The sequence below is a fragment of the Geobacillus sp. DSP4a genome (assembly GCF_013096875.1).
GTDB classification, from domain to species: Bacteria; Bacillota; Bacilli; order Bacillales; family Anoxybacillaceae; genus Geobacillus; species Geobacillus thermophilus.
In genome coordinates, this window is sequence record NZ_SDLD01000028.1 from 1 (window position 1) to 49,459 (window position 49,459).

The following is a 49,459-nucleotide window of genomic DNA, read 5'->3' on the forward strand; positions in this document are numbered from 1 at the left end:
TCAATACAAACCGAATCGGGAAATCTTTCATCATATCACCTACTTGATGAAGAATCGTCAACGTCGTTTTCCCTTATCGTATCAACGGTTTGCGACCATTGTAAAGATGTTTTGTCACGGATTCAGGGATTCATAAAAAAGCTGCCCCGTTTTTTTCAGGGCAGCTTTTTTATGGGCGCAGGCCGGCACGAGTCAGTCGAACAGGCGATAGACGCCGATCACTTTGCCGAGAATCGTGCAGTCGCGGACGATGATCGGCTCAAGATGGGCGTTTTCCGGCTGCAGGCGGATGTGGTCTTTTTCCTTGAAAAACCGCTTCACCGTCGCCTCGTTGTCTTCCGTCATGGCGACGACGATGTCGCCGTTGTTGGCCGATGACTGCTGGCGGACGATGACGTAGTCGCCGTCGAGAATGCCGGCTTCGATCATGCTGTCGCCCATCACTTCAAGCATAAACAGCTGCTCCTCGCCAGCGGCGAGCCGCTTCGGCAGCGGAAAGTAGCCTTCGATGTTTTCCACCGCTGTAATCGGTTGACCGGCCGTCACCTTGCCGATGATCGGCACCGAGATGATCTCCTCTTTTTCTCTCTCCTTGGCCATATCGTTGTCCAAAATTTCAATGGCGCGCGGCTTTGTCGGGTCGCGGCGGATGTACCCTTTGCTTTCTAGGCGCGCGAGATGCCCGTGGACCGTCGAACTTGACGCCAGTCCAACCGCTTCCCCAATTTCCCGCACCGACGGAGGATAGCCTTTTGTTTTTACTTCCTGTTTAATAAACTCTAAAATTTGCTGTTGTCGTTTTGACAGTTTCGTCATTGTTTCACACCTCTCGCCACATCATTTGCCTTCATTATACCATGCGGAAGACGAAAAAACAAACATAAGTTCGAGTTTTTTATTGACACAAACAAATGTTCTTGACTATAATGAAGGAAAGCGAACAAACATTCTAGAAAGGGTGGGGAGAATGGGGAAAACGTTGCTGCACTATGTTTTGTTTTCATTTTTGTTTGCGCTCGTGTTGGCAGGGTTCGTTTACGCCAGCAGCCCGGTCGATAAAAAAGAATACGTGACGATCACGGTCGCTCCCGGCGATACGCTTTGGGGGCTGGCAAAACAGTACGAACAGGAACACCATATGCCGCCTGATGAGTTCATCCGCTGGGTCGTCGATGTCAACCATTTGCCGAGCCCGCGTCTTGCCGCCGGTGAACAAATTGTCATTCCTGTGTTAAAATCAAAGCAGGGCGGCTCGGTGGCCGTCAATCAGTGATGGAAAGAAGGGATTGGCCATGAGGGCGGTCATTTACTGCCGAGTCAGCACGGACAAAGCGGAACAGGAAACGTCACTCGCGAGGCAACGAGATGAGCTCGAGCAGCTGGCGGCCGAGTGTGGATTTGAAGTCGTGAAAGTGATCGCCGAGCAGGCGAGCGGTTATGAAGCCGACCGCGACGGCGTGTTGGAGCTGCTTTCGCTTTGCGAGGAAGGCGAGGTCGATGTGCTGCTCATTCAAGATGAAACGCGGCTTGGGCGCGGCCATGCGCGCATGGCGGTGCTGCATTGCTTGAAAAAGCAAGGGGTGAAAATATACAGCGCCAGCCACCGCGGGGAGATGCCGCTGTCGGAGGCCGATGAGATGGTGTTATCCATCATCGCGATTGTCGAGGAGTACCAAAGAAAAATACATAACGCCAAAATTAAGCGTGGCATGCAGCGAGCCATCGCCAGCGGCTACCGACCGGAGCGGAACCTAAGGCGCCGGGGCGAAAACGCCGGGCGCGATCGAATCGATCTGCCGGTTGAGGAGATCGTCCGCTTGCGCGAGCGCGGACTGACGTTTGCCGATATCGCCGCGACGATGCGAAGCTTCGGCTACGAGGCGTCCAAGGCGACCGTCCATCGGCGTTACCAGGAATATATGGACGAGCAACAAAGGCGGCGTTGATCGTGTACTGCGCCTGGCCCTAAAGCGGCGAGCGGGCAAAGGAAACCAAGATGCCATCGTTGCCATCTTCCCGGTTGATCAGATAAGATAAAACAGAGTGAGAATATGGCAGATAGGAGAAGATGATCAATGCTTGCCAAACATAAATTAGCCCGCATCAATGAACTGGCGAAAAAAGCGAAAACGGCCGGCTTGTCGGCCGAGGAGACGCTGGAACAGGCGAAGCTGCGCCGGGAATACATTCAAGCGTTCCGCAAGGCGATGACCGATATGCTTCATACGGTGACGGTCATCGACCCAAACGGCCACGACGTGACGCCGCAAAAATTGAAGGAAAGTCAGCGGCGGCGCCTCCATTAAACGGTCGGAAGAGGGGCCCGGAAAATAACGTTGTACAAGCCGTTCGATTTTCTATATGATAGTAGATGACACCATGTTGATGAAAGGGAGGAAAACAATGGCGCATTCGATCGAAGAATTAGCGATTACCACCATTCGAACGCTGTCGATTGACGCGATCGAAAAAGCGAAATCCGGGCACCCGGGCATGCCGATGGGCGCGGCGCCGATGGCGTACACGCTTTGGACGAAATTTATGAATCATAACCCGGCGAATCCAAACTGGTTCAACCGCGACCGGTTTGTCTTGTCAGCCGGGCACGGGTCGATGTTATTGTACAGCTTGCTTCATTTAAGCGGCTACGACGTATCGATGGATGATTTGAAACAATTCCGTCAATGGGGAAGCAAAACGCCGGGCCATCCGGAATACGGCCATACGCCAGGGGTGGAGGCAACGACCGGCCCGCTCGGCCAAGGGATTGCGATGGCGGTCGGCATGGCCATGGCGGAACGGCATTTGGCTGCTACATACAACCGCGACGGGTTTGAGATTATCAATCATTATACGTACGCCATTTGCGGCGATGGCGATTTGATGGAAGGAGTGGCGAGCGAAGCGGCGTCACTCGCCGGCCACTTGAAGCTCGGCCGTCTGATCGTCCTGTATGACTCGAACGACATTTCGCTGGACGGGGAGCTCAACCTGTCGTTCTCGGAAAACGTCGCCCAACGTTTCCAAGCGTACGGCTGGCAATATTTGCGCGTTGAGGACGGCAACAATATTGAAGAAATCGCCAAAGCGCTCGAGGAGGCGCGGGCGGACCTCAGCCGGCCGACGCTCATTGAAGTAAAAACGACGATTGGCTACGGCGCGCCAAATAAAGCGGGCACGTCCGGCGTCCACGGCGCTCCGCTCGGCGCCCAAGAGGCGAAGCTGACGAAGGAAGCGTACCGCTGGACGTTTGCTGAGGATTTTTATGTACCGGAAGAAGTATATGCCCATTTCCGAGAAACGGTGCAAGAGGCCGGTGCGAAAAAAGAAGCGGAATGGAACGAACAGTTCGCCGCGTACGAACGGGCGCATCCGGAGCTGGCCGCCGAGCTGAAGCGGGCGATTGAAGGGAAGCTTCCGGATGGCTGGGAGGCGGCGCTGCCGGTGTATGAAGCGGGCAAAAGCCTGGCGACCCGCTCATCGTCCGGGGAAGTGATCAACGCCATTGCCAAAGCGGTGCCGCAGCTGTTCGGCGGTTCGGCTGACCTAGCAAGCTCGAACAAAACGCTCATCAAAGGCGGCGGCAACTTCTTGCCGGACAGCTACGAAGGGCGCAACATTTGGTTTGGCGTGCGCGAGTTTGCCATGGGGGCGGCGCTGAACGGCATGGCGCTTCACGGCGGGTTGAAAGTGTTCGGAGGCACGTTCTTCGTGTTCTCTGACTATTTGCGTCCGGCGATCCGCTTGGCGGCGCTGATGGGCTTGCCGGTCATCTACGTCTTGACGCACGACAGCATCGCCGTCGGCGAAGACGGGCCGACGCACGAGCCGATCGAACATCTCGCTTCGCTTCGGGCGATGCCGAACTTGTCGGTCATCCGTCCGGCTGACGCAAACGAAACGGCGGCAGCATGGCGGCTGGCGCTCGAATCGACGGACAAGCCGACTGCGCTCGTCTTGACGCGTCAAGATGTGCCGACGTTGGCGGCAACAGCTGAGTTGGCGTATGAAGGCGTGAAAAAAGGTGCGTACGTCGTTTCACCGGCGAAAAACGGCGCTCCGGAGGCGCTGTTGTTGGCGACTGGCTCGGAAGTCGGTCTGGCCGTCAAAGCGCAAGAAGCGCTCGCCGCTGAGGGCATCCATGTCTCCGTCATCAGCATGCCATCGTGGGACCGCTTCGAAGCGCAGCCAAAATCGTACCGCGATGAAGTGCTTCCGCCGGCCGTGACGAAGCGGCTCGCCATTGAAATGGGCGCGTCGCTCGGTTGGGAGCGCTACGTCGGCGCCGAGGGCGACATTTTGGCCATCGACCGATTCGGTGCTTCCGCTCCGGGAGAGAAAATCATGGCCGAGTATGGCTTTACGGTTGACAACGTCGTCCGCCGCACAAAAGCGCTGCTCGGCAAGTAACCGGGAAAGCTGCCCTTGCGTTGTTGCAGGGGCAGCTTGTTTTTGTGAAAGATGGCTGCGCCTTGGTCAAGTATTTTCGGGGTTGAATCGAGGGCAAAGGCTTGTTCATGACGTGTTGGCCTGTTTGCGGCCGCATGGCCACCGCAAACAAAAATCGACAATGTTAGTGAAAAAACTTGCCGTTAATAGACATATTTTTCCCCTTTCCTTTTCTATAATAGAAAATAGATGAACAGAAATGGGGGATGGGGCATGGTCCGCTATTGGATTTATTTGTTGAATGACGATGTGGCGTCGCATTACCGCCATCGGGCAGAAAAAATTGTCGAACTGCTTCGTGAGCATCAATACGCGAAAGCGCCGCTGAAGGCGATTTGCCGCAAGCAAGTCGAATTTATCACCGAACGGCTGTCATTTTCGCGCCTGGAACTTGGCTTAAAGCAATATTTTGCCGGCCGCGTCGGCAAAAATTTGGAGCGCAATATGTTTGTTTTGCAAAACGACGCCGGCGAGGAAGCGTTGCTTGTCGTGCAAAAGCGCCGCTTGCTTCTTGTCGCTGACAGCGCGCCGCTTGCCGCGGACATCGGGCGGGCGCTCGCTCGGCTTTCGCCGACGTTTTTGGCGGTCGACGCCGATTTTGTCGATTACTACTGGCTGTCTGCGCCTCGGCAAGGAAGAAAATTTGCGTAATGAAAAGATTTTTGTCGCGAAATATTGTCTAATGACGCATCGTTTAGTACACTGTTAGGGAGACAACAAGAAGGAGGAAAATCGCTGTTATGTGGGGTACGATTCTCGTTGGCGTGCTGGCGCTCATCGCCGGGGTGGCGATCGGATTTTTCGTCGCCCGCAAAACGATGATCAATTATTTGAAGAAAAACCCGCCGATCAATGAACAAATGATTCGCATGATGATGATGCAAATGGGCATGACTCCGTCGCAGAAGAAAATCAATCAGATGATGAAAATGATGAACAATCAACTGAAATAAGCGAAACGGACACTCGATCGAGAGTGTCTTTTTATTTTGCCAAAATGTTCTTTCAAAATTTTTTTAGTTTTGTTATAATAATATGGCGATTGTTCGTCAGCCAAATGAAAGGAGGGCGGGCCTTATGCGCGTGTTTCGCGATTTGTTTTGGTTTTTCCGTCAAGAAAAGAAGGCGTATATCACCGGCATTTTCGTGCTTGTCATCGTGGCGTTTTTGGAGACAGTCCCGCCGAAAGTGATCGGCTTGTTGGTCGATCATGTGAAAAACGGCACGATGACAAAAGAAGTGCTCATCCGCTGGATCGCCGTCCTCGCCGCCGTTGCGGCGGCGCTTTACGGGCTCCGCTACGCTTGGCGCATTTTCATTTTCGGTTCGGCGGTCAAGCTTGCCCGCCAGCTGCGCAACGAGCTGTATCAGCATTTTACGAACATGTCGCCGTCGTTTTACCAGCGGAAGCGGATCGGCGATTTAATGGCCCATGCGACCAATGATTTGCAGGCGATTCAACAAACGGCGGGAAGCGGCATCTTAACGCTCGTCGACTCGGTGACGCTCGGCGGGTTTGTCCTGGCGACGATGGCGATATCGATCAGCTGGAAGCTGACGTTGATCAGCCTGCTGCCGCTGCCGGTGATGGCATGGGCGACAAGCCGGTATGGGGCGATGCTGCATCGTCGGTTTTTAACGGCGCAAGCGGCGTTTTCGTCGCTGAACGACAAGGTGCAGGAAAGCGTCAACGGCATCCGCGTCATCAAGGCGTTCGGCTATGAGGAACACGATGTCGAGGCGTTTCGCCGTCAATCGGAAGACGTCGTGGCGAAAAACGTTGCCGTCGCCAAAATTGACGCCTTGTTTGATCCGACGATCGGGCTGCTTGTTGGGCTGTCATTTTTTCTCGCTGTGGCGTTTGGCAGTCAAATGGTTTTGGCGGGCGAATTGACGATCGGCGAGCTTGTGTCGTTTACGACCTACCTTGGCCTGCTCATTTGGCCGATGCTGGCGTTCGGCTGGCTGTTCAACATCGTGGAGCGAGGGCGCGCTTCGTACGACCGGGTGCGGGCGCTGTTGGCTGAACAAGATGAAATCAACGAACGCCCGGATGCCCTTCACATCGCTCCGCAAGGCGACATTGAGTATGATGTTCGTCAATTTGCCTATCCGGGGGAGGCGAAGCCGGCGCTTCGGGGCATTCGTTTTCAGCTCAAGCGTGGGGCGACGCTTGGCGTCGTCGGCAAAACGGGGGCGGGAAAAACGACGTTGCTTCGCCTGCTGCTGCGCGAGTTTGACGGCTATGACGGCGAGATTCGCTTCGGCGGCCGCGACATCCGCGATTATACGCTTTTCGCGCTCCGTTCGGCGATCGGCTACGTGCCGCAAGACCATTTCTTGTTTTCTGCCTCCATCCGCGACAACATCGCCTTTGCCAAGCCGGAAGCCGGAGAGGACGAGGTCGTACGGGCGGCGCGGCTGGCCGACATTCATGATGACATTTTGCAGTTTCCCGACGGGTATGAGACGGTCATCGGAGAGCGCGGCGTTTCCCTATCCGGTGGGCAAAAACAGCGGCTGTCAATCGCCCGGGCGCTTCTCATTGACCCGGAAGTGCTCATTTTTGATGACGCGTTGTCGGCCGTGGATGCGAAGACCGAGGCGCGGATTTTAGCGGCGCTCAAACAGGAGCGGCGCGGAAAAACGACGATCATCGCCGCTCACCGTTTAAGCGCGGTTGAGCATGCCGATTGGATTCTCGTCCTTGACGGGGGGCGAATTGTGCAGGCCGGAACGCACGAGCAGCTGATGGCAGAAGGCGGCTGGTATCGTGACATGCACCGACGCCAGCAGCTTGAGGCGCTTGCGGAGTAACAACAGGTCTGAACGTTCGAGCTCTCGCCAAAAACGAGCGGAGCGAAAAACCTGAAAATACAAGTTGTTTGTAAGATAGGGGGAAGTGGATGAACGACCGATGGTTGACAACAAAAGAGCAGCGGCGCGTCTTATGGCGGCTGCTCGCTTATATGGGAAGATACAAAAAAGAAACTGCGCTTGCGTTTGCGCTTCTTCTGTTGGCAACGGCCGGGGAGCTTTCCGGCCCGTATTTGGTGAAAGTGTTCATTGATGACTATTTGGTGCCGGGCCGCCTCGCTTTTGGACCGGTGGCGGCGCTGGCCGCCGCCTATCTCGGCGTGCTCGTCTTGAAAACGATCATTTCCTACTTCCAGCTTGTCGAGTTTCAGCGGCTCGCTTTGTACGTCATTCAAGCGCTGCGGATGGATGTGTTTGCGAAAGTGCACCGGCTCGGGATGAGCTATTTTGACCGGACGCCGGGCGGAAGCATCGTTTCGCGGGTGACGAACGATACAGAAGCGATCAAGGACATGTTCATCAGCGTCCTAGCGGCCTTTGTGCAAAACGGCTTGTTTGTCATCGGCGTGTTTGTCGCCATGTTTTCGCTTGATGCTAAGCTTGCGTTGTTTTGCCTGTTCATCCTCCCGGCGATCGCGTTCATCATGCACACATACCGCCGCTACAGCTCAGTGTTTTATCAAGAGATGCGCGAACGGCTGAGCGAACTGAACGCCAAATTGAACGAATCGCTGCAAGGAATGGCCGTCATTCAAGCGTTCCGCCAGCAGCGCCGTTTATATCAAGAGTTTGCCGCCGTCAATGAAGCGCATTACAAGGCGGGGATGAAAAACATCCACCTTGATGGACTGCTGCTTCGACCGGCGATCGATGTGGTGTATATGTTGTCGATCATGGTCGTGCTCAGCTTTTTTGGCATCACGGCGCTTGATGGCCCAGTTGAGATCGGCGTGCTGTATGCGTTTGTCAACTATTTGGAGCGCTTTTTCGAACCGGTGACGCAAATGATGATGCGCCTGTCTCTTTACCAGCAGGCGATCGTTTCCGCCTCTCGCGTGTTTGCCCTTCTTGATCATCAAGAAGAGGCGCCGGCCAATCCAAATCGGTCGCCGTATGCGATCGAGCGCGGGGAAATCGAATTTCGGAATGTCAGCTTTTCCTACGACGGGAAGCGCGATGTGCTGAAACAGCTGTCGTTTGTGATCCGGCCGGGGCAGACCGTGGCCTTTGTCGGCCATACCGGCAGCGGCAAGAGCTCGATCATCAATTTGCTCATGCGGTTTTATGAATTTGACCGCGGCGACATTTTGCTTGACGGCCGGTCGATCCGCGATTATTCGCGCACCGAACTGCGCCGCCGCCTCGGCCTTGTCTTGCAAGATCCGTTTTTGTTTTACGGCACGGTGAAAGAAAACATCCGCATGTACAATGACAGACTGAGCGATGAAGAAATCAAAACAGCCGCCCGCCTCGTGCAGGCCGATGCATTTATTGAACAATTGCCAGGCGGGTACGATCATGTGCTTGCTGAGCGGGGGGCGACGTTATCAAGCGGACAGCGCCAACTTCTTTCATTCGCCCGCACGATCGCGGCCGATCCGAAAATATTGCTGCTTGATGAAGCGACCGCCCATATTGATACGGAAACGGAAGAAGCGATTCAAGAAGCATTGGCGCAAATGCGGAAAGGGCGGACGACGATTGCCATCGCCCACCGGTTGTCAACGATTCAAGACGCCGACCAAATTTTTGTCCTCCACTGCGGCGAAATCATCGAACGCGGCACGCACCAACAGTTGCTCGCGCAAAAAGGGCTTTACTATCAAATGTATTTGCTGCAAAACGGCCTCGCCGATGTCCAAGCGCAACATCCAAAGAACGGACTGTTCGCCCGCCATGAGATGAGATGACCGCTTGCGCAGGCGGCGGGGGCGTGCCGGAAAGAAAAAGCGCCGTTTCCCGTTTAGCGGGAGGCGCTTTGTTTTCGTTGTCGTACTTGTTCGCGCTGATAGGCGTTGAGCAGCGTGTCGAGTTCTTTGCTTACTTTCATTGCGGCTTCAGAGTTTAAACCCGTTTTGGCTACGGTGTCGACAAGTTCCATCCGCTTTTGTTCGATTAAGGTCAACAGATTGCATTTTGGCACGAATCGACCGTCCTTTGCTTGAAGTATTGTGTATGGTGCTTTATACTATTTTATCAGTGAACGCAAAAATGGAAAATAGAAAAATTGACCAGGAACAATGAGAAACGTGTTACGGGAAGAAGGAATTCTGCTAAAATAAAAAGTAAAAAAGCAGGGGCTGGTTCACCAATGAATGATCTCAATCTATTTTTAGCGTTCGGCGCCGGGTTTTTGTCGTTTATTTCCCCGTGCTGCTTGCCGCTTTATCCGGCGTTTTTATCGTATATCACCGGCGTGTCGGTCAGCGAGTTGAAAGAGGAAAACGCGATGCTGAACCGCCGCAGCTTATGGCATACGCTTTGCTTTTTGCTCGGCTTCTCGCTCATTTTTATCTCGCTTGGCTTTGGCACCTCGCTGCTTGGAAGGCTGTTTGTTGATTATCAAGATGCGATCCGGCAAATCGGCGCGGTCGTGATCGTCGCTCTTGGCCTCGTCGTCGCCGGGCTGTGGAAGCCGGCGTTTTTGCTGAAAGATCGGCGCATTTCGTTTCGTGAACGGCCATCGGGATATGTCGGCTCCGTGCTGATCGGCATGGCGTTTGCCGCCGGTTGGACGCCGTGCATGGGGCCGATTTTGGTGGCGGTTGTCGCTCTAGCCGCCACCAACCCGGGCTCAGGAATGATGTATATGCTTGCTTATACGCTTGGATTTGCCGTTCCGTTTTTCATGTTGTCGTTTTTTATCGGCAAGCTGCAATGGATCCGCCGCCATAGCGCATCCATCATGAAGGCGGGCGGCTATGTCATGGTGGCGATGGGCGTCGTTTTGTACTTTGACTGGATGACAAAGCTGATTGCTTATACGACAAGCTTGTTTGGCGGATTTACTGGTTTTTAGCGGCGATGGAGCCGCCCTTTGTGCGGCTGTTGTTGGAGGAATATCGTTGAGGAGAGGGCGATGGAAAGATGGCTGCCATTTTAATTGCTGACGATGCGAAGTTTATGCGGGTAACGCTGGCGCGCATACTGGAAAAAACGGATCACACCGTAGCCGGTGAGGCGGAAAACGGCAAAGAGGCGGTCGAGCTGTATCGCCGGCTGCGCCCCGATCTTGTCATCATGGACATTACGATGCCGGTCATGAATGGGATTGAAGCGGTGCGGGCGATTAAGGAGATCGATCCCGGGGCGAAAATCATCATCTGCTCGGCGCTCGGGCAGCAGCGTATGGTCGTTGAGGCCATTGAAGCCGGAGCGGCCGACTTCATCGTCAAGCCGTTTGAAGAAACCCGCGTGCTCGAGGCGATTGCCCGTCTTTTGTAAGCGGGCTTCGGCTCCGTACGGCATAGGAAGGCGCCGGCTTATGACCGCTGGAAGACAGCTGGCTGCGTTCCTCTTGGCAAGCGAGAGGGATGAAGCGAGCGCGATGTTTGGCGAAGGCGGGGGCGGCTGGAGAGGACGGTAGGCAAGCGGAGCGGTTTTTGCTATAATAGCGTTGTCCGTGAATTTTGTCGGAAGAAGGTGATGGCTTTGGCGTTCATTACATCGCTCATCGCCGTTGTGATGGCGTTTTTCATCTTTTTTGTGCGCATGAAGGCGTCGGAAAAGCCGACGAATGCCAAAAAAATTATTTTGCCGCCGCTGTTTATGAGCACCGGGGCGCTGATGTTCATCGATCCGGTCTTTCGCGTTACGCGCGGGGAGCTCATCGAAGCGGTCATTCTCGGCCTGTTTTTCTCGCTGTTTCTCATTAAAACGTCAAAATTTGAAATCCGCGGCAGCGATATTTATTTGAAACGCTCAAAATCCTTTATTTGGATTTTGCTCGGGTTGATTGTCATTCGTCTTGGCTTGAAAACGTATTTAGGACGAACGATCGACTACCGCCAGTTAAGCGGCATGTTTTATTTGCTCGCGTTTTCAATGATCGTCCCATGGCGGATTGCGATGTATGTTTCGTATAGAAAGCTGGCGGCGCGGCTGAAACCGCCAGTGCTGACATAAAGAGCTGTCCCGCTGATGGACAGCTCCCTTTTTTGTTGCGCCAAGCCGCTTCACTTCGCTTCCCTGGAATTGTCCCGCAGACGGAGCTGAAGTCGTCGGTCCCGGCCTAAAAAGCTGCTTGTTTGGGCCGCTTTTTCCATGCTGAAACAGACGAAAGCCGCCGGTCAGCCTTAGACGAAAGGCGGAACGTCAGCGGCTTTCCAATAAATGTTTATAAGGGGCGAGATCGATGTTCTTCGCCTGCAACGTCCGGATCAAAAATTTATGATCGCGCTTGGGGGTTGCGATGATGTAGCCGCGAATGAGCAAATCGCGTGTGATGCGCGGCGCCTGCTCCTTCAAGGCAAGCTCGCCGATTTTGCCGGCGATTTTTTGCCGGGCCACGTCGCGAAACAGTTCGGGCACAGGGCGGACAAGCTCCTCAAGCAGCGCCTTTTCTTCATCCCCCCATAAATGGCGCGTCTGCTCAATATAATACTCCTGCCAGTCGAGTTCCGATTTTCCATCTTCTTTCGGCAGTCGTTTCAAAAATTTGCGGAACATAAAAAAGCCGCCGATCGACATCATGACAAGCAAAAAGACAACCCAAACCAAAATAAACCAAAGAAACCATCCGGTCAGCACGATGACCACCCCAACATGATGATCAACTGTTTTTGCCATAGGCAAGATTCGTCTACTATTATGTCGAAAAGCTTGCTGTTTGGCAAGTTTCAAACAGCGGCTTGTTACGAAGCGTAACGCAACTGTAATGCAACTGTAAAAAAGCTTGTCCCACCTTACAGCGCCAATGGATTGAAAGCCGCCGGCCGCTTTGTATGGAAAAGATATACAGTGACGTTCCCTTCTTTGCCTGCTAATCTAGTAAACAAAGAAAAAAAGCCAAAAGGCAACGATGAGGGGGATGCGCAGAGTGAAAGTGAAAAAGACGATTGCAGCGCTCACGATCATTTGCTGTATGGCGTTAAGCTCTCATGGGCTGTCGGCGGAAGCGGCTGGCTCGTATACATACTATCAAGTGAAAAAAGGGGATACGTTGTCGAAGATCGCCAAACAATATCATACTACGGTTGCTTCGTTAAAGTTGTTAAACGGGTTAAAAAGCGATGTGATTTATGCCGGAGAAAGGCTGAAAGTGCCGGCTTCGGCGAAACGATCGGCTTCGGCGCCGGCAAAGAAGAAATCGATCTCATTAAGCGCCGCCGACCGGAAGCTGCTCGCCCAGCTTGTGCAGGCGGAGACCGGTTCGAGCGAGCCGTTTGCCGGCAAGGTGGAAGTGGCGCTTGTGATTTTAAACCGCACAAAGCATCCGGAGTTTCCAAAGACGGTGCGCGGCGTCATTTATCAAAAAACGAAATCCGGCTATGCGTTTGTGCCAGCCAAAACGGGGAAATTGACCCGCATTCAGCCGACCAAGCAGGATTACGAGGCGGTCGACAAGGCGCTAGCCTTATTCCCAAACGATCGCCGCGGCTCGCTTTATTTCTACAATCCGAAAATCACAAAAGACAAATGGATGTTGTCGCGTCCGGTGACGATTCGCATCGGGCACCATGTCTTCGCGAGATGAACGGGGTCGAATAAGGCCTCGTTCTTTTGTTTTGTGCATAGCGGCGGGCAGCCGGTGGTGACGCTTCTGATGGTGCATGCCCAAGATCATTTAATGACGGCGATCACGGTCAAGGATTTAGCCGCTGAATTCGTGGAGCTGTATGAAGCGCTCAAGCGGCAAACAACCGAATCATAATTGTCGTCGGCCGGCTTGTTGACCGGGTGAGGATGATTCGCTTCAACGGGAATGAACCCAAGGCGGGCGGCAACGGGCTGTTCTAGCGACCGCCCGCTTTGTTGATTTTACAATAATTTTATTATGTGAACATAAGGGCGCCAGCCGTTCAGCCCTCCCGGCTGCCGCCGGTCTCGGCTGAACGGAGAAGGAAAACTCCGCTTGTTTGCGTCACATATCGTGGCTTGTGTTGTGCTTTTGCCGCGTGTGATTGCGGTTCTTCACTTTTTTCGAACCGTCAAGCGGCTCCGGCTGCCCAGGATTGTCGCCTTTTGGGGCGTTTTTGCGCATATCTTTGCCGTCGTTTTTGTTCGTCATTTGTTGTCCCTCCTTTGTCCGTTAGCATGCGGCGTTGTGCTTTTGCTTATTCGGCGCATAATTTGCGCCCGGTTTGAAACGATAAGTAGTGAACGACCGCGATGACTGCGAAGGAGGGACGAGCCATGGTTTACCATAAAACGAAGCAAGAGGCGTTTCAAGCAGCGCAAAAGGCGACGATGGAAGCGAAAGAATGGCACGATCACTTGGTGCGTGATCAAGCCGACTACGGCCACCAGCTGGCCCATCTTCGGCAAGAAGTAAACGAGGCGTTCGCCCAAATTGAAAACGCGCTCGAAGTTGCCTCGGAAACGCAGCGCGTGCAGCTCGAAAAATTCCGCAGCGATTTGCAGGCGATCGTTGACGAAGTCAATGAAAACGAGTAAGGGAATGCCGGCGGCGGACATTCCCTTTTTCCTGTCGATGGGGATGCTTGCGGTCAAACAACACCGTCTCCCAATCGTGTGAACGAATCGCTACCCAAGGTGGCCAATCCCCCCAGATGCTCGGAAATGGCGAATTGGCCGCCTGCAACAGGTTGGGATTCTAGACGTTTTCCCGCTTCTTATGGCCGGAAGAGAGCGGGCCATGCGGTTATGGCAGGCCTGGGTGGCGAAACGGGCGCCAAGTCATTGGTTCTTTTTTCGTTTTTTGTTGTTTTGCCGCTGCGCTTCGGTCAACGGTTCGTTGGAAAATTCTTCATTGTAGCCGGCGCCCATCCCTTGCGCTTTGGCGGCGTTCATGCCAGGGATCACGTGGTTTGCTTTTCGCTTTGCCATTCGTTTCACCTCCGCTTCTAGTTTGCGACGAAACGGGCGCCTTATTCCTCTTTTGCCGCGGTAAGGAAGTAATATGGCGAGACATTGGAAATCATTATTTACACTTGCTCTGTTCTATAATAAGATAAAGTCGTGCCAAACTTTATGGGGATTGGGAGAATTCATGCTATTTTTTCGACTTTTGCGCAAAAAAATAGTATAGTATTATTGTGAAGTGAAGGGGGTTGTACATATGGCGAAACAGGATGTATTCAACGCCCGCTCTTCATTCGAAGTCAACGGTAAAAAATACAATTATTACCGTTTGCAAGCGCTTGAAGAAGCGGGCATCGGCCAGGTGAGCCGCCTGCCGTACTCGATCAAAGTATTGCTTGAATCGGTGCTCCGCCAAGTCGACGGCCGCGTCATCACGAAAGAGCACGTCGAAAACTTGGCGAAATGGGGAACGCCGGAAATGAAAGACATCGACGTGCCGTTTAAGCCGTCGCGCGTCATTTTGCAAGACTTCACCGGCGTGCCGGCTGTCGTCGATTTGGCTTCGATGCGCAAAGCGATGGCCGATTTGGGCGGCGATCCGTACGAAATCAACCCGGAAATTCCGGTCGATCTCGTCATCGACCACTCGGTGCAAGTCGACCGCTACGGGTCAGACGATGCGCTGGAGTACAACATGGATTTAGAATTCAAACGGAACGCCGAACGGTACAAGTTTTTGAAATGGGCGCAAAAAGCGTTTAACAACTATCGTGCCGTTCCGCCGGCAACGGGGATCGTCCACCAAGTGAACTTGGAATATTTGGCAAGCGTCGTTCACGCGGTCGAAGGGGAGAACGGCGAGTACGAAGCGTTCCCGGATACGCTTGTCGGCACGGACTCGCATACGACGATGATCAACGGCCTCGGCGTCCTCGGTTGGGGAGTCGGCGGCATTGAAGCGGAAGCCGGCATGCTCGGCCAACCGTCGTACTTCCCGGTGCCGGAAGTCATCGGCGTCCGCCTGACAGGCAAGCTGCCGGACGGAGCGACGGCCACCGACTTGGCGCTTAAGGTGACGCAAGTGCTCCGGAAAAAAGGCGTCGTCGGCAAATTCGTTGAATTTTTCGGACCAGGAGTGGCGACTTTGCCGCTTGCCGACCGGGCGACGATTGCCAACATGGCGCCGGAATACGGGGCAACGTGCGGCTTCTTCCCGGTCGACGCTGAAGCGCTTGACTATTTGCGCTTGACCGGCCGCGACGAACATCACGTTCAAGTCGTCGAAGCGTATTGCAAAGCGAACGGTTTGTTCTACACGCCGGATGCACCGGAGCCGGTGTTTACGGATGTTGTGGAAATCAACTTGTCGGAAATTGAAACGAACTTGTCTGGCCCGAAACGGCCGCAAGACTTGATCCCGCTCTCGAAAATGAAACAGTCGTTCCGCGACGCGGTGAAAGCGCCGCAAGGCAACCAAGGCTTTGGCTTGACGGAAGCGGACTTGGAGCGGGAAATTACGGTCGAGCTGAACGGCGAACAAGTGAAATTAAAAACGGGCGCTGTCGTCATCGCGGCGATCACAAGCTGTACGAACACGTCGAACCCGTACGTGCTTGTCGCCGCTGGTTTAGTGGCGAAAAAAGCGGTCGAAAAAGGCTTGCAAGTGCCGAAATACGTGAAAACGTCGCTCGCGCCGGGCTCGAAAGTCGTCACCGGCTACTTGCGTGACTCGGGGCTGCTTCCGTATCTGGAACAGCTCGGTTTCAACATTGTCGGCTACGGCTGCACGACATGCATCGGCAACTCAGGTCCGCTTGCGCCGGAGCTCGAAAAAGCGCTCGCGGAAAGCGATCTGCTCGTGACAAGCGTCCTGTCCGGCAACCGGAACTTTGAAGGCCGCATCCACCCGCTTGTCAAAGGCAACTATTTGGCATCGCCGCCGCTTGTTGTCGCCTATGCGCTCGCCGGCACGGTCGACATTGACTTGCTTAACGAGCCGATTGGCAAAGACAAAGACGGCAACGACGTCTATTTCCGCGACATTTGGCCGTCGATGGAAGAAGTGAAGAATGTCGTCAAGCAAGCGGTCGATCCGGAACTGTTCCGCAAAGAATATGAGCGCGTGTTCGACGGCAATCCGCGCTGGAACGCCATCGAAACGACGGATGAGCCGCTGTACCAATGGGATGAAAACTCGACGTACATTCAAAATCCGCCGTTCTTTGAAGGCTTGTCGCCGGAAGTGCGCAAAGTTGAACCTCTCACCGGCTTGCGCGTCGTCGGCAAGTTCGGTGATTCGGTCACGACTGACCATATTTCGCCAGCTGGGTCGATCGGCAAAAACACGCCGGCAGGCCAATATTTGATCTCGAAAGGCGTCGAGCCGAAAGATTTCAACTCGTACGGTTCGCGGCGCGGCAACCATGAAGTGATGATGCGCGGCACGTTCGCCAACATCCGCATCCGCAACCAAATCGCGCCGGGCACGGAAGGCGGCTATACGACGTACTGGCCGACCGGCGAAGTGATGTCGATGTACGATGCGTGCATGAGATACAAACAAGACGGCACTGGGCTTGTCGTCATCGCCGGCAAAGACTACGGCATGGGCAGCTCGCGCGACTGGGCGGCGAAAGGGACGTTCTTGCTCGGCATTAAAACGGTCATCGCCGAAAGCTTTGAGCGCATCCACCGCTCGAACCTCGTTTTGATGGGCGTCCTGCCGCTGCAATTCAAAGAAGGCGAAAATGCGGAGACGCTCGGCTTGACGGGTAAAGAAGTGTTCGACATTCACATCGATGAAAACGTCAAACCGCGTGATCTCGTCAAAGTGACGGCGACGAACCCGGATACGGGTGAGAAGAAAGAATTTGAGGTCATCGTCCGCTTTGACAGTGAAGTCGAAATCGACTACTATCGCCACGGCGGCATTTTGCAAATGGTGTTGCGCGAAAAATTGGCGAAAGTGAAACAATAACCACAAAAAGCAGGCTCCCATATCGGGAAGCCTGCTTTTATTTTGTGTTGAGCTTTTTCGCTGCGTTCTCAAGCTTGCTTTTTGGATCCGGGGTGAACGTTCCGTCTTGGCCAAAGCCTTGCGGGTTGACGCCCGGCGCCTTCGTGCCGCGGTTTCGGCCGCCGTTTTTGGTCATTGCTCTCACCTCCGCTCTTTACGGATAGTATGGCCACCCTTGGTCAAAATATAAGCAAAGGAGGAAAGCGTGATGAACAAGGGGCTGAAGACGGCGCTCGCGACAATCGCGCTCGCCCAGTTTCTGAAAATCCCGATCAAGCAGTTGGAGACTGGCCGATGGGACTGGCGGCTCTTTTTCGAAACCGGCGGAATGCCAAGCTCCCACTCTGCCGGTGTTTCCGCCTTAGCGACATTTATCGCCCTCGAGCGAGGCGTGCGCACGATCGATTTTGCCTTGGCCGCGTTGTTTGGACTGATCGTCATGTACGATGCGCAAGGGGTGCGGCGCCAAGCGGGCGAACTCGCCCTTCGCTTGAACGAGCTTGCCGAGGAAGTAAAAAAGTTGGAAGGAGACCCAAAACAAACCGTTTATCACAAACGACAGCGGCAGCTGCGCGCCCGGCTCGGGCACGAGCCGATCGAAGTCGTCGGCGGGGCGCTCTTAGGCATGGCCGCGGGCGCTTTATCGCATTGGGGTTGTCGGCACCGCGCCTGACGGCCTCAGGCAGCGAAGCGCGTCAGGCGTCGGCGGCATGGGATGATGACCAACGGAGCGCCTCTAGCCTCCCAAAAACTTCACTGTTTTTCGCTAAGAGCAATCGTTGCGGCTACGATGGGATGTTCCGCTTTTCCCGCCACCGTCTGCCCCAGAGGCGCATGCTTGGCAGTTCGGCGAAAATCATGCCGGCCAAAATCGCAGCGCCGCCAAGCCAGGCCGATGGCGACAGCCGCTCTCCAGCCCAAAGATAGGCGGTCAAAGCGGCGAACACCGGCTCCATGGCGAAAATCAGCGCGACATGGGCGGGAGTCGTATATTTTTGCACCGCCGTTTGGATGAGAAACGCCGCGGTCGTCGCCAACAACGATGTCACAGCGAGCGCCCCCCATACTTCCGGACGGCGGAGCACCGCCATATTCCACATTTGCGCGGCGTCTTCAAACCAAAAGGCAAAGAAGAAACAGAGGATGCCGACGGTAAAAATTTGCACCATTGTCAACAGCATCGTCGAATACTGAGAGGAATAGCGGCCGGTGACGATAATGTGCATGGCAAAGGAAACAGCACAAAGAAAGACAAAGAAATCGCCCTGATTGAACGACAGCTCCGCTCCCCCTGTCAGCCAATACAGGCCGAACGCGGCAAGTGCCGCTCCAACGACCGCATTCACAGACGGTTTTTGCTTTAAAATCAAAAAGGAAAACAATGGAACGAGCACAACGCTCAGTCCGGTAATAAAGCCGGCTTTCGAGGAAGTGGTATACAACAGTCCGATCGTTTGGAATGCGTAGCCGCAAAACAGCCATAGCCCCATCCACGCCCCAGCGCCGATGACTCGCCATGACAACTGGCCGAAGAGTGGGCGGGAAGCGGCAGCGATCCAAGCGAGAAGCAACAAGCCGGCCAAACTGAAGCGAACGGCGTTAAACGACAACGGCTCCAAAAACGAAATGGCATTTTGGACGACGACGAACGTCGCCCCCCAGACGAACGTCACCATTAGCAGACTCAGATCGGCTATGGTTTGACGCTTCAATTCGAATCCTCCCTCTTCATATGCTTGCGCCCCATCTCATTTTGGGTGCTAGCCGCTAGTGTACCACAAGTAGGCCGAAAAAGATAGATATTTTGGAAAAAAGATGGGCGCCTGCGGCAAAATGGTTGATACAAGAAGAAATTGCGCATAATATTAGGTAATGAACAAGGGCGCAAGTGTGGTAAAATAAAAACCAGCTCCGATCATCGCCACGCGGAAGGGTGACAATGCGTTGGACGTACAAATCCACTGGACGTATATCACGCCGAAAAAACAAGAGGCGTTTCTTGTCTCCGATTGGGTCGATGCCAAAAAGGCGCTCGCTTTGGCGGATGATTTTGAAAAAACCGGGCGGACGAAAACAGTGGAGTTCGTCGATCGAAACGGCACGGTGTGGTCAAAAAAAGAGCTGCAAAAGCTGCTTGAGGAGATCGCCGGCGAGCCGCATGAGATCGTTGTGTATTTCGACGGCGGCTTTGACCATGAGACGTCCCAAGGCGGCGCCGGCGCGGTCGTATACTATAAGCAAAACGATCATCGCTACCGGTTGCGCGCCAACCGCCGGCTCGGCGAAATCAAATCCAATAATGAGGCAGAGTATGCGGCGTTTTGGTTTGTCATGCAGCTGCTCGAGGAACTTGGCGTCCATCATTTGCCGGTGACGTTCCGCGGCGACTCCCACGTCGTGTTAAAGCAGCTGTCCGGCGATTGGCCGTGTTTTGAGGACGATTTCAACATCTGGCTTGACCGCATTGAAGCGAAAATGCGCGAGCTTCACATCGAACCGGCGTACGAGCCGATTTCGCGCAAACAAAATAAAGAGGCGGATTCGCTCGCCCGCCAGGCGCTTGAAGGGCAGATCATCACAAGCCGAACGGAATTGACAGGGAAAGGGTAAGGTCGTATGGGAAAGAAGCGGAACCGACGCAAAGAAATATTGGACCAAATCGCTTGGCTGGAGGAAACGTACTGCGATGGCTGCTTTTTAAAAAGCACGTTCCGGAAAGAGTACGGCAAAACGTACGCCCAATCGTTTTGCATCCAGCAATGCACGGTCGGGGAACAAATGCGGCAGTACGGGGAGATGCTTCTATCAGCGCCGCCGCGTTCGCGTCGGTAATGAAGGAATTTTTTTCAAGAGGCGGTTGGTGCGGGCGATAGGAGCCCCAATCTGCGCTTTCGCGGGCCTGGGGCGGTGCCGGCTGCGACCAGGCAAGCTTTGGCGTTTGAACGGAGGAAGCGGATGCGCTGCGAAGGCCGGTGATTGACAGAACATACGTTTTAACATGGAGAAACCTCAAAAGCAGTTCTTCTTTTCACTCCAAAAGGAAATCGCTGTTTGTCCTCCGCCTTAATAGATGCAATTTTTACTGAGCATTGGATCGACTGTCGAACGACCGAACAAACACCGCTTTCAGCCCCATGTATGGGTCTGAGAAGCGGGTGGTTGTTCGATCGTCCGTCACGCCAAGGCGTGACGGAGGCAAGCAAAGGCTTGCCCTCGACAGTCAAAAATGGATGAGCCACTTTTCCGTCAAGGATATGTTAAACGATTTCGTTGCATCTATATATATCGTTTTGCTGTTATTGCCGCGCCTCGCGAAGCTGGTGTTCGGCGCGGGCCAATGTTTGTTCGCAACGGGCGAGAAAATCACCGTCGACGCCCGTTGCTTCTTGGCGGGCGCGCGCAAGTTGGTCGCGGGCGTTTTTCACCGCTTGTTCGGCATGGCGAAGCATCTCGGGGTCGAGCTGCATCGTCGCCTGGCCGACCATTTTCTCCGCCGTCTCGACGAACATTTCCACTTGCTTTAAGTCGTTGTATCCCGTATGTACGTCGGCATCGCGTCTGGCCATATGAACACCTCCCTTTTTTTATTGTTCGCCGCTTGGTTGAATCTATGCAAATCGCAATGAAAAAGGCACCCTGCTTAAGCAGGGTGCCTCTCGTTCCGCTCCCGTTCTCTCGTCTATGTCAACGAAGTCTTATAATTTGACAACGTTCGCTGCTTGCGGTCCGCGGTTTCCTTGGACGATTTCAAACGAAACTTCTTGGCCTTCTTCTAACGTTTTGAACCCTTCACCTTGGATCGCCGTGAAGTGGACGAATACGTCGGAACCGCCTTCCACTTCGATGAAACCGTAGCCTTTTTCGTTGTTAAACCATTTTACTTTACCACGTTGCATAATACTGAATTCCTCCTAATACCTTTAGCCTGTTCGGCTAACCTCAAGATTTTTATCAAATAACAAAATATACTTCACAGCCATCCAAGATGCACCTTCATGTTGAATGCCTGAAATATATTCTGTTATATGATGACTTTACTATACACTACCGCGGGTGGCCGCGTCAAGCAAAAGAAAGGAAATTTCCGAAAAAATTGTTTGCCGGCCCGAAAAACAATGCGTTGAAAAGGAAAACGGGCCGCTGGGGGAGAAAATAGTCATGAGCGGGCCACAACGCCCATACATTGGAATAGGAACGACAAAAAGGGGGAGAGCGGATGTACCGCGGAAAAATCGCGGGAAAAGAAGTGATCGTCCGGTTAGGGAGCCGGGTCAGCCGCCGCTATTTCAGCGACAATAAAATTTACCACATGGTTCTTTCGTACGGAGAGTCGGCGTTTCGCAAAGGGCTGGATATGTTTTGCATCTATAATGACCGCGTCGGCTTGATTGTCGCGGAAGTCGAGCAACAGGACGTCCCGGTCATTCGAATCGATTACATTATCGAAAACGAAAATGTGTACGAATAACCAATTGACAGCGGAAGGCGAATGCGGTAATCTCGAATGTAAGCGGTAACAAAACAAGCCGCATTCGTCCCTGTTTCTCCCAGGGGCAGACGTGCCGCGCCAGCATCGTCTGTTTATTTTTTGGCTCGCGTTGAAACAGGCGGCTTCGTTTTTTCGTATGATGATATGACAAGAGAGACAAAGAGGTGACTACGGTGTTATTGCGCAAAATGATGTCAAGAGTCGGAGTCGGGTCGGCGCACGTCGACTTGATCTTAAATAAATCGTTATGGCGCCAGGGGGAAATGATTCAAGGGATCGTCCACATTTACGGCGGAACGGTGGAACAAAGGATCGAGCGGCTCGATGTGGAGCTCGTGCAAAAAACAATCGAAAACAGCAAGGAACTGGATGCCATTGTCGCCGTCATTCCGGCGGCCGGAGCGTTTTCGATCAAGCCGAGCGAGAAAAAGGAAATCCCGTTTTCCTACACGATTCCGGAAACCTTTCCGCCATCGCGCCCCGGCCGGTCTTATCGGTTCATCACCCGCCTTCATATCGAAGACGCGGCCGATACGCTCGACTTCGATTACGTGCAAATTTTGTCGAAAAAATAAGTTGACAGCGTTTTCAACAGATGATATGCTAAAAGCAAGTTAATACGTTGTGGTGGAGAAGCGGAGACCCACACATATTCCTCGTTGATGGGCGGGGAAGTGTGTGGGTTTTTGCTTTTTCGCCCAACGGTTCACCCTCCGGAGGGGCTGGACAAACAGGAAATGGAAGAAGAAATCACGAAATGAAGAAAAGGGGGAAGAGAACAAATGTCGCCATTTTTAGGGGAGCTCATCGGCACGGCACTGCTCATCATTTTCGGCGCGGGTGTATGCGCCGGGGTCAACTTGAAAAAATCATACGCGGCCAACTCCGGCTGGATTGTTATTACGATGGGGTGGGGGTTGGCGGTGGCCGTGGCCGTATACGCTGTCGGCCAGTATAGCGGCGCCCATCTCAATCCAGCGCTGACAGTCGCGTTGGCGCTCGCCGGTGATTTTCCGTGGAAAGACGTGCCGGGCTATATTGCGGCGCAAGTGCTTGGGGCCGTCATGGGAGCGGTCATTGTCTACCTCCACTATTGGCCGCATTGGAAAGAAACGGACGACCCGGGCGTCAAGCTTGGCGTGTTTGCGACAGGTCCGGCCGTGCCGAATGCGGCTGCCAACTTGCTTAGCGAGATCATCGGCACGTTTGTGTTGGTGTTGGCCATCTTGGCCATTGGCGCCAACCAGTTCGCCGATGGGCTTAATCCGTTTGTCGTTGGTTTTTTGATCGTGGCGATCGGCCTGTCGCTCGGCGGCACGACGGGATACGCCATTAATCCGGCCCGCGACTTTGGGCCTCGGTTGGCCCACTTTTTGCTGCCCATCCCAGGGAAAGGATCATCAAACTGGTCGTACGCATGGGTGCCGATCGTCGGACCGCTGCTTGGCGGCGCGCTAGGCAGTTTGGTGTATAAAGCTGTTTTCTTGGGAAAACCGTCAGGCGCATTATGGGGAGTGCTGGCGGCAACGGCAGCCGTTTTGGCGGCGGCGAAGATGACAAACGGAAAGACAGTGAGCGCCACAAGCCGTCGTTCTCTGTAGCTGGCATATGGGGATTGCAAGCTCATCAAGGAGAAGGGGGAAGAAGGTTATGAATCAATACATGTTAGCCATCGACCAAGGCACAACGAGCTCGCGCGCGATTTTGTTCAATCAAAAGGGCGAAATCGTCCATATCGCTCAAAAAGAGTTTACGCAATATTTCCCGCAGCCCGGCTGGGTCGAGCATAACGCGAACGAAATTTGGGGCTCGGTGCTCGCCGTCATCGCGAGCGTCTTGTCCGAGGCGCAAGTGAAGCCGGAACAAGTGGCAGGGATCGGGATTACGAACCAGCGGGAGACGACGGTGGTGTGGGAGAAAGACACCGGCAACCCGATTTACAACGCTATCGTCTGGCAGTCGCGGCAGACGGCCGATATTTGCGATGAACTGAAGGCGAAAGGGTATGACCCGTTGTTTCGCAAAAAAACCGGCTTGCTTATTGACGCCTATTTTTCCGGGACAAAAGTGAAATGGATTTTGGATCATGTCGACGGAGCGCGCGAACGGGCGGAGCGCGGCGAATTGCTTTTCGGCACGATCGATACGTGGCTCATTTGGAAGCTGTCCGGCGGCCGCGCCCATGTAACCGATTACTCGAACGCGTCGCGCACATTAATGTTCAACATTCATACGCTCGAGTGGGATGACGAGCTGCTTGATATCCTAGGCGTACCGAAGGCGATGCTTCCTGAGGTTCGGCCGTCGTCGGAAGTGTACGCGAAAACCGCCCCTTATCACTTCTTTGGCGTCGAGGTGCCGATCGCAGGCGCCGCGGGCGACCAGCAGGCGGCCTTGTTCGGCCAGGCGTGCTTTACGGAAGGAATGGCGAAAAATACGTACGGCACCGGCTGCTTTATGCTCATGAACACCGGGGAAAAGGCGGTCGCGTCGAAACACGGGCTGCTCACGACGATCGCTTGGGGAATAGACGGCAAGGTCGAATACGCCCTTGAAGGCAGCATCTTCGTCGCCGGTTCGGCCATTCAATGGCTGCGCGACGGCTTGCGGATGATCAAAACGGCGGCGGACAGCGAAGCGTACGCCGAAAAAGTCGAGTCGACCGACGGGGTGTATGTCGTACCGGCGTTCGTCGGGCTTGGCACGCCGTATTGGGACAGCGAGGTGCGCGGGGCGGTGTTTGGCCTCACGCGCGGCACAACGAAAGAGCATTTCATCCGGGCCACCTTGGAATCGCTCGCTTACCAGACAAAAGATGTGCTCGCCGCCATGGAAGCCGATTCCGGCATCTCGCTGACGACGCTGCGCGTTGACGGCGGGGCGGTGAAAAACAATTTCCTTATGCAATTCCAGAGCGATTTGCTGGCCGTTCCGGTCGAACGTCCGGTTGTGAATGAAACGACGGCCTTGGGCGCGGCGTATTTGGCTGGATTGGCGGTCGGCTACTGGAACAGCCGGGATGACATCGCCGCCCAATGGCAGCTGGATCGCCGCTTTGAACCGAAGATGGACGACGCCAAGCGTACCGCTCTCTATGAAGGATGGAAAAAAGCGGTGCGGGCGGCGATGGCGTTTAAATAACTATAGGGAACAAAGCAATAATCGATCGTGAATGGGCGGCCGCGGTCAAGCTGTGTCCTTTTCCACTTTTTTGTTCATTGCTTAGGCAGATGTTCCTTTCGTGGAGCATCTGCTTATTTATTGTCCAAAAAATAGTGGTTGAAACTGAGCTGTAGTTCACAGTCATGTTTTTCTATGAGGTATAAGACTGGAAAGGAATCAAAAAATTTACTGATATTTTTTCTATAGGCTCTTCACCACAAGTTGTACTTGAGATTTTAAGATAGGTATGCATAGGGAAAATAGAGGGGACAAATAACAAGATCAAGCTGATGAAACGTCGGGGATACGGATACAGAAATATCCAGCGTTTTGCATGGCGGGTTCGGCTAGAAACAGCTAACATACTTTCATGACAGGTGCAAGTACAACTTTTGGTGATGAACCTTTCTATAAATATTGAATTTACGAAAAAAAATGATAGAATACTAATTGAATTTACAAAAAAAAATGATAGAATATTATCTAAATATTATATATAGTCTAAAATTTAGTAATACTAACAAAAGGGAGAAGGACACATTGGCAAAGCAAACGTTATTGGAAATTGAGGAGCTGCGAGTCTCTTTCCGCATCGGTGATGACTATTATGCGGCGGTCGACGACGTTTCGCTGGCGATCGGAGAGAACGAAGTCGTCGCTCTCGTCGGGGAGTCGGGTTGCGGCAAAAGCGCACTCGCTTTGTCGATCATGGGTCTCCACCCGCCCGAAAAGACAAAAATTGAGGGGCGCCTGCACTTTAAAGGGACAAATTTGCTGTCGCTCTCCGTTGCCGAACTCAATCGCATCCGCGGCAAAGAAATCGGGATGATCTTTCAGGATCCGTTAACGGCGCTCAATCCGCTCATGACGGTCGGCCGGCAGATCGAAGAAAGCATGGATTACCATCTGCGGCTGTCAGCAGCCGAAAAAAAGAAGCGAACGATCGTCTTGCTTCGCAAAGTCGGCATTCCGGAGCCGGAAAAGGTGTACCACCGTTATCCGCACGAGTTGTCCGGGGGGATGCGGCAGCGGGTCGTCATCGCGATTGCCATCGCCTGCGAGCCCGCCCTGCTCATCGCCGATGAACCGACAACGGCGCTTGATGTGACGATTCAGGCGCAGATCATAGGGCTGCTCAAAGAGTTGCAGCGGCAAATGAAAACGAGCATTATTTTAATCACGCATGATTTGGGGGTGGTGGCGGAAATGGCGGACCGTGTGGCGGTCATGTATGCTGGGGAAATCGTTGAGTTAGCGGACGTCGATACCATTTTTCACCGTCCGCTTCATCCATACACTCGCTCATTGTTGCAGTCGATCCCGTCTGCGCAGACGAAAAAGGAACGACTCCACGTCATCCAAGGGATCGTTCCGCCGCTGCATAAACTGCCGCGGCGCGGCTGCCGCTTCCAGCCGCGCATCAGCTGGATTGGGGCGGATAAGCACGAATCGGATCCGAAGTTGCGGGAAGTGGAGCCGGGGCACTGGGTGCGTTGCACATGTTACCAACATTTTTATTTTCCCGATGATCAAACGGTAGGTGGAATCGGCTATGGCGCTTCTTAACGTCAACCATTTGAAAGTATACTATCCGGTGCGCGGCGGTTTTTTTCGCCGGGTGGTCGACCATGTCCGCGCGGTGGACGATGTCAGTTTCACGCTGAACAAAGGGGAAACGTACGGGCTCGTCGGCGAGTCCGGCTGCGGCAAGACGACGACAGGGCGCACGATTATCGGTTTGATCCGCGCCACGGCCGGGGAAGTGCTGTTTGAAGGGACGGATTTGACAAAGCTTCGCCGCCGCGAGTTTCATCCGTATCGGAAAGACATCCAGATGATTTTCCAAGATCCGTATTCTTCGCTCAATCCGCGCAAACGTGTGCTCGACATTGTCGCCGAGCCGCTCCGCAATTTTGAACGCCTGTCCCCGCAAGAGGAGCGGCAGAAGGTGCAATACGTTTTAGAGCGGGTCGGCTTGAGCGCGGAGTCGATTTACAAATATCCGCATGAATTTTCCGGCGGACAGCGCCAACGCATCGGCATTGCGCGGGCGCTCACGCTCAATCCGAAGCTCATCATCGCCGATGAGCCGGTGTCGGCGCTTGATGTGTCGGTGCAGGCGCAAGTGTTGAATTTCATGAAAGAAATCCAGCAGGAGTACGGGCTGACGTATTTGTTCATCAGCCATGATTTAGGGATCATTCGGCATATGTGCGACCGCATCGGCATTATGTACCGCGGCCGGCTCGTGGAGGAAGGGACGAGCGAGGAGATTTTTACGAATCCTCAACATATTTATACGAAACGTCTGCTCTCCGCCATTCCGAACGCCGATCCGCGCGAACGCGGCCGGCAGGAGGCGCTTCGCCGCGAAGTGGAAAAAGAATATAAGCAGTCGTATTCCCGCTATTTTGATGCAAACGGCCGGGCTCACCCGCTCAAGCCGATTTCGCCGACGCACTCGGTGGCCATTCCGTAAAGAGGGGAAGACGGGAAGATGCTGAAATTTATTTTACGGCGAATCCTCATTATGATTCCGCAATTGTTTTTGCTGAGCGTCCTCATTTTCTTGCTGGCGAAGGCGATGCCGGGCGATGCGCTGACGGGGCAGCTGGCGGCCAACCCGAAAATGGATCCGCAGACGCTTGAGGAAATGCGGGAAAAACTTGGCTTGAATGATCCGGTACATATTCAATACATCCGTTGGGTGAAAAACATGCTGCAAGGGGATCTCGGCCTTTCCTATACCCACCAGCAGCCGGTCACTGATCTGCTGGCCGGACGGATCGGGAATACGGTGTTGCTGTCGGCGGCGATTTTAATATTGACGTACCTGATTGCCATTCCGCTTGGCATCGTGTCGGGGCGATGGACAGATACATGGGCTGATAAGCTGATCGTCGGCTACAGCTATCTCGGGTTTGCCACGCCGCTGTTCATTTTTGCTTTGATCATGCTGTTTATTTTCGGCTTTCACCTTGGCTGGTTTCCAACCGGCGGCAGCGTGGACGTTCAGGTCGAGGAAGGGACGCTCGCTTACTATTTAAGCAAATTGAACCATCTCATGCTTCCGGCGTTGTCGGGAGCGCTCATCAACACGGTCGTTACGATTCAATATTTGCGCAGCGAAATCGTCGATACGAAAGTGAAAGATTTCGTGAAAACGGCGCGGGCGAAAGGCGTGCCGGAGCGGCACATCTATTGGCGCCATATTTTGCGCAATTCGTTTTTGCCGATCGCGGCGTTTTTAGGGTATGAGATCACCGGGCTTGTCGGCGGTTCCGTGTTTTTGGAGTCGATCTACAGCTATCCGGGGCTTGGCCAGCTGTTTTTGCAGTCGATTATGCAGCGGGATTACAGCGTCGTGACGGCGCTCGTCATGATTTCCGGCCTGGCGACGCTGGTGGGCACGCTGTTGTCGGACATCATTTTGAGTGCGGTCGACCCGCGCATCCGGATTGAGTAGGGAAGGAGGAAGGCAGCTGACATGAAAGCGGAAATCAGCGGCCCAACGCCGGCCGGAGCGAACATCGAGAAAAGCCCTTCCGCCTTTTCGATCATGTGGCGGGAGGTGGTTCGGGATCGGCTCGCGCTTGGTTCGCTCATCATTTTAGGAATCCTTTTGTCGATCGTCTATGGCGTGTCGCTCTTTTTGGATCAAGAGGAAATCGTGAAAGTGGATTTTCTTTCCATCTATTCTCCGCCGTCAGCGGAACACTGGCTTGGCACAGACTACGGAGGGCGCGACGTGTTTGGCCAGCTCATCATCGGCGCCCGCAATTCGTTTACGATCGGGCTGGCCATTACGCTCATCACTGGGGCGATCGGCCTCATTGTCGGATTGGTGGCCGGCTATTTCGGCGGCTGGATTGACAATGTCATTATGCGCATCATCGATTTTATTCTCGTTCTGCCGTTTTTGATGCTCGTTATTGTTTTTGTCGCCATTGTGCCTAAATATAATGTATTGACGTTCATTTTGATCATGAGCGCGTTTTTGTGGACGGGCAAAGCCCGGCTGATCCGCGCCAAAACGCTGGCCGAGCGCGAGCTGGATTATGTCAGCGCGTCAAAAACGCTCGGCACGCCAGATTGGAAAATCATTATTTTTCAAATTTTGCCCAACCTCAGCTCGATCATTATCGTCAATTTGACGTTAAGTTTGGCGGGCAACATCGGCATCGAGTCCGGGCTCACGTATCTTGGCTTCGGGCTGCCGGAGAGCACGCCGAGCTTAGGGACGTTGGTCAGCTATGCGACCAACCCGGATGTTTTGCAAAACAAATGGTGGGTTTGGTTGCCTGCGTCATTGCTTATTTTAGTGATGATGCTGTGCATAAATTTCATCGGCCAAGCGCTGAAACGTGCGGCTGATGCAAGACAACGACTAGGATAAGGGGGAAGAAAATGTGAAGAGAAAATGGCTGGCGGCTCTCGCCGCGCTCTTGCTCGTGCTCGCCGGGTGCACGGGCAAATCCGACACAACGAGCGGAAAGGGCAACAATAACGAAAAACCGGCGGCTCAGAAGGAAGACATCAGCAAATTCCCGATGACGGTGAAAAACGACGGGAAAATCATCGATGGCGGCGTGTTGAAATACGGCCTTGTGTCCGATACGCCGTTTGAAGGGACGCTCAGCTATGCATTCTACACCGGAGCGCCCGACGCAGAGATTTTGCAATTTTTTGACGAGTCGCTTTTCCGGACGAACGGTGACTATGAAATTACAAATGATGGGGCTGCCACGTATGAGTTGTCGGATGATAAAAAGACGATGACAATCCGTATTAAAGACAATGTGAATTGGCATGACGGCCAGCCGGTGACCGCTGAAGACTTGGAGTATGCGTATTTGGTCATCGGCCATAAAGATTACACCGGCGTCCGCTATGGCGATGCGCTCATCCAAGGGATCGTCGGGATGGAAGAATATCACAGCGGCAAAGCGGATAAAATTTCCGGCATTAAAGTCATCGACAAAAAGACGTTGACGATCACATGGAAACAGGCCAATCCGTCGGTGTTGACCGGCATTTGGGCGTATCCGCTGCCGAAGCATTACTTGAAAGACATTCCGATCAAAGACTTGGCGAAATCGGATAAAATCCGGAAAAACCCGATCGGGTTCGGTCCGTTTAAAGTGAAGAAAATCGTTCCGGGCGAGTCGGTAGAGTTTGTTCGCAATGATGACTACTGGGCTGGCAAACCGAACTTGGAAGGCGTCATTTTGAAAGTCGTCAGCCCGCAAGTCGTCCTGCAAGCGCTGAAAAAAGGCGAAATTGACGTCGCTGAGTTCCCGACTGACCAATATTTGAACGCGAAAGGGACGAAAAACATTCAGTTTATCGGTAAAGTGGATTTGGCGTACAACTATATCGGCTTTAAACTCGGCCATTGGGATGCGAAAAAGCAGGAAAACGTAATGGACAATCCGAAATTCCAAAACAAAAAACTGCGCCAAGCCATGGCGTACGCCATCAACAACCAAGAGGTGGCCGACCGCCTGTATCATGGTTTGCGCTTCCCGGCGACCACGCTGATCCCGCCGTCGTTCCCGGGCTATCATGACAGCTCCATCAAAGGGTATACGTACAATCCGGAAAAAGCGAAACAATTGCTGGATGAAGCGGGATATAAAGATGTGGATGGCGATGGCCTCCGCGAAGATCCAAACGGCAAAAAATTCAAGATCAACTTCTTGGCGATGAGCGGTGGGGACATCGCTGAACCGCTGGCCAAATTTTATATGCAATGCTGGAGAGATGTGGGCCTCGATGTTCAGCTTGTAGACGGACGCTTGGCGGAGTTCAACTCCTTCTACGATATGGTCGAAAAAGACGATCCGAAAGTGGATGTCTACGCCGCCGCTTGGGGAACTGGAACGGACGTCGACCCGTACGGATTGTACGGCCGCAACGTCATGTTCAACTACTCGCGTTGGGTGAATGAGAAAAACGATGAACTGTTGGAAAAAGGCCATTCCGAACAGGCGTTTGACAAGGAGTATCGCCGGAAAATTTACAGCGAGTGGCAAAAGCTAATGAACGAAGAAGTTCCGGTCATCCCGACGTTGTATCGTTCGGCCATTTATGCCGTCAACAACCGCGTTGCCAACTTCACGGTCGATCCGAGCTCGAAGCTGACGTGGAAAGATGTCGGCGTCACGTCCGAGCAGCCAGAAGTGGCGGAATAAACAAAAAAGCGATTGCTTCTATGGGATTCGATATGGTAACATGAAAGACAAATGATCATACGTCTTATCAAGAGTGGGCGAGAGAACGGGCTTGATGACCCCACAGCAACCTGTCGCCGGCAAGGTGCTAACACCCGCAAAGCGGTCTCGCTTTGGATGATAAGAACGGTTGCCCCCTTTCGCATCATTCCGAGGCGAAAGGGGTTTTTGTCGATAGGGGGTGAAGGGGGAAATAGTGAAGAGGGACATGTCGATCCGAGCTTGCATGGCCGCTCATCTCCGTGCCGCTGCGTTCGCCGTTCATGTCATGCGCTGCGTGCAGGCGGAGCTGATTCGGTTTGACCCTGAAGCGGCGGTTCATGTCGACCGTGGGGACGGATACGTTCATTTGTATGGGGAAGCGCAAGGAACAGCCTTTTCGTTGTTGTTGACCAACAGTGAGGCGGACGAATGGAAGGCGGACGGACCGTACGCCCTTGACCGCTACATATGGACAGAGCTTGGGAAAAAAGGGATTTTTCCAATGCGGATGACGCCGTATTTACAAGCTGTATGGTTAATGGAGTCATAGAAAGGAAGAGGACGAATGGCAGTCAAAAAATTTGAACATGTCGGCATTCAAGTGAAAGACATCGAAGCATCGAAAGAGTTTTATCTTAATTAGGCGAGAAGACTCCCACTTCAACGAAGCGAAGCGGAGTAAGTGGGAGATGAATCGCCTTAACTATATTCTGCTGAAAATAGGATAGATTCAGTAAAATATAGTATAATATAGTTAGATGGGAGGTGAAAAAATGTATTTTTGTATCAAACAACAGCTAAATGGTTTGACCAAAGAAGAATACTTGACTCTTCGAGAACTGTGCCATATTGCCAAGAACATGTACAACGTCGGATTGTAAATTGGCAAACTTGTCATTGGCTATGCGGAAACATGGCAACGCAATATTAATCTAGGAAAAAAGACAAATCAAAACTTTGTCAATATTCCTCTCGGTAACATAAAAGAAAAACTAGAATATCTTTGTGAATTTTACGGCATTGAATTCTTGAAACAGGAAGAATCCTATACGTCTCAAGCCAGCTTTTTTGACGGCGATGAGATTCCTGAATATAATGCCGACAATCCAAAAGAATATAAGTTCAGCGGCAAACGTATTAAGCGCGGCTTGTATCGAACAAAGTCTGGCAAACTAATTAATGCTGATGTCAATGGCGCATTAAACATCTTAAAGAAAAGTAAAGCTGTAGACCTGAGTGTCTTATGCTCTAGCGGCGAAGTGGACACGCCTCAAAGAATAAGGATTGCTTGAAGCAGTCAAACTTCTTTGGAAGCCCCCACTTCAAATTTTCGCTAGAAAATTAAGTGGGGGTAGTTCACATCGGTTGTTCCACGAGGCCAAGCAGGCCGAGGAAGACGCGCGCGTCGACCCTGTGGAGCGCGGCCTCCGCTATATGGAGGCGCATTTTCGCGATCCGTCGCTCACGCTTGAGCGGGTCGCGGCCGCCGCCGGGCGCAGCCCCGCGTATTTCAGTCATTTGTTGTCGAAAAAGCGCGGCGTGACGTTTCGCCAGTGGCTGACCAACCGGCGGCTTGAGGAAGCGAAACGGCTGCTTCGGCAGACGGATTTGTCGATTAAAGAAATCGCCGAACAAACCGGGTTTCGCACCGCCCATTATTTGATGCGCGTCTTTAAAGCCGAACTGAACCAGACGCCGACCGCCTACCGCGATGAACAACGGCTGAAACCGTCATCACCGCGGTAGGCGGTTTTGTCTGTGGCAAAGCGCAGCCTTGCCGGATCGCGGGCGAGAGGGGGCGGCGTATGTTTCAAAAGAAATGGATCGATATCGAAAAAAATGAACAAATAAAACGGAGAGGAAATAGAAAATTCAAAAAAATGTGATTACTTTTAAAAGACGTGCGCCTATCTTCTCCTTCTTCGCTCCCTTACAATGAAAAGCAAAGAGGAAAAAGGAGAGGATGACGATGGCAGAAAAACGGACCGTCAGCCCGCCCGCGGGAACTGAGCGGCGGGCGAAAGGATGGATTCAAGAAGCGGCGCTGCGGATGCTGAACAACAATTTGCATCCCGATGTCGCCGAGCGGCCGGATGAATTGATCGTCTACGGCGGCATCGGCAAGGCGGCGCGCAACTGGGAATGCTACGAGGCGATTGTGGACACCCTTCTTCGTTTAGAAAACGATGAAACGTTGCTCATTCAATCCGGCAAGCCGGTGGCGGTATTTCGCACGCATCCGGACGCCCCGCGCGTGCTGATCGCCAACTCCAACCTCGTGCCCGCATGGGCGACGTGGGATCATTTCCATGAGCTCGACAAAAAAGGATTGATCATGTACGGACAAATGACGGCTGGCAGCTGGATTTACATCGGCAGCCAAGGAATCGTTCAAGGAACGTATGAAACGTTTGCCGAAGTGGCGCGCCAGCACTTTGGCGGCACGCTGGCCGGGACGATCACGCTAACCGCCGGCCTTGGCGGCATGGGCGGGGCGCAGCCGCTCGCGGTGACGATGAATGGCGGCGTCTGCCTCGCTGTCGAAATCGATCCGGCCCGCATTCAGCGCCGCCTTGATACGAAATATCTCGACACGATGACCGACAGCTTGGAGGCGGCGCTTGCGATGGCGAAACGAGCGAAGGAAGAGAAAAAAGCGCTGTCAATCGGCCTTGTCGGCAATGCGGCTGAAGTGTTGCCGCGTCTCGTCGAAATGGGCTTTGTTCCGGACGTCTTGACCGATCAAACGTCCGCCCATGATCCGTTGAACGGCTACATCCCGGCTGGCCTTACGCTTGATGAGTCCGCCGAACTCAGGGCGCGCGATCCGAAGCAGTACATCGCCCGCGCGAAACAGTCGATCGCCGCGCATGTGCGGGCGATGCTGGCGATGCAAAAGCAAGGGGCGGTGACGTTTGATTACGGCAACAACATCCGCCAAGTGGCAAAAGACGAAGGGGTGGACGACGCCTTTTTCTTCCCGGGCTTTGTGCCGGCCTACATCCGCCCGCTCTTTTGCGAAGGAAAAGGGCCGTTCCGCTGGGTGGCGCTCTCGGGCGACCCTGAGGATATTTACAAAACCGATGAAGTCATTTTGCGTGAATTTCGCGACAATGAGCGGCTTTGCCATTGGATTCGCATGGCGCAAAAACGCATTCAATTCCAAGGGCTGCCGGCGCGCATTTGTTGGCTCGGCTACGGCGAGCGGGCGAAATTTGGCAAAATCATCAACGACATGGTGGCCAAAGGCGAGCTGAAAGCGCCGATCGTCATCGGCCGCGATCATTTGGATTCGGGCTCCGTCGCTTCGCCGAACCGAGAGACGGAAGGAATGAAAGACGGAAGCGACGCCATCGCCGACTGGCCGATTTTAAACGCGCTGTTGAATGCGGTTGGGGGCGCGAGCTGGGTGTCGGTTCACCACGGCGGCGGCGTCGGCATGGGCTACTCGATTCACGCCGGCATGGTCATCGTCGCCGACGGCACAAAAGAGGCGGAAAAACGGCTGGAGCGCGTGTTGACGACCGACCCGGGGCTTGGTGTGGTCCGCCACGCCGACGCTGGGTATGAGCTCGCCATTCGGACAGCGAAAGAAAAAGGCATCGATATGCCGATGCTCAAGTAGAAAGGGGGATCCATATGCGCCCGCTTTTTGTCCGCCGCGCCCGCCAGCTCGTCACGCTGGCGGGAAGCTCCGCGGCTCCGCTTGTCAAGGAGAAGATGAGCGATCTAGGCATCATCGAAAACGGCAGCGTCTGGATCGAAAACGGCACGATCGTGGCGGTTGGTGCGGACGATGAACTGGCCCGCCAATTTGCCGATCGGCTCGCCGAAGCGGAAGTCATTGACGCTAAGGGCAAAACGGTGACGCCTGGGCTTGTCGATCCTCATACTCATCTCGTTTACGCCGGCAGCCGCGAACACGAATGGACGATGCGCCTTCATGGAGCGACGTACATGGAAATCATGAACGCAGGCGGCGGCATTCATGCCACGACAAAAGCGACGCGCGAGGCGTCGGAAGAGATGTTGTATGAAGAAAGCAAGCGGCGGCTCGATCAGTTTTTGCTTCATGGGGTCACGACCGTCGAGGCGAAAAGCGGCTACGGCTTAAGCCTTGAGCATGAAATCAAGCAGCTGGAAATTGCCAAGCGGCTTCACGACACCCACCCGGTCGATGTCGTCTCCACGTTTCTTGGCGCCCACGCCGTTCCGCCGGAGTGGAAGCACGATCCGGATGAATACGTCCGCCTTGTCATCGACGAGATGATTCCCGAAGCGGCCCGCCTTGGGTTGGCCGAGTTCAACGATGTCTTTTGCGAGCGCGGCGTGTTTACGCCTGAACAAGCCCGCCTCATTTTGGAAGCAGGGAAAGCGCACGGCTTGACGCCGAAAATTCACGCTGATGAAATCGAACCGTACGGCGGGGCGGAACTGGCCGCCGAAGTCGGCGCCATCTCCGCCGACCACCTGCTTCGCGCGTCAGACGAAGGAATCCGCCGCATGGCCGATCGCGGCGTCATCGGCGTTCTCTTGCCAGGCACGGCGTTTTTCCTCATGACCCAAGCCGCCGATGCCCGCCGTTTGATCGACGCCGGCGTTCCCGTCGCTTTGGCGACCGACTGCAACCCTGGTTCGTCGCCGACCGTCTCGCTGCCGCTTGTCATGAGCCTAGCCTGCCTGCATATGGGCATGACTCCCGCTGAAGCGATGGCCGCCGCCACGATCAATGCCGCCCACGCCATCGGCCGCGGGCATCTCGTCGGCAGCCTCGAGCCGGGGAAGAAGGCGGATTTGGTCATTTTCAACGTTCCGAATTATGTGCAGATCATGTACCATTACGGCGTCAACCATGCGGAGACGGTGATCAAAGGTGGAAAGGTGGTGGTGAACGACGGCAAGGTGTACATCTGAAGGGGGAATGGTCTTCCGTCGAGGTGTTTAGCGACCGGGAGCGGTTATGCTTCCGGCCGTGCTGTCGTCTTTAGCCTGTAGAAGAACAAATGGGGGTGGAGGAGAATGAAAACGGATACAAACATGGCGCCATCCGTGCCGACGCCAACGCCGGCCAGCGGGGCATGGAAGTTTTTCGTCTTTAGTGCCATCGGCATTTTCGTATTTTTCGTTCCGGTGTCAATTGGCGGCACATCATCGATTTTGCTCGATCATATTGTGACATGGATCCGCACCCAGTTTTCAGCACTTGTTCCTTATTATGCTCTGATCGTGATCGCTCTCGGTGCAATTTATCCATTTTATAAAAAAACGTGGAACAAGGATGCCGTAACAGTCGTTTTTTCGCTGCTGAAAGTTGTTGGGCTGATTACGGCGGTCATGTTGGTGTTTCGCATCGGTCCGTCATGGTTGTTTCAGCCGAATATGGGACCGTTCTTATATGACAAGCTCGTCATTTCCGTCGGACTTCTTGTGCCGATTGGCTCCGTCTTTCTCGCCATGCTCGTTGGCTATGGGCTTTTAGAATTTGTCGGCGTATGGATGCAGCCGATCATGCGTCCGATTTGGAAAACGCCGGGCCGTTCGGCGATCGACGCCGTCGCCTCCTTTGTCGGCAGCTACTCGATCGGTCTATTGATCACCAATAAAGTGTTCAAAGAAGGCAAATACACCGTGAAAGAAGCAGCGATCATCGCTACCGGCTTTTCCACCGTATCGGTGACATTTATGGTCGTTGTCGCGAAAACATTGGGGCTCATGCCAATCTGGAACACGTATTTTTGGGTGACATTTCTCGTGACGTTTGCCGTTACAGCGCTGACCGCCCGGCTTTGGCCGCTGAGCCGCATGAGCGACGAGTATTACGACGGCAAAGGAGATCCCGAACAAAAAGTGACGGGAAGCTATATGAAGCAAGCTTGGTCCGAGGCGATGAAAGCGGTAGGACAGTCAAAAGGGATTGGGACAAACATATGGGAGAACTTGCGCGATGGCTTCATCATGACGATGGGCATTTTGCCTTCCATTATGTCAGTCGGACTGATCGGGCTGCTGCTCGCTGAATATACGCCGTTGTTTGACTGGTTGGGCTACCTGTTCTACCCATTCACCCTTCTGTTGCAAATCCCTGAACCGTTGTTGGCTGCGAAAGCTTCGGCCATTGAAATCGCGGAAATGTTTTTGCCCGCTTTGCTTGTCACCGAAGCTCCGCTTGTCACAAAATTCATTATTGCGGTTGTATCCGTATCAGCGATCCTATTCTTTTCCGCTGTCATTCCATGCATTTTATCTACAGAAATTCCGCTCAGCTTGCCGAGGCTGCTGGTCATCTGGTTCGAACGCACCGTCTTGACGCTCGTCCTCACCGCTCCGCTTGCGTACTGGCTGCTTTGACAACGGGTTGGCGCCTGGGGGGTTATGTTCCTTTCATCTTGGGAATAAGCGAGGAGAACCCGACTTCTAAGCGATAGCGAAAGTCGGGGAGGAATCGCTAAAAATATGATATCATTAAATTAGTGAAAGGTGGTGAAAATGTGAAACATTTGCTAGTCATCGTAATCCTTTTTTCTTTATCCGCATGCAGTATATGGGAAAAGAATGAAAAACAAGCCCAAAATGCTGAATCTACAGCTTCGGTAAAAGAGATGAGTGATATTGAAAAAATACCTGTTAAAATAGATCAAAAAGTAATCAGTCATATCAATTGGGAAGTAAGCCCGGTTTTTCAATCTGGAAATTATAAAATGCGCGGAGTACCAAACAAAGTGGGTTTCATTGATGCACCGTTTATAGCAAACAAAGATAGCAAATACATGTGGCATTTCTGGGGGGACTCCATTCCAGAAGGAGAACTGACAATCGTTGCAGTGAAAAAAGGCAGCAACGATATAGCTCCTGCGTTAACACTAGACGGAAAAACCGTTTGGACAACGGGAGTTCCAGGAGGTCCGAATAATGGTGCAGACGCACATATACCATCAAATATAAGGCTTGGTGAATCGGGAAAATGGGCATTACTCGTCTATCTTGGAAAAACGTACTGGGATTACGTTGTAATCGACGTAAATTGAACGCTCTCCCACTTACGCTCACGCTGGGAAGTGGCGGTCTTCTCGGTTCGAGATGACAAAATAACAAGTGAAGCCAAAGGTGTTGCTGCACCTTCAGCCCCGCAATAGACGGTTCCCATAAAGGGGGTCGGCGCGAGCAGAAGGAAATAATCCGCCTAAGCGCCTCGTTAACTTAAGGGTGGATTATTTCTTTTGATTGTGCGACAGTATTGAAACCATGCGACTTGCGAAAAAACATCAATGCTTCAAATACTGTCATCGGCATCACCCCCTTCCAAATCAGGGGAGGCCGATCCACCCTCAAGTCACCGTAACATATTCACATAGTTAAGAGATTCGTTTACCGTTTTTGAAAGCCTGTCCACCTCCGAGACAGGCTTTCACGTCGTTTCCCGCTGCTGCTTTAACAAATCGCGAATTTCTGTCAATAGCTCCTCCTCTTTCGTCAGCGTCGGTGCGGTTTCCTTCACCTCTTCCTGCTTTTTCACCCGTTCATACAGCGTGTTGATCAATTTCACAAACAGGAAAATCGAAAACGCGATGATCAAAAAATCGACGACTGTTTGGATAAACGCCCCATATTTCACTTCCGCTTTGCCGACTTTCCACGACAGGCCGCTGAAATTGATGCCTCCCAACAATAAGCCGACGAGCGGCATGATGATGTCATTGACGAGCGAAGAAACGATTTTGCCAAATGCCCCGCCGATAATGACCCCGACGGCCAAGTCGATGACATTGCCGCGGACGGCGAATTTTTTAAACTCGTTCCACATGGTCATCTCCTTCCGAAGAAAATGTTCGTCTGCTATTATACCCGACCGGCCGCAACATTGAAACTTTTTAGTTTAAATCGTAGCAAATCAATTGGTTTTATAGTATTATAGAATACGTTCATCAACCAAAACAAAAGGGGGAACGCATCGTGGAAATGACCGCACAACAACGAGACGTTCGCGCGAAACAGGCAGCAAACGCCCCGAAAAATCCAACCGCATGGATCATTGCGGTCTCCTGTTTTGTGTTAATCGGCGGAGCACTGTTCTTATATAGCCGCGTGTCTTGGCAACAGGCGCTTTTGTACGTGCTGGGTGCGTTTGGCGGCTTTGTGCTTTATCAAGCCCATTTCGGTTTTACTTCGGCCTGGCGGAAATTCATTTTGTACCGTCAAGGGGAAGGCATTCGAGCACAGATGGTCATGATGGCGGTGGCAAGTGCGTTGTTTTTGCCGTTGCTGATAAAAGGATCGATATTCGGCCATTCCGTTGCTGGGAATGTGCATGAAGTCGGCATTGCTGTCATGATTGGTGCCTTTATTTTCGGGATCGGCATGCAGCTGGGTGACGGCTGCGCGTCCGGGACGCTGTACCATATTGGCGGCGGTGATACGAACGGTGTCGTCACCTTGATCGGGTTTATCGCTGGATCGGTCATTGCGACGACGCATTTTGATGTTTGGATGCGTATGCCGCACGTCGATCCGATTTCGCTTATTGCTTCGTTTGGTGCATGGGGCGGCTTTCTGCTGCAACTTGTTTTGCTGGCGGTTGTCTATTATGTCGTGACGGTGATGGAAAAGCGGCGCCACGGCAAGCTGTTGACGACACCGCTTGAACACCGCCACGGATGGAAAACCATTTACAAAGGCCCATGGTCATTGTTGGTTGGCGCGTTATTATTGGCGCTGATGAACGTGCTTGTTCTCATGTTCAAAGGTTCGCCGTGGGGCATCACATCCGCCTTCGCCCTTTGGGGAGCGAAGTTCGTGCAGCTGTTTGGCGTCGATCCGACCGCTTGGGCGTACTGGCAAGATGAAGCGAAACGGCAGGCGCTCGCGAATCCGCTCTACTACGATACAACGACGGTCATGGACATTAGCTTAATGTTCGGCGCCTTATTGGCGGCAGCGCTCGCGGGCCGCTATACGAAGCCTGTGCAATGGAAGCGTCCGACGCGCATGACGATCGGTGCGCTGATCGGCGGCCTGATGATGGGATACGGTGCCCGGTTGGCGTTCGGCTGCAACATCGGCGCGTATTTCAGCGGCATCGCTTCCTTCAGCGTCCATGGTTGGATTTGGTTTGTGTTTGCTTTCCTTGGCAGCTTGATCGGTGTCAAGTTGCGTCCGTATTGTGCGTACAAAAACTAAACGTTCGAACATCGGCATCCCGTCGTTTTGGCGGGGTGCTTTCTTTATGCAGGACGGCATATGGTACAATGGGCAGTGAGGCTTCGACAAGAGCAGCTGCCTGCTTGTTTGAAATCGTTTTCCTTGTTTTGGGAGAGCGGAAGGAGGACAGCGGTGTTCATTGGGAGAGGAGGGAAAAGGCATGCGGCAAGCGGCCTCGATCGTCTGCATCGGCGGGGCGAATGTCGATCGGAAAGCGCGGTTGCTTGCGCCGTTTCAGCTCGGCACGTCTCATCCCGTCACCACGACGCAAACCGCGGGCGGGGTGGCGAGAAACATCGCCGAAAACTTAGGGCGGCTTGCTCAACCTGTTTCGCTCGTCAGCACCGTTGGCGATGATCGCGATGGACAGTGGCTCATTGACGTGACGAGCCGATATGTCAATACGAGCTTCATCATGCGAACGCCAAAAGCGAACACCGGGACGTATACAGCGGTGCTTGATGAACACGGCGAGATGGTTCTCGCCTTGGCGGATATGGCCATTTATGATACAGTGGGGGAAGAATGGCGAAAGCAACAATGGACTCGGCTCGGTCCGATTTCTGCAGTTGTGCTTGATACAAATTTCCCGGAGGATGTCATTCGTTCGGTGATTGCACAATGTCGCCAAGAGGACATCCCGCTTTGTGCCGTGACGGTGTCGGTTCCGAAAGTCAAGCGATTGCCCAGCGATTTGTCTGGTGTGACGTGGTTTGTCACGAATGAAGCGGAGGCGAAGGAATTTGTGGGACGCGACGGACATACGGACGACATCATGAAACCGATCCTTCAAGCCGGCGCCCAGAACGTTGTCGTCACGCGCGGCGCAAACGGCGTCGCGTACGCCACCAAGCAAGGGGAAACAGAAGCGATTGCGGCGCCGAAGGTTGAGGTCACCGACGCCACCGGAGCGGGCGACGCCTTTGCGGCTGGATTTTTGTACGGCGTCTTAGGCGGACATACGGTGGAAGACGCCTGCCGCTTTGGGATGAGCAGCGCGGCGCTTACGCTGCAAACGGCCGAAACGGTGCATCCCGCTTTGAATGAACACCTGTTGCAAGCCGCCTATGCGCGGTATTTTTGCGAAGGGGGAACGAAGTGATATGAATGATTTTCTCGTCTTTTCCGAAGAAGTCGCTCAAGCGAAGGCCGAAAAAAAGCCGATTGTCGCCTTAGAATCAACGATCATCTCGCATGGCATGCCGTATCCGGAAAACGTGCAGACGGCGAAAGACGTCGAGCGGATCATCCGCGACCGCGGCGCCGTGCCGGCGACGATCGCCATTTTAAACGGAAACATCAAAATCGGGTTGACCGAAGACGAACTTGAACAGCTCGGGACAAGCCGCGATGTAGAAAAAGTGAGCCGCCGCGACTTGCCGTATGTCGTCGCCATGAAGAAACACGGGGCGACGACCGTGGCGGGGACGATGATTTGCGCCCAGATGGCGGGCATCCGCGTATTTGCGACCGGCGGCATCGGCGGCGTGCACCGCGGCGCCGAACAGACGATGGACATCTCGGCTGACTTGCAGGAACTCTCGCGCACCAACGTCGCGGTCGTCTGCGCCGGGGCAAAATCAATTTTGGATTTAGGGTTGACGCTTGAATACCTCGAGACGCACGGCGTTCCGGTCATCGGCTATCAGACGGACGTCCTGCCGGCGTTCTATTCGCGGACGAGCCCGTTTCGCGTCGACTATCGCCTCGACAGCGTGGAAGAAATCGCTCAGTTCATCGAAACGAAATGGAAGCTTGGGTTAAACGGCGGTGTTGTGATCGCCAATCCCGTCCCAAAAGAAGAGGAGCTCGAGGAGTCGTATATCACCGCCATCATCGAACAAGCGCTCAACGAAGCAGAAAAGCAGCACATCACCGGCAAAGCGGTCACCCCGTTTTTGCTTGACCGTGTGAAAACATTAACCGGAGGCAAAAGCTTAAAAGCAAACATCGCCTTAGTGAAAAACAACGCCGCCTTGGCGGCCGACCTTGCCCGAGAGCTTTCTTGATGCGAACGCCCCCGCCTTGATGAAGGACGGGGGCATGATGGCGGTGGAGGATTTATCGAGCGTGAAGCAAATGGCGGATTTTTCGATCGTGCTGGGCGATTTTGACGGAGTGGAAGTCGACCGTTTCTTGTGTTTCAACTGGTTCGACGCGGATGTGGCCGAGTTTCGCTTCGAGCCGTTCGAACCGTTCGTTCACGGTGCGCTCCAACTGGGCGATCTGCCGCTCAAACCGTCCGTCCATCTCCTCAATGCGCTTGTCCATTTCATCCGTTTTTTCATTCAACGCTTGGACTTGGCGTTGGAGCGAGTCGAATTTCTCAAACAAGCGAGTTTGCGAGAAGGAACAACAGTTTCAAATCTGGCGGGATTTCGTTTATGATGGATAAAGGAGGGGCGCTGCTATGGCTGAAATGATCACGTATTCATCTTTTGCCACTGACTGGCTGCCGATCACCATCGTTGCGGCCGCTGTCGCTGTCAGTGTTTTCATTGGTATTCTTATTATAAAAAAACAGAAATCGTGAACCCGTCGTGAGGCTAGCTGAACGTCGACACCCAGCCGATACTACGGGCGAAATCGGCAGCGGGAAAAGTAGAAAAGTGCTGCGAAAAGCAAGTACACGTACTTTGGCTAAAAAAACAGCCTGCCTTCGCGCATGGAAGCGAGAGGCGGGCTTGTTGCTTAACAAAGACTTAAACCTATTTGAAAACGTTTACCAATAATGTACAATGCTTATTCCCAAAATGAATGGTAAAGTTGATTGATGCCAACCCGATATAGTATGTTAAAAGAAAAGGTTAATAAAAATTAACATTAATATCGGTTTATGACTCTATTTTGTGTTAAAAATAATTAACACCAAGGAGGTGTGATGATGGAGATTAAACAAACGATCGCGAAAAATCTAAATCGGGTCAAAAAAGAGATGGGGTTGAAGAATCAAGATTTAGCCGAATTGATGGGCGTGACGAGACAAACGATTGCCAAATATTTAAAAGGGGAACAAATTCCTGACAGTGCAAAATTATTTCTTCTGTCGCGACACTTGAATATCCCGATGAAGGATTTGATCGTTTCTTCAGATGATCAGCGTGAACCAATGTCTTCTTTCATGTTTCGCGCGGATAACCCTAAAGAAAACTTTCGTCTGATTGATCAAAATCAAGTGAATCGGATCATGGATGAGTATTATGAGCTGCTTGCCTCTTTTGGAGAGGCTAGTGTTGCTTATTTGCCCCCGACGTATAAAGTAAAGCTCGTTGATCATGAGTTAACGGAGGAGCATAAAACCATTATTCGACAAGCAGCGGAACAAACGAGGAAAATGTTTGGCCTTGATCATGTGATCCCAAGCGATATTTATGCGGTTTTAGAGCGCCATGGTATACATGTCATCGCGTTGAAAACGATTGATAAAAAAATTGATGGTTTATCGGCTTACTCCGAGGAAAAAGGAGCTTTTATTTTCCTTAATGATCACGACGAAATACCTGAGGAACGAAAACGGTTCAGCGTCATTCACGAACTTGGCCATCTTATTTTTCATCGCGAGGAGTACCGAAGTGATCTTAGCTCTCTTACTTACAGCAGCGCAAGAAGGGAAATCAATGAAAAAGTCGCCACGTTGTTTGCAAGCTACTTTCTTATTCCTCGCGAACAGTTGCGGGAATATGCTTATTATTTTAAACGATATGTTACCCTTGAAACGATTATGGAGCTTAAGCGCCAATTTTTTGTCAGTGCTGAAGCCTTCATGAGGGCCTTATTGGATGAACAATACATTTCCGGAAGGACGTACGGCCATTTGCGAAAAATGTTGCGGGAGCAAGGATATAAAGAACAAGAACCCGCTCCAATCGAGTATATTCCCAAAAACCGCAAACTGACCTATTTTGTGAAACAGGCGTATTTTGAGGGGAGCATTACGATTAACAAAGTATGCGAAATCCTTGGATGCGATTTGCGGACTGCTAGAGAAATGGTCAAGGGATGGTATAAGGAGCATGGATGTTCAGAAAATACGGGGGCTTTATAAAAAGGGAGCGGTGGTGGACAACAATGTGTTAAACGATTTTTATGAGTTGGACAGGATGGATTTACTGACGAGAGTGTTTGGCCGAGTGTGTGTTCCCGAAAGTATTTTGTGGAATGAGACTCCTGACGATATCCGGACGGCTTTGCGACAAATCGATTACGAAACGGTCTCTTTGCATACGGAAGAGGGATACGGGCTCATGTATCAGCTGCTGACAGAATGGACAGGTTTGAGCGAATATGATGCAGAACTGATTGCCATTGCCGGTCAAGATATGATTGTATGCACATCGAATGAAAAAAGGATCATCAATGCATGTGAAAGTTATGGCATCGAATATACGGGAACTTTAGGAATTTTATGTTGCGCGTATGAGCGTCGGTTGATCGGACGGGAAGAATTCAAGGGATTGATTGACCGGTTGTTTTCCGATGAGTGCAGCTGCCACTTGCATCCGAGGTTGAAGAACCAAATTTATAAACAGTATCATTTGCAAGATGTGTAGCCGTGTTGAACAAGACTAGCGCCTTTTGCATTGAAATAGGGAACGGTCCTGTCTGGATGCGATTCAAGGACGGCCTTTCTTTGAGAACATTCCACGTCTTCCACCAAAAACTGGCCGCAAAGACCCATGTGGCAACGGGCAAAAACGTATAAAACGTGCTCCGGGCAGTAGCAACGCTGTTTTCGATCAAAGAAACAACCCGCCCCATGCGCTGAAGCAGGGAGCGGGTTTTCCGTTAAAACGCCACCGCCATCAAGCTTAAGCTTCCATACTGGTACTCGCGGAACAACACGCGCGGCGCCCCGCCGCGATCGCCTGCGCCGTAAGCGATCCAATACGGCGCGAGGTGTTCGGGGGTCGGTACGGCCTGCTTGGCGTAAGGTGCTTTTTCTTCATAATGGAATACATCCTCACTGCGGGCGGCTGACTCGCGCAACAGCCAGTCATCAAAAGCGGCCGCCCAGCTTTCTGCCTCCGCATGCCCTTCCCAACGGAGCGCCATCAAATTGTGCACCGTCCCGCCGCTGCCGATGACCATCAATCCTTCGTCACGCAATGGACGCAGCGCCTCACCAAGCTGGAACAATTGCTTCGGCGTCCACCACGGCACGACCGACGCTTGCACAATCGGGAATATCCGCTTTTGGAAATAAGCGGTAGAGCAGCACCCACGAACCGTGATCCAACCCCCGGGTCCGATCGACGGCCACTTCCGCCACACCGCCTAGGCGCTCCCGCACGCGCTCCGCCCACTCGACCGACCCGCGCGCCGGATACACCACTTCATACAACTCGCGCGGAAATCCGGAAAAATCATAAATCATCTCATACGTTCCTTCCACTGCCGAAACCGTCGGCTTGCGCGTCATCCAATGCGCTGTAAAGACGACGATCGCCTTCGGGGACATTCCTTCTCCGAGCTTTGTCAGAAAGGATGTATAGGCATGGTCCTCGATCGCCAACATCGGCGATCCGTGAGCGAGAAATAGGGCGGGGGGTCTCATCGTTCCATTCCTCCCTTGAACCATATTGACAAATCTGCTTGCGGCCTAATGCCGCCTCCAAACGATTCGCCGAAAAACGGCGCCGGAATTTCTCATCCCTAGTGTAGCATAAACATCTTTTGCTCTTTTATGCACACGCTTTCTTAAACCGTGCGATGGAGGTTTGAATCCGCTCGGGACCGCTGCTGAACCTCCTTGCGATGCGGGGGGGTTCGTTTTTATCATCGACTGACTTCGTTTTAATGAGAAAGGTTCGTTCGTGATCAGTAGGTTTGTAGTGTATAAAAACATAAATTCCACAAAAAACGACAATGTTTTGGAAGCCAATTTTGGTAAAATAAAATTATGCGAACAATACTAAGGGAGCAAAGCTTCATCAAGCAGATTGATAAATATGATCTTGGTGGCTTATACTTTGAGAAGATAGTTTAGTTTTTCTTCTGACCGTCTATGACACTGCCTTATCACTAATTTAGGGGAAAAGAGGATATCCTTATGAACATACATAAGATCAGGGCGGAATGGGCAGCGTTAGAATCTAGATGGCATAAGTTGCTTTTTCTCGTCGGTTTACGAAACGAAGAAGGTCAATCGCTGTCAAAAATGCTTAATGTTCCTTATTTGAACTTGAACCGTCACTTAAGCGAAAAACTGCAAAACATTCCTAAAGCAAGTTACCCTTTGCAAGTCGGAGAAATATTAAACAAGTGGATGGAAGAATATGATGAAACTGCATTTTGTCTTGGGGATATGGAAATTTTATTCGATAAACAATTGCAACAACATCCGATAAGATTGTTAGAGAATTTAAGCAAACGTTTCAAATTGATTGTGTGTTGGCCTGGACAATATGATGGAAAATCATTAACATACGCCATACCTGCACATCCAGAATATTTTACCTGTAGCGATTTTGAAGGGATCGTCATCACTGTATAAAAGGGGGAACATTCTATATGCTGAGATATAGTGATTTAATCCAATTCGAACCGATTGAATCTGTTGTACAGCTGCGTGATGCGGATGATAAAGAGCGCGCGTTCCATTTGCTTGATACATACGTTATTTCAGACCGTATGGCCGAACAGTTGGACGAAATCATCCTTGAGCACATTCAGTTTGATCGTATGGTCGATAACAAAGGGCTGTTGATTGTTGGAAACTACGGTACAGGGAAATCGCACTTAATGAGTGTCATCTCTACCATTGCCGAGCAGCCGGGTGCAAGCGAACATATTAAAAACGAGCAGGTGGCAAAGAAAGCAAAGGAAATTGAAGGGAAATTTAAAGTCATCCGAACAGAAATTGGTGCTGTCTCGATGTCGTTGCGCGACATTATTTGCCAGGCATTGCAGCGAGGGCTGGCTAATTTAGGAATTGATTATACATTTCCACGAGCTGATGAAGTGACAAATAACAAAGATATGCTTTACGAAATGATGGAATTATTCCATGAACAATATCCTGAACACGGTCTGATGCTTGTCGTAGACGAGCTGTTAGACTATTTGCGCGGGCGGAAAGAGCAAGAACTCACATTAGACTTAGGCTTTTTACGTGAATTTGGAGAAGTTTGCAGCAAAACCCGTCTTCGCTTTATTGCCGGCATTCAAGAAATGTTGTTTGATAATCCAAAATTCCAATTTGTTGCTGATTCCTTACGTCGCGTTAAAGAACGTTTCCAAGAAGTGCGTATTGTCCGGGAAGACATCGCTTACGTGGTGTCAGAGCGTTTATTGAAAAAAGATGAAAAACAAAAAGCGTTAATTCGTGAGCACTTAAGCAAATTTACGCCGCTTTACCATGGTCTTAGTGAAAACATGGAGACGTACGTCAATTTATTCCCAATTCATCCAGCATACTTAGAAACGTTTGAAAAAGTAAATATTGCTGAAAAACGTGTTGTATTGCAAACGATTAGCAGAGAAATCCGCAAGCTGATGACAAAAGAAGTGCCAGAAAATGAAACAGGAATCATTTCATTTGATAGCTACTGGCAATATATTGAAGAAGACTCGTCGTTAAGAAGCAATCCGAATGTTAGAGAGGTCATGGGCAAAGTTCAGACGTTGAAAGATAAGGTGCAAAGCGGCTTGACACGACCTGCATATAAACCAGCTGCGTTGCGCATTATCGACGCACTTGCCGTCTATCGTTTGACTACGGACGATCTAAATGCACCGATCGGGTTAACATCAGAAGAGTTAAGGGATAAGCTATTTTTAAATATTAGTATGCTATTAGATATGGATGAGGAAAATCCAGCTGACTTTTTGCGAACAACGATTGAGTCTGTTTTAAAACAAATTATGACAGCTGTCAGCTTCCAATATATTTCCGCCAACCAGGAAAACGGACAATATTATCTAGATATCAAAAAAGATATTGCTGTAGATGAACTGATTGAAAAACGCGGCGAAGAGTTAACCGACAATCAATTGGACAGCTACTATTTTGACGTACTGAAACAAGCAATGGAAGTGCTTGACCATCCATATGTGACAGGTTATAAAATTTGGCTGCATGAAATTCCGTGGGATGCTCGCCGTGTCAAACGACAAGGATATATCTTTTTCGGAGCGCCAAATGAACGTTCTACTGCCCAGCCGGAACGTGATTTCTACATTTATATGCTGCAGCCGTTTGAACCGCCGAAATTCCGCGATGAAGAAAAGCCGGATGAAGTATTTTTCCGGATGACGAAAAAAGATGACGAGTTCGTCCGTTTATTGCGGCTATACGGCGGTGCAAAAGAAATGAGCAATGATGCGTCAACGACAAAACAGCTATATTTAAACAAAGTCTCATATTATTTAAAACGCCTTACTACTTGGTTAAAAGACCATTTTGTCGATGCATTTGAAATTCAATACCGTGGCAAAAAAGGGTCTGTTTTTGAATTCGGCATGTTTCTTCCTGGTAACGCAACATTGATGGAATTGGTAGACACGGTGGCGGAAGAGCTACTAAGCCAATGGTTTGAAGAAAAGTACAGCGATTATCCATCATTCCGAAAACTAGAAAGAACGTATTTAACGAAAGATAATCTAGCAACATATGTGAGCGATGCGCTTTCTTATTTGAACGGAAGAAAAACAAGCCAAGGGGAAGCCATTTTAAATGGATTAGTGCTATTGGACCAAAAAGGCGAAATTAACGTCCGCAACTCTGGTTATGCCCGCTGGGTGATACCTGAATCCGTGATGAATTGAAATCGACTTTGATTTTGTTGTAATTTTTATGGATTGATAATCCATAAAACCCTTTTTATGCTTATGACCTATATCATCTCTATTTCCGAAAATGGAACAAATCTCTTTTTTTGGGTATACAAACCAAAAAAATAGACAAAAAAGCCCAGGGAGTGACGTTGGACATCAGTACTCGAACATTCGTTCGTTATCTTGCCTCTCTCCATTTCTGATAGACGTTCAGAAGGGGCTCGCTATAGCCACTCCTTCGCGTCAGTTTCATCCAGATCTGTCGTGATCGACGGACGAGTCGCCCTGCCATCGTGATCACCGTCTGAATAATCGTCTTGATGCGACGGCGTTTCACTTTGTGGTGCAACGGATGTC

50 protein-coding genes, 7 pseudogenes and 1 riboswitch are annotated in these 49,459 nt (G+C 52.2%); of the genes and pseudogenes, 44 read left to right on the top strand and 13 right to left on the bottom strand.

Features of this window, described 5'->3' with window-relative positions; genetic code table 11:
• Window positions 1–192: 192 nt before the first annotated feature.
• The gene (gene lexA / locus ETC02_RS10830; protein ID WP_011230827.1) at window positions 193–816 is read right to left on the bottom strand and encodes a transcriptional repressor LexA; all 624 of its coding nucleotides are present in this window, start codon (window positions 814–816) and stop codon (window positions 193–195) included.
• A 151-nt stretch (window positions 817–967) separates the two neighbouring features.
• Between lexA and yneA the strand changes: the two genes are divergently transcribed.
• From yneA to ETC02_RS10870, 8 genes are all read left to right on the top strand, one after another.
• Entirely contained in the window at window positions 968–1,273 is a 306-nt protein-coding gene (gene yneA, locus ETC02_RS10835; RefSeq protein ID WP_015374470.1) for a cell division suppressor protein YneA, read from the top strand.
• 19 nt (window positions 1,274–1,292) lie between these two features.
• Complete coding sequence (locus ETC02_RS10840) at window positions 1,293–1,946, top strand: YneB family resolvase-like protein (RefSeq protein ID WP_013145683.1); 654 nt, start codon at window positions 1,293–1,295, stop codon at window positions 1,944–1,946.
• Window positions 1,947–2,075: 129 nt separating this feature from the next.
• The gene (locus ETC02_RS10845; protein WP_044744145.1) at window positions 2,076–2,306 is read left to right on the top strand and encodes a DUF896 domain-containing protein; all 231 of its coding nucleotides are present in this window, start codon (window positions 2,076–2,078) and stop codon (window positions 2,304–2,306) included.
• A 97-nt stretch (window positions 2,307–2,403) separates the two neighbouring features.
• A complete protein-coding gene (gene tkt, locus ETC02_RS10850; protein WP_023634179.1) occupies window positions 2,404–4,410 on the top strand; it encodes a transketolase in 2,007 nt (668 codons plus the stop codon).
• Between the two features lie 252 nt (window positions 4,411–4,662).
• Window positions 4,663–5,100, top strand: a complete 438-nt coding sequence (sirA, locus tag ETC02_RS10855; protein ID WP_011230832.1) for a sporulation inhibitor of replication protein SirA — start codon at window positions 4,663–4,665, stop codon at window positions 5,098–5,100.
• Between the two features lie 89 nt (window positions 5,101–5,189).
• On the top strand, window positions 5,190–5,402 hold the full coding sequence (locus ETC02_RS10860) for a YneF family protein (protein ID WP_011230833.1): 213 nt from the start codon (window positions 5,190–5,192) through the stop codon (window positions 5,400–5,402).
• Between the two features lie 124 nt (window positions 5,403–5,526).
• Window positions 5,527–7,266, top strand: coding sequence for an ABC transporter transmembrane domain-containing protein (locus ETC02_RS10865; protein WP_050368550.1), 1,740 nt, complete (start codon window positions 5,527–5,529; stop codon window positions 7,264–7,266).
• Window positions 7,267–7,355: 89 nt separating this feature from the next.
• On the top strand, window positions 7,356–9,176 hold the full coding sequence (locus ETC02_RS10870; RefSeq protein ID WP_063211879.1) for an ABC transporter ATP-binding protein: 1,821 nt from the start codon (window positions 7,356–7,358) through the stop codon (window positions 9,174–9,176).
• 53 nt (window positions 9,177–9,229) lie between these two features.
• On the opposite strand, the gene ETC02_RS10875 is transcribed toward ETC02_RS10870, so the two are convergent.
• Window positions 9,230–9,409 (bottom strand): aspartyl-phosphate phosphatase Spo0E family protein, encoded by a 180-nt coding sequence (locus tag ETC02_RS10875; RefSeq protein WP_033017305.1) that lies wholly within the window; start codon window positions 9,407–9,409, stop codon window positions 9,230–9,232.
• 168 nt (window positions 9,410–9,577) lie between these two features.
• On the opposite strand from ETC02_RS10875, the gene ETC02_RS10880 reads away from it, so the two are divergent.
• From ETC02_RS10880 to ETC02_RS10890, 3 genes are all read left to right on the top strand, one after another.
• A complete protein-coding gene (locus ETC02_RS10880) occupies window positions 9,578–10,285 on the top strand; it encodes a cytochrome c biogenesis protein CcdA (RefSeq protein WP_011230838.1) in 708 nt (235 codons plus the stop codon).
• 68 nt (window positions 10,286–10,353) lie between these two features.
• On the top strand, window positions 10,354–10,710 hold the full coding sequence (locus ETC02_RS10885; RefSeq protein WP_011230839.1) for a response regulator: 357 nt from the start codon (window positions 10,354–10,356) through the stop codon (window positions 10,708–10,710).
• 201 nt (window positions 10,711–10,911) lie between these two features.
• Window positions 10,912–11,391, top strand: coding sequence for a CcdC family protein (locus tag ETC02_RS10890; RefSeq protein WP_371810203.1), 480 nt, complete (start codon window positions 10,912–10,914; stop codon window positions 11,389–11,391).
• Window positions 11,392–11,580: 189 nt separating this feature from the next.
• On the opposite strand, the gene ETC02_RS10895 is transcribed toward ETC02_RS10890, so the two are convergent.
• Window positions 11,581–12,015, bottom strand: coding sequence for a DUF2621 domain-containing protein (locus ETC02_RS10895; RefSeq protein WP_171698273.1), 435 nt, complete (start codon window positions 12,013–12,015; stop codon window positions 11,581–11,583).
• Window positions 12,016–12,286: 271 nt separating this feature from the next.
• On the opposite strand from ETC02_RS10895, the gene ETC02_RS10900 reads away from it, so the two are divergent.
• The gene (locus tag ETC02_RS10900; protein WP_171698267.1) at window positions 12,287–12,961 is read left to right on the top strand and encodes a cell wall hydrolase; all 675 of its coding nucleotides are present in this window, start codon (window positions 12,287–12,289) and stop codon (window positions 12,959–12,961) included.
• A gap of 42 nt (window positions 12,962–13,003) precedes the next feature.
• Window positions 13,004–13,138 (top strand): annotated as a pseudogene (locus tag ETC02_RS10905) (PTS lactose/cellobiose transporter subunit IIA); the annotation flags it as partial.
• Window positions 13,139–13,348: 210 nt separating this feature from the next.
• Here ETC02_RS10905 and ETC02_RS10910 read toward each other — a convergent pair.
• Window positions 13,349–13,495, bottom strand: coding sequence for a small acid-soluble spore protein P (locus ETC02_RS10910; protein ID WP_011230843.1), 147 nt, complete (start codon window positions 13,493–13,495; stop codon window positions 13,349–13,351).
• Between the two features lie 125 nt (window positions 13,496–13,620).
• On the opposite strand from ETC02_RS10910, the gene ETC02_RS10915 reads away from it, so the two are divergent.
• Window positions 13,621–13,881, top strand: coding sequence for a hypothetical protein (locus ETC02_RS10915; RefSeq protein ID WP_011230844.1), 261 nt, complete (start codon window positions 13,621–13,623; stop codon window positions 13,879–13,881).
• 243 nt (window positions 13,882–14,124) lie between these two features.
• Here ETC02_RS10915 and sspO read toward each other — a convergent pair whose 3' ends face one another.
• Window positions 14,125–14,274 (bottom strand): small acid-soluble spore protein O, encoded by a 150-nt coding sequence (gene sspO / locus ETC02_RS10920; RefSeq protein ID WP_008879509.1) that lies wholly within the window; start codon window positions 14,272–14,274, stop codon window positions 14,125–14,127.
• A 232-nt stretch (window positions 14,275–14,506) separates the two neighbouring features.
• Here sspO and acnA point away from each other — a divergent pair, with 232 nt between their 5' ends.
• Window positions 14,507–17,227, top strand: a complete 2,721-nt coding sequence (gene acnA, locus ETC02_RS10925) for an aconitate hydratase AcnA (protein WP_023634183.1) — start codon at window positions 14,507–14,509, stop codon at window positions 17,225–17,227.
• Between the two features lie 37 nt (window positions 17,228–17,264).
• Here acnA and sspL read toward each other — a convergent pair whose 3' ends face one another.
• Window positions 17,265–17,402, bottom strand: a complete 138-nt coding sequence (gene sspL, locus ETC02_RS10930) for a small, acid-soluble spore protein L (RefSeq protein ID WP_011230846.1) — start codon at window positions 17,400–17,402, stop codon at window positions 17,265–17,267.
• A 72-nt stretch (window positions 17,403–17,474) separates the two neighbouring features.
• On the opposite strand from sspL, the gene ETC02_RS10935 reads away from it, so the two are divergent.
• Window positions 17,475–17,939, top strand: coding sequence for a divergent PAP2 family protein (locus tag ETC02_RS10935; protein WP_050368552.1), 465 nt, complete (start codon window positions 17,475–17,477; stop codon window positions 17,937–17,939).
• A gap of 112 nt (window positions 17,940–18,051) precedes the next feature.
• Here ETC02_RS10935 and ETC02_RS10940 read toward each other — a convergent pair whose 3' ends face one another.
• A complete protein-coding gene (locus ETC02_RS10940; protein ID WP_011230848.1) occupies window positions 18,052–18,978 on the bottom strand; it encodes a DMT family transporter in 927 nt (308 codons plus the stop codon).
• Window positions 18,979–19,210: 232 nt separating this feature from the next.
• On the opposite strand from ETC02_RS10940, the gene ETC02_RS10945 reads away from it, so the two are divergent.
• On the top strand, window positions 19,211–19,876 hold the full coding sequence (locus ETC02_RS10945) for a ribonuclease H family protein (RefSeq protein WP_011230849.1): 666 nt from the start codon (window positions 19,211–19,213) through the stop codon (window positions 19,874–19,876).
• 6 nt (window positions 19,877–19,882) lie between these two features.
• Window positions 19,883–20,098, top strand: a complete 216-nt coding sequence (locus tag ETC02_RS10950) for a zinc-finger domain-containing protein (protein WP_011230850.1) — start codon at window positions 19,883–19,885, stop codon at window positions 20,096–20,098.
• Between the two features lie 464 nt (window positions 20,099–20,562).
• Here the strand turns inward: ETC02_RS10950 and ETC02_RS10955 are convergent, their stop codons facing one another.
• Together ETC02_RS10955 and cspD are read right to left on the bottom strand one after the other, a co-directional pair.
• On the bottom strand, window positions 20,563–20,832 hold the full coding sequence (locus ETC02_RS10955) for a DUF2564 family protein (protein ID WP_011230852.1): 270 nt from the start codon (window positions 20,830–20,832) through the stop codon (window positions 20,563–20,565).
• A 129-nt stretch (window positions 20,833–20,961) separates the two neighbouring features.
• Complete coding sequence (gene cspD, locus ETC02_RS10960) at window positions 20,962–21,162, bottom strand: cold-shock protein CspD (protein ID WP_003251474.1); 201 nt, start codon at window positions 21,160–21,162, stop codon at window positions 20,962–20,964.
• Window positions 21,163–21,482: 320 nt separating this feature from the next.
• Between cspD and ETC02_RS10965 the strand changes: the two genes are divergently transcribed.
• The 18 genes and pseudogenes from ETC02_RS10965 to ETC02_RS11045 all read left to right on the top strand — a co-directional run bounded on the left by ETC02_RS10965 (window position 21,483) and on the right by ETC02_RS11045 (window position 38,157).
• Complete coding sequence (locus ETC02_RS10965) at window positions 21,483–21,734, top strand: hypothetical protein (protein ID WP_023634186.1); 252 nt, start codon at window positions 21,483–21,485, stop codon at window positions 21,732–21,734.
• 194 nt (window positions 21,735–21,928) lie between these two features.
• The gene (locus ETC02_RS10970) at window positions 21,929–22,330 is read left to right on the top strand and encodes a sporulation protein (RefSeq protein WP_050368554.1); all 402 of its coding nucleotides are present in this window, start codon (window positions 21,929–21,931) and stop codon (window positions 22,328–22,330) included.
• Between the two features lie 207 nt (window positions 22,331–22,537).
• Entirely contained in the window at window positions 22,538–23,356 is an 819-nt protein-coding gene (locus tag ETC02_RS10975) for an MIP/aquaporin family protein (RefSeq protein WP_050368555.1), read from the top strand.
• A gap of 49 nt (window positions 23,357–23,405) precedes the next feature.
• Window positions 23,406–24,896, top strand: coding sequence for a glycerol kinase GlpK (gene glpK, locus ETC02_RS10980; protein WP_063211886.1), 1,491 nt, complete (start codon window positions 23,406–23,408; stop codon window positions 24,894–24,896).
• Window positions 24,897–25,171: 275 nt separating this feature from the next.
• Window positions 25,172–25,291, top strand: a pseudogene (locus ETC02_RS10985) (transposase); the annotation flags it as partial.
• A 166-nt stretch (window positions 25,292–25,457) separates the two neighbouring features.
• A complete protein-coding gene (locus ETC02_RS10990; RefSeq protein WP_033006278.1) occupies window positions 25,458–26,483 on the top strand; it encodes an ABC transporter ATP-binding protein in 1,026 nt (341 codons plus the stop codon).
• Window positions 26,470–27,396 (top strand): ABC transporter ATP-binding protein, encoded by a 927-nt coding sequence (locus tag ETC02_RS10995; RefSeq protein WP_063211889.1) that lies wholly within the window; start codon window positions 26,470–26,472, stop codon window positions 27,394–27,396. The genes ETC02_RS10990 and ETC02_RS10995 overlap by 14 nt, the downstream gene beginning before the upstream one ends.
• Window positions 27,397–27,414: 18 nt before the next feature.
• A complete protein-coding gene (opp4B, locus tag ETC02_RS11000; RefSeq protein ID WP_014195525.1) occupies window positions 27,415–28,383 on the top strand; it encodes an oligopeptide ABC transporter permease in 969 nt (322 codons plus the stop codon).
• Between the two features lie 21 nt (window positions 28,384–28,404).
• The gene (locus tag ETC02_RS11005; RefSeq protein ID WP_050368557.1) at window positions 28,405–29,313 is read left to right on the top strand and encodes an ABC transporter permease; all 909 of its coding nucleotides are present in this window, start codon (window positions 28,405–28,407) and stop codon (window positions 29,311–29,313) included.
• Between the two features lie 13 nt (window positions 29,314–29,326).
• Window positions 29,327–31,111 carry an oligopeptide ABC transporter substrate-binding protein gene (opp4A, locus tag ETC02_RS11010; RefSeq protein ID WP_050368558.1) on the top strand — a complete coding sequence of 595 codons (1,785 nt, stop codon included), beginning with the start codon at window positions 29,327–29,329 and terminating at the stop codon, window positions 31,109–31,111.
• A 61-nt stretch (window positions 31,112–31,172) separates the two neighbouring features.
• A riboswitch (SAM riboswitch) is annotated at window positions 31,173–31,277 on the top strand.
• A gap of 81 nt (window positions 31,278–31,358) precedes the next feature.
• Complete coding sequence (locus ETC02_RS11015) at window positions 31,359–31,682, top strand: hypothetical protein (RefSeq protein ID WP_050368559.1); 324 nt, start codon at window positions 31,359–31,361, stop codon at window positions 31,680–31,682.
• 15 nt (window positions 31,683–31,697) lie between these two features.
• Window positions 31,698–31,772 (top strand): annotated as a pseudogene (locus ETC02_RS18385) (VOC family protein); the annotation flags it as partial.
• A 241-nt stretch (window positions 31,773–32,013) separates the two neighbouring features.
• Window positions 32,014–32,424: pseudogene (locus tag ETC02_RS11020) on the top strand (zinc ribbon domain-containing protein); the annotation flags it as partial.
• 67 nt (window positions 32,425–32,491) lie between these two features.
• A pseudogene (locus tag ETC02_RS11025) lies at window positions 32,492–32,878 on the top strand (helix-turn-helix transcriptional regulator); the annotation flags it as partial.
• 223 nt (window positions 32,879–33,101) lie between these two features.
• On the top strand, window positions 33,102–34,757 hold the full coding sequence (hutU, locus tag ETC02_RS11030; protein ID WP_171698268.1) for a urocanate hydratase: 1,656 nt from the start codon (window positions 33,102–33,104) through the stop codon (window positions 34,755–34,757).
• A 14-nt stretch (window positions 34,758–34,771) separates the two neighbouring features.
• On the top strand, window positions 34,772–36,046 hold the full coding sequence (gene hutI, locus ETC02_RS11035; RefSeq protein WP_171698269.1) for an imidazolonepropionase: 1,275 nt from the start codon (window positions 34,772–34,774) through the stop codon (window positions 36,044–36,046).
• A gap of 105 nt (window positions 36,047–36,151) precedes the next feature.
• Window positions 36,152–37,480 carry a YjiH family protein gene (locus ETC02_RS11040; protein ID WP_171698270.1) on the top strand — a complete coding sequence of 443 codons (1,329 nt, stop codon included), beginning with the start codon at window positions 36,152–36,154 and terminating at the stop codon, window positions 37,478–37,480.
• A gap of 140 nt (window positions 37,481–37,620) precedes the next feature.
• Window positions 37,621–38,157, top strand: coding sequence for a DUF4871 domain-containing protein (locus ETC02_RS11045; RefSeq protein ID WP_227016150.1), 537 nt, complete (start codon window positions 37,621–37,623; stop codon window positions 38,155–38,157).
• Window positions 38,158–38,537: 380 nt separating this feature from the next.
• Here the strand turns inward: ETC02_RS11045 and mscL are convergent, their stop codons facing one another.
• Window positions 38,538–38,933, bottom strand: coding sequence for a large conductance mechanosensitive channel protein MscL (gene mscL, locus ETC02_RS11050; protein ID WP_014195539.1), 396 nt, complete (start codon window positions 38,931–38,933; stop codon window positions 38,538–38,540).
• Between the two features lie 149 nt (window positions 38,934–39,082).
• Between mscL and ETC02_RS11055 the strand changes: the two genes are divergently transcribed.
• From ETC02_RS11055 to ETC02_RS11065, 3 genes are all read left to right on the top strand, one after another.
• The gene (locus ETC02_RS11055; RefSeq protein ID WP_171698271.1) at window positions 39,083–40,306 is read left to right on the top strand and encodes a YeeE/YedE family protein; all 1,224 of its coding nucleotides are present in this window, start codon (window positions 39,083–39,085) and stop codon (window positions 40,304–40,306) included.
• Window positions 40,307–40,487: 181 nt separating this feature from the next.
• A complete protein-coding gene (locus tag ETC02_RS11060; RefSeq protein ID WP_050368781.1) occupies window positions 40,488–41,429 on the top strand; it encodes a carbohydrate kinase family protein in 942 nt (313 codons plus the stop codon).
• A gap of 1 nt (window position 41,430) precedes the next feature.
• A complete protein-coding gene (locus ETC02_RS11065; protein WP_050368564.1) occupies window positions 41,431–42,336 on the top strand; it encodes a pseudouridine-5'-phosphate glycosidase in 906 nt (301 codons plus the stop codon).
• A gap of 52 nt (window positions 42,337–42,388) precedes the next feature.
• On the opposite strand, the gene ETC02_RS11070 is transcribed toward ETC02_RS11065, so the two are convergent.
• Window positions 42,389–42,619, bottom strand: a complete 231-nt coding sequence (locus tag ETC02_RS11070) for a hypothetical protein (protein WP_253264123.1) — start codon at window positions 42,617–42,619, stop codon at window positions 42,389–42,391.
• 118 nt (window positions 42,620–42,737) lie between these two features.
• On the opposite strand from ETC02_RS11070, the gene ETC02_RS18090 reads away from it, so the two are divergent.
• From ETC02_RS18090 to ETC02_RS11080, 3 genes are all read left to right on the top strand, one after another.
• Window positions 42,738–42,860: a hypothetical protein gene (locus ETC02_RS18090; RefSeq protein ID WP_256370903.1), complete on the top strand. Its 123-nt coding sequence runs from the start codon at window positions 42,738–42,740 to the stop codon at window positions 42,858–42,860.
• 351 nt (window positions 42,861–43,211) lie between these two features.
• Window positions 43,212–44,372 carry a helix-turn-helix domain-containing protein gene (locus tag ETC02_RS11075; RefSeq protein ID WP_050368566.1) on the top strand — a complete coding sequence of 387 codons (1,161 nt, stop codon included), beginning with the start codon at window positions 43,212–43,214 and terminating at the stop codon, window positions 44,370–44,372.
• Complete coding sequence (locus ETC02_RS11080; protein ID WP_171698272.1) at window positions 44,341–44,877, top strand: PIN domain-containing protein; 537 nt, start codon at window positions 44,341–44,343, stop codon at window positions 44,875–44,877. The genes ETC02_RS11075 and ETC02_RS11080 overlap by 32 nt, the downstream gene beginning before the upstream one ends.
• A gap of 235 nt (window positions 44,878–45,112) precedes the next feature.
• On the opposite strand, the pseudogene ETC02_RS11085 reads toward ETC02_RS11080, so the two are convergent.
• Window positions 45,113–45,881 (bottom strand): annotated as a pseudogene (locus tag ETC02_RS11085) (DODA-type extradiol aromatic ring-opening family dioxygenase).
• Between the two features lie 495 nt (window positions 45,882–46,376).
• Here ETC02_RS11085 and brxF point away from each other — a divergent pair.
• Window positions 46,377–46,820 (top strand): BREX-3 system P-loop-containing protein BrxF, encoded by a 444-nt coding sequence (brxF, locus tag ETC02_RS11090; RefSeq protein ID WP_063211921.1) that lies wholly within the window; start codon window positions 46,377–46,379, stop codon window positions 46,818–46,820.
• Between the two features lie 17 nt (window positions 46,821–46,837).
• Window positions 46,838–49,093 (top strand): DUF6079 family protein, encoded by a 2,256-nt coding sequence (locus ETC02_RS11095; protein ID WP_253264124.1) that lies wholly within the window; start codon window positions 46,838–46,840, stop codon window positions 49,091–49,093.
• A gap of 187 nt (window positions 49,094–49,280) precedes the next feature.
• Here the strand turns inward: ETC02_RS11095 and ETC02_RS11100 are convergent.
• Window positions 49,281–49,459 (bottom strand): annotated as a pseudogene (locus tag ETC02_RS11100) (IS1380 family transposase); the annotation flags it as partial.

Coding starts and splice junctions, on each gene's coding strand:
- lexA (WP_011230827.1), bottom strand. CDS start 816: ATGACGAAACTGTCAAAACGACAACAGCAAATTTTAGAGTTTATTAAA.
- yneA (WP_015374470.1), top strand. CDS start 968: ATGGGGAAAACGTTGCTGCACTATGTTTTGTTTTCATTTTTGTTTGCG.
- ETC02_RS10840 (WP_013145683.1), top strand. CDS start 1,293: ATGAGGGCGGTCATTTACTGCCGAGTCAGCACGGACAAAGCGGAACAG.
- ETC02_RS10845 (WP_044744145.1), top strand. CDS start 2,076: ATGCTTGCCAAACATAAATTAGCCCGCATCAATGAACTGGCGAAAAAA.
- tkt (WP_023634179.1), top strand. CDS start 2,404: ATGGCGCATTCGATCGAAGAATTAGCGATTACCACCATTCGAACGCTG.
- sirA (WP_011230832.1), top strand. CDS start 4,663: ATGGTCCGCTATTGGATTTATTTGTTGAATGACGATGTGGCGTCGCAT.
- ETC02_RS10860 (WP_011230833.1), top strand. CDS start 5,190: ATGTGGGGTACGATTCTCGTTGGCGTGCTGGCGCTCATCGCCGGGGTG.
- ETC02_RS10865 (WP_050368550.1), top strand. CDS start 5,527: ATGCGCGTGTTTCGCGATTTGTTTTGGTTTTTCCGTCAAGAAAAGAAG.
- ETC02_RS10870 (WP_063211879.1), top strand. CDS start 7,356: ATGAACGACCGATGGTTGACAACAAAAGAGCAGCGGCGCGTCTTATGG.
- ETC02_RS10880 (WP_011230838.1), top strand. CDS start 9,578: ATGAATGATCTCAATCTATTTTTAGCGTTCGGCGCCGGGTTTTTGTCG.
- ETC02_RS10885 (WP_011230839.1), top strand. CDS start 10,354: ATGGCTGCCATTTTAATTGCTGACGATGCGAAGTTTATGCGGGTAACG.
- ETC02_RS10890 (WP_371810203.1), top strand. CDS start 10,912: ATGGCTTTGGCGTTCATTACATCGCTCATCGCCGTTGTGATGGCGTTT.
- ETC02_RS10900 (WP_171698267.1), top strand. CDS start 12,287: ATGAGGGGGATGCGCAGAGTGAAAGTGAAAAAGACGATTGCAGCGCTC.
- ETC02_RS10910 (WP_011230843.1), bottom strand. CDS start 13,495: ATGACGAACAAAAACGACGGCAAAGATATGCGCAAAAACGCCCCAAAA.
- ETC02_RS10915 (WP_011230844.1), top strand. CDS start 13,621: ATGGTTTACCATAAAACGAAGCAAGAGGCGTTTCAAGCAGCGCAAAAG.
- sspO (WP_008879509.1), bottom strand. CDS start 14,274: ATGGCAAAGCGAAAAGCAAACCACGTGATCCCTGGCATGAACGCCGCC.
- acnA (WP_023634183.1), top strand. CDS start 14,507: ATGGCGAAACAGGATGTATTCAACGCCCGCTCTTCATTCGAAGTCAAC.
- sspL (WP_011230846.1), bottom strand. CDS start 17,402: ATGACCAAAAACGGCGGCCGAAACCGCGGCACGAAGGCGCCGGGCGTC.
- ETC02_RS10935 (WP_050368552.1), top strand. CDS start 17,475: ATGAACAAGGGGCTGAAGACGGCGCTCGCGACAATCGCGCTCGCCCAG.
- ETC02_RS10950 (WP_011230850.1), top strand. CDS start 19,883: ATGGGAAAGAAGCGGAACCGACGCAAAGAAATATTGGACCAAATCGCT.
- ETC02_RS10955 (WP_011230852.1), bottom strand. CDS start 20,832: ATGGCCAGACGCGATGCCGACGTACATACGGGATACAACGACTTAAAG.
- cspD (WP_003251474.1), bottom strand. CDS start 21,162: ATGCAACGTGGTAAAGTAAAATGGTTTAACAACGAAAAAGGCTACGGT.
- ETC02_RS10965 (WP_023634186.1), top strand. CDS start 21,483: ATGTACCGCGGAAAAATCGCGGGAAAAGAAGTGATCGTCCGGTTAGGG.
- ETC02_RS10975 (WP_050368555.1), top strand. CDS start 22,538: ATGTCGCCATTTTTAGGGGAGCTCATCGGCACGGCACTGCTCATCATT.
- glpK (WP_063211886.1), top strand. CDS start 23,406: ATGAATCAATACATGTTAGCCATCGACCAAGGCACAACGAGCTCGCGC.
- ETC02_RS10995 (WP_063211889.1), top strand. CDS start 26,470: ATGGCGCTTCTTAACGTCAACCATTTGAAAGTATACTATCCGGTGCGC.
- opp4B (WP_014195525.1), top strand. CDS start 27,415: ATGCTGAAATTTATTTTACGGCGAATCCTCATTATGATTCCGCAATTG.
- ETC02_RS11005 (WP_050368557.1), top strand. CDS start 28,405: ATGAAAGCGGAAATCAGCGGCCCAACGCCGGCCGGAGCGAACATCGAG.
- ETC02_RS11015 (WP_050368559.1), top strand. CDS start 31,359: ATGTCGATCCGAGCTTGCATGGCCGCTCATCTCCGTGCCGCTGCGTTC.
- hutU (WP_171698268.1), top strand. CDS start 33,102: ATGGCAGAAAAACGGACCGTCAGCCCGCCCGCGGGAACTGAGCGGCGG.
- hutI (WP_171698269.1), top strand. CDS start 34,772: ATGCGCCCGCTTTTTGTCCGCCGCGCCCGCCAGCTCGTCACGCTGGCG.
- ETC02_RS11040 (WP_171698270.1), top strand. CDS start 36,152: ATGAAAACGGATACAAACATGGCGCCATCCGTGCCGACGCCAACGCCG.
- mscL (WP_014195539.1), bottom strand. CDS start 38,933: ATGTGGAACGAGTTTAAAAAATTCGCCGTCCGCGGCAATGTCATCGAC.
- ETC02_RS11060 (WP_050368781.1), top strand. CDS start 40,488: ATGCGGCAAGCGGCCTCGATCGTCTGCATCGGCGGGGCGAATGTCGAT.
- ETC02_RS11065 (WP_050368564.1), top strand. CDS start 41,431: ATGAATGATTTTCTCGTCTTTTCCGAAGAAGTCGCTCAAGCGAAGGCC.
- ETC02_RS18090 (WP_256370903.1), top strand. CDS start 42,738: ATGGCTGAAATGATCACGTATTCATCTTTTGCCACTGACTGGCTGCCG.
- ETC02_RS11075 (WP_050368566.1), top strand. CDS start 43,212: ATGGAGATTAAACAAACGATCGCGAAAAATCTAAATCGGGTCAAAAAA.
- ETC02_RS11080 (WP_171698272.1), top strand. CDS start 44,341: ATGGATGTTCAGAAAATACGGGGGCTTTATAAAAAGGGAGCGGTGGTG.
- brxF (WP_063211921.1), top strand. CDS start 46,377: ATGAACATACATAAGATCAGGGCGGAATGGGCAGCGTTAGAATCTAGA.
- ETC02_RS11095 (WP_253264124.1), top strand. CDS start 46,838: ATGCTGAGATATAGTGATTTAATCCAATTCGAACCGATTGAATCTGTT.